This is a genomic window from Pseudomonas sp. PB120 (assembly GCF_009761815.1).
In the GTDB taxonomy this organism is placed as follows: domain Bacteria; phylum Pseudomonadota; class Gammaproteobacteria; order Pseudomonadales; family Pseudomonadaceae; genus Aquipseudomonas.
This window is the reverse complement of the sequence record NZ_RWIN01000011.1, coordinates 1-56,831: the sequence shown is the minus strand read 5'-3', so window position 1 is coordinate 56,831 and position 56,831 is coordinate 1. Positions and strand designations below refer to the sequence as shown.

General features: G+C 59.1%; 55 protein-coding genes and 4 tRNA genes (1 of these 59 running past the window's edge). 25 read left to right on the top strand and 34 right to left on the bottom strand.

Annotated features, from left to right (window positions below):
- The 3 genes from EJA72_RS01325 to EJA72_RS01315 all read left to right on the top strand — a co-directional run.
- Positions 1-334 carry the final stretch of a class I SAM-dependent rRNA methyltransferase gene (locus EJA72_RS01325; protein ID WP_157709741.1) on the top strand. 683 nt of this gene lie to the left of the window's left edge, so 334 of the gene's 1,017 nt are visible here — the last part of the coding sequence; the start codon falls outside the window, past its left edge; it ends in the stop codon at positions 332-334.
- Positions 335-439: 105 nt separating this feature from the next.
- Positions 440-3,379 carry a DUF748 domain-containing protein gene (locus EJA72_RS01320; protein ID WP_256679611.1) on the top strand — a complete coding sequence of 980 codons (2,940 nt, stop codon included), beginning with the start codon at positions 440-442 and terminating at the stop codon, positions 3,377-3,379.
- Positions 3,379-3,675: a DUF2845 domain-containing protein gene (locus tag EJA72_RS01315; protein ID WP_157709739.1), complete on the top strand. Its 297-nt coding sequence runs from the start codon at positions 3,379-3,381 to the stop codon at positions 3,673-3,675. Before EJA72_RS01320 ends, EJA72_RS01315 begins: the two co-directional genes overlap by 1 nt.
- 267 nt (positions 3,676-3,942) lie before the next feature.
- On the opposite strand, the gene EJA72_RS01310 is transcribed toward EJA72_RS01315, so the two are convergent.
- Positions 3,943-4,299 carry a BON domain-containing protein gene (locus EJA72_RS01310; protein ID WP_157709738.1) on the bottom strand — a complete coding sequence of 119 codons (357 nt, stop codon included), beginning with the start codon at positions 4,297-4,299 and terminating at the stop codon, positions 3,943-3,945.
- Positions 4,300-4,610: 311 nt separating this feature from the next.
- Positions 4,611-5,027: a pilin gene (locus EJA72_RS01305; RefSeq protein ID WP_157709737.1), complete on the bottom strand. Its 417-nt coding sequence runs from the start codon at positions 5,025-5,027 to the stop codon at positions 4,611-4,613.
- 225 nt (positions 5,028-5,252) lie between these two features.
- Between EJA72_RS01305 and pilB the strand changes: the two genes are divergently transcribed.
- The 5 genes from pilB to yacG are packed head-to-tail and all read left to right on the top strand — an operon-like array spanning position 5,253 to position 9,864.
- Positions 5,253-6,953, top strand: a complete 1,701-nt coding sequence (gene pilB, locus EJA72_RS01300; protein ID WP_157709736.1) for a type IV-A pilus assembly ATPase PilB — start codon at positions 5,253-5,255, stop codon at positions 6,951-6,953.
- A gap of 2 nt (positions 6,954-6,955) precedes the next feature.
- Complete coding sequence (locus tag EJA72_RS01295; RefSeq protein ID WP_157709735.1) at positions 6,956-8,173, top strand: type II secretion system F family protein; 1,218 nt, start codon at positions 6,956-6,958, stop codon at positions 8,171-8,173.
- Position 8,174: 1 nt separating this feature from the next.
- Complete coding sequence (locus EJA72_RS01290) at positions 8,175-9,047, top strand: A24 family peptidase (RefSeq protein WP_157709734.1); 873 nt, start codon at positions 8,175-8,177, stop codon at positions 9,045-9,047.
- Positions 9,044-9,667, top strand: coding sequence for a dephospho-CoA kinase (coaE, locus tag EJA72_RS01285; RefSeq protein WP_157709733.1), 624 nt, complete (start codon positions 9,044-9,046; stop codon positions 9,665-9,667). The genes EJA72_RS01290 and coaE overlap by 4 nt, the downstream gene beginning before the upstream one ends.
- On the top strand, positions 9,664-9,864 hold the full coding sequence (yacG, locus tag EJA72_RS01280; protein WP_157709732.1) for a DNA gyrase inhibitor YacG: 201 nt from the start codon (positions 9,664-9,666) through the stop codon (positions 9,862-9,864). The genes coaE and yacG overlap by 4 nt, the downstream gene beginning before the upstream one ends.
- Positions 9,865-9,901: 37 nt before the next feature.
- On the opposite strand, the gene EJA72_RS01275 is transcribed toward yacG, so the two are convergent.
- Entirely contained in the window at positions 9,902-10,591 is a 690-nt protein-coding gene (locus tag EJA72_RS01275; RefSeq protein WP_157709731.1) for an energy-coupling factor ABC transporter permease, read from the bottom strand.
- 138 nt (positions 10,592-10,729) lie between these two features.
- On the opposite strand from EJA72_RS01275, the gene EJA72_RS01270 reads away from it, so the two are divergent.
- The 5 genes from EJA72_RS01270 to EJA72_RS01250 all read left to right on the top strand — a co-directional run bounded on the left by EJA72_RS01270 (position 10,730) and on the right by EJA72_RS01250 (position 14,199).
- A complete protein-coding gene (locus EJA72_RS01270) occupies positions 10,730-11,356 on the top strand; it encodes a DUF1780 domain-containing protein (protein ID WP_157709730.1) in 627 nt (208 codons plus the stop codon).
- On the top strand, positions 11,353-11,880 hold the full coding sequence (locus tag EJA72_RS01265) for an MOSC domain-containing protein (protein ID WP_178128958.1): 528 nt from the start codon (positions 11,353-11,355) through the stop codon (positions 11,878-11,880). The genes EJA72_RS01270 and EJA72_RS01265 overlap by 4 nt, the downstream gene beginning before the upstream one ends.
- A gap of 51 nt (positions 11,881-11,931) precedes the next feature.
- A complete protein-coding gene (locus EJA72_RS01260; RefSeq protein WP_032830895.1) occupies positions 11,932-12,105 on the top strand; it encodes a DUF3094 domain-containing protein in 174 nt (57 codons plus the stop codon).
- Positions 12,106-12,165: 60 nt separating this feature from the next.
- Positions 12,166-13,464, top strand: a complete 1,299-nt coding sequence (locus EJA72_RS01255; protein ID WP_157709729.1) for an NAD(P)/FAD-dependent oxidoreductase — start codon at positions 12,166-12,168, stop codon at positions 13,462-13,464.
- A 336-nt stretch (positions 13,465-13,800) separates the two neighbouring features.
- Positions 13,801-14,199: an EF-hand domain-containing protein gene (locus EJA72_RS01250; protein ID WP_150654468.1), complete on the top strand. Its 399-nt coding sequence runs from the start codon at positions 13,801-13,803 to the stop codon at positions 14,197-14,199.
- 62 nt (positions 14,200-14,261) lie between these two features.
- On the opposite strand, the gene EJA72_RS01245 is transcribed toward EJA72_RS01250, so the two are convergent.
- From EJA72_RS01245 to rluD, 8 genes are all read right to left on the bottom strand, one after another.
- Positions 14,262-15,887, bottom strand: coding sequence for a methyl-accepting chemotaxis protein (locus EJA72_RS01245; protein WP_157709728.1), 1,626 nt, complete (start codon positions 15,885-15,887; stop codon positions 14,262-14,264).
- Between the two features lie 157 nt (positions 15,888-16,044).
- Positions 16,045-16,121: transfer RNA gene (locus tag EJA72_RS01240), tRNA-Pro, on the bottom strand.
- 96 nt (positions 16,122-16,217) lie between these two features.
- Positions 16,218-16,293: transfer RNA gene (locus EJA72_RS01235), tRNA-Lys, on the bottom strand.
- Between the two features lie 5 nt (positions 16,294-16,298).
- A tRNA-Pro gene (locus EJA72_RS01230) sits at positions 16,299-16,375 on the bottom strand.
- A 9-nt stretch (positions 16,376-16,384) separates the two neighbouring features.
- A tRNA-Asn gene (locus EJA72_RS01225) sits at positions 16,385-16,460 on the bottom strand.
- Between the two features lie 300 nt (positions 16,461-16,760).
- Positions 16,761-19,325 carry an ATP-dependent chaperone ClpB gene (gene clpB / locus EJA72_RS01220; RefSeq protein ID WP_157709727.1) on the bottom strand — a complete coding sequence of 855 codons (2,565 nt, stop codon included), beginning with the start codon at positions 19,323-19,325 and terminating at the stop codon, positions 16,761-16,763.
- Positions 19,326-19,455: 130 nt separating this feature from the next.
- Entirely contained in the window at positions 19,456-20,181 is a 726-nt protein-coding gene (gene pgeF / locus EJA72_RS01215; protein WP_157709726.1) for a peptidoglycan editing factor PgeF, read from the bottom strand.
- A complete protein-coding gene (rluD, locus tag EJA72_RS01210; RefSeq protein ID WP_008028788.1) occupies positions 20,178-21,140 on the bottom strand; it encodes a 23S rRNA pseudouridine(1911/1915/1917) synthase RluD in 963 nt (320 codons plus the stop codon). Before rluD ends, pgeF begins: the two co-directional genes overlap by 4 nt.
- A 151-nt stretch (positions 21,141-21,291) precedes the next feature.
- Between rluD and EJA72_RS01205 the strand changes: the two genes are divergently transcribed.
- From EJA72_RS01205 to EJA72_RS01190, 4 genes are all read left to right on the top strand, one after another.
- Positions 21,292-22,314, top strand: coding sequence for an outer membrane protein assembly factor BamD (locus EJA72_RS01205; RefSeq protein ID WP_157709725.1), 1,023 nt, complete (start codon positions 21,292-21,294; stop codon positions 22,312-22,314).
- Positions 22,315-22,448: 134 nt separating this feature from the next.
- The gene (locus EJA72_RS01200; protein ID WP_157709724.1) at positions 22,449-22,682 is read left to right on the top strand and encodes a PP0621 family protein; all 234 of its coding nucleotides are present in this window, start codon (positions 22,449-22,451) and stop codon (positions 22,680-22,682) included.
- On the top strand, positions 22,672-24,261 hold the full coding sequence (locus EJA72_RS01195; RefSeq protein WP_178128957.1) for an ATP-binding protein: 1,590 nt from the start codon (positions 22,672-22,674) through the stop codon (positions 24,259-24,261). The genes EJA72_RS01200 and EJA72_RS01195 overlap by 11 nt, the downstream gene beginning before the upstream one ends.
- A gap of 2 nt (positions 24,262-24,263) precedes the next feature.
- Positions 24,264-25,604: a sigma-54 dependent transcriptional regulator gene (locus EJA72_RS01190; RefSeq protein ID WP_157709767.1), complete on the top strand. Its 1,341-nt coding sequence runs from the start codon at positions 24,264-24,266 to the stop codon at positions 25,602-25,604.
- Positions 25,605-25,710: 106 nt separating this feature from the next.
- On the opposite strand, the gene thiO is transcribed toward EJA72_RS01190, so the two are convergent.
- From thiO to EJA72_RS01155, 7 genes are read right to left on the bottom strand one after another with little or no spacing between them, the layout of a single operon-like run.
- Positions 25,711-26,811, bottom strand: coding sequence for a glycine oxidase ThiO (thiO, locus tag EJA72_RS01185; RefSeq protein ID WP_157709722.1), 1,101 nt, complete (start codon positions 26,809-26,811; stop codon positions 25,711-25,713).
- Between the two features lie 55 nt (positions 26,812-26,866).
- Complete coding sequence (locus EJA72_RS01180; protein ID WP_157709721.1) at positions 26,867-27,265, bottom strand: type IV pilin protein; 399 nt, start codon at positions 27,263-27,265, stop codon at positions 26,867-26,869.
- Positions 27,266-27,279: 14 nt separating this feature from the next.
- A complete protein-coding gene (locus tag EJA72_RS01175) occupies positions 27,280-30,354 on the bottom strand; it encodes a pilus assembly protein (RefSeq protein ID WP_157709720.1) in 3,075 nt (1,024 codons plus the stop codon).
- Positions 30,341-30,823, bottom strand: coding sequence for a PilX N-terminal domain-containing pilus assembly protein (locus tag EJA72_RS01170; protein WP_157709719.1), 483 nt, complete (start codon positions 30,821-30,823; stop codon positions 30,341-30,343). Before EJA72_RS01170 ends, EJA72_RS01175 begins: the two co-directional genes overlap by 14 nt.
- A gap of 11 nt (positions 30,824-30,834) precedes the next feature.
- On the bottom strand, positions 30,835-31,548 hold the full coding sequence (locus EJA72_RS01165) for a prepilin-type N-terminal cleavage/methylation domain-containing protein (RefSeq protein WP_178128956.1): 714 nt from the start codon (positions 31,546-31,548) through the stop codon (positions 30,835-30,837).
- Complete coding sequence (gene pilV, locus EJA72_RS01160; RefSeq protein WP_157709718.1) at positions 31,545-31,994, bottom strand: type IV pilus modification protein PilV; 450 nt, start codon at positions 31,992-31,994, stop codon at positions 31,545-31,547. The genes EJA72_RS01165 and pilV overlap by 4 nt, the downstream gene beginning before the upstream one ends.
- The gene (locus EJA72_RS01155; protein WP_157709717.1) at positions 31,991-32,464 is read right to left on the bottom strand and encodes a GspH/FimT family pseudopilin; all 474 of its coding nucleotides are present in this window, start codon (positions 32,462-32,464) and stop codon (positions 31,991-31,993) included. The genes pilV and EJA72_RS01155 overlap by 4 nt, the downstream gene beginning before the upstream one ends.
- 132 nt (positions 32,465-32,596) lie before the next feature.
- Between EJA72_RS01155 and EJA72_RS01150 the strand changes: the two genes are divergently transcribed.
- Entirely contained in the window at positions 32,597-33,145 is a 549-nt protein-coding gene (locus tag EJA72_RS01150; protein WP_157709716.1) for a GspH/FimT family pseudopilin, read from the top strand.
- Here the strand turns inward: EJA72_RS01150 and ispH are convergent.
- From ispH to murJ, 6 genes are all read right to left on the bottom strand, one after another.
- The gene (gene ispH, locus EJA72_RS01145; RefSeq protein ID WP_150747772.1) at positions 33,122-34,069 is read right to left on the bottom strand and encodes a 4-hydroxy-3-methylbut-2-enyl diphosphate reductase; all 948 of its coding nucleotides are present in this window, start codon (positions 34,067-34,069) and stop codon (positions 33,122-33,124) included. The two genes, EJA72_RS01150 and ispH, sit on opposite strands and share 24 nt — an antisense overlap.
- Positions 34,070-34,205: 136 nt before the next feature.
- On the bottom strand, positions 34,206-34,643 hold the full coding sequence (fkpB, locus tag EJA72_RS01140; RefSeq protein WP_178128963.1) for an FKBP-type peptidyl-prolyl cis-trans isomerase: 438 nt from the start codon (positions 34,641-34,643) through the stop codon (positions 34,206-34,208).
- Between the two features lie 7 nt (positions 34,644-34,650).
- Positions 34,651-35,163 (bottom strand): signal peptidase II, encoded by a 513-nt coding sequence (gene lspA / locus EJA72_RS01135; protein WP_157709714.1) that lies wholly within the window; start codon positions 35,161-35,163, stop codon positions 34,651-34,653.
- On the bottom strand, positions 35,156-37,987 hold the full coding sequence (gene ileS, locus EJA72_RS01130) for an isoleucine--tRNA ligase (protein WP_157709713.1): 2,832 nt from the start codon (positions 37,985-37,987) through the stop codon (positions 35,156-35,158). The genes lspA and ileS overlap by 8 nt, the downstream gene beginning before the upstream one ends.
- Complete coding sequence (gene ribF / locus EJA72_RS01125) at positions 37,988-38,938, bottom strand: bifunctional riboflavin kinase/FAD synthetase (RefSeq protein WP_157709712.1); 951 nt, start codon at positions 38,936-38,938, stop codon at positions 37,988-37,990. It abuts the gene before it with no gap.
- Between the two features lie 129 nt (positions 38,939-39,067).
- Complete coding sequence (gene murJ / locus EJA72_RS01120) at positions 39,068-40,606, bottom strand: murein biosynthesis integral membrane protein MurJ (RefSeq protein WP_157709711.1); 1,539 nt, start codon at positions 40,604-40,606, stop codon at positions 39,068-39,070.
- A 252-nt stretch (positions 40,607-40,858) separates the two neighbouring features.
- On the opposite strand from murJ, the gene rpsT reads away from it, so the two are divergent.
- Positions 40,859-41,137, top strand: coding sequence for a 30S ribosomal protein S20 (gene rpsT / locus EJA72_RS01115; protein WP_008154937.1), 279 nt, complete (start codon positions 40,859-40,861; stop codon positions 41,135-41,137).
- 115 nt (positions 41,138-41,252) lie between these two features.
- On the opposite strand, the gene EJA72_RS01110 is transcribed toward rpsT, so the two are convergent.
- The 5 genes from EJA72_RS01110 to rplU all read right to left on the bottom strand — a co-directional run bounded on the left by EJA72_RS01110 (position 41,253) and on the right by rplU (position 45,014).
- Complete coding sequence (locus EJA72_RS01110; RefSeq protein WP_157709710.1) at positions 41,253-41,717, bottom strand: CreA family protein; 465 nt, start codon at positions 41,715-41,717, stop codon at positions 41,253-41,255.
- A 12-nt stretch (positions 41,718-41,729) separates the two neighbouring features.
- Positions 41,730-42,848, bottom strand: a complete 1,119-nt coding sequence (proB, locus tag EJA72_RS01105) for a glutamate 5-kinase (protein WP_157709765.1) — start codon at positions 42,846-42,848, stop codon at positions 41,730-41,732.
- A 123-nt stretch (positions 42,849-42,971) separates the two neighbouring features.
- The gene (gene cgtA, locus EJA72_RS01100) at positions 42,972-44,195 is read right to left on the bottom strand and encodes an Obg family GTPase CgtA (protein WP_157709709.1); all 1,224 of its coding nucleotides are present in this window, start codon (positions 44,193-44,195) and stop codon (positions 42,972-42,974) included.
- Between the two features lie 193 nt (positions 44,196-44,388).
- The gene (rpmA, locus tag EJA72_RS01095) at positions 44,389-44,664 is read right to left on the bottom strand and encodes a 50S ribosomal protein L27 (protein ID WP_007901871.1); all 276 of its coding nucleotides are present in this window, start codon (positions 44,662-44,664) and stop codon (positions 44,389-44,391) included.
- 35 nt (positions 44,665-44,699) lie between these two features.
- Positions 44,700-45,014 carry a 50S ribosomal protein L21 gene (rplU, locus tag EJA72_RS01090; protein WP_003176051.1) on the bottom strand — a complete coding sequence of 105 codons (315 nt, stop codon included), beginning with the start codon at positions 45,012-45,014 and terminating at the stop codon, positions 44,700-44,702.
- A 240-nt stretch (positions 45,015-45,254) separates the two neighbouring features.
- Between rplU and EJA72_RS01085 the strand changes: the two genes are divergently transcribed.
- From EJA72_RS01085 to EJA72_RS01075, 3 genes are all read left to right on the top strand, one after another.
- Positions 45,255-46,223: a polyprenyl synthetase family protein gene (locus EJA72_RS01085; protein ID WP_157709708.1), complete on the top strand. Its 969-nt coding sequence runs from the start codon at positions 45,255-45,257 to the stop codon at positions 46,221-46,223.
- Positions 46,224-46,342: 119 nt separating this feature from the next.
- Positions 46,343-46,684, top strand: coding sequence for a zinc ribbon domain-containing protein YjdM (locus EJA72_RS01080; RefSeq protein WP_178128955.1), 342 nt, complete (start codon positions 46,343-46,345; stop codon positions 46,682-46,684).
- Positions 46,685-46,890: 206 nt separating this feature from the next.
- Entirely contained in the window at positions 46,891-47,148 is a 258-nt protein-coding gene (locus EJA72_RS01075) for a hypothetical protein (protein WP_157709707.1), read from the top strand.
- Positions 47,149-47,277: 129 nt separating this feature from the next.
- On the opposite strand, the gene EJA72_RS01070 is transcribed toward EJA72_RS01075, so the two are convergent.
- The 3 genes from EJA72_RS01070 to EJA72_RS01060 all read right to left on the bottom strand — a co-directional run bounded on the left by EJA72_RS01070 (position 47,278) and on the right by EJA72_RS01060 (position 48,948).
- Positions 47,278-47,895 carry an FKBP-type peptidyl-prolyl cis-trans isomerase gene (locus tag EJA72_RS01070; RefSeq protein ID WP_157709706.1) on the bottom strand — a complete coding sequence of 206 codons (618 nt, stop codon included), beginning with the start codon at positions 47,893-47,895 and terminating at the stop codon, positions 47,278-47,280.
- Positions 47,896-48,016: 121 nt separating this feature from the next.
- On the bottom strand, positions 48,017-48,328 hold the full coding sequence (locus tag EJA72_RS01065; protein WP_157709705.1) for a DUF6482 family protein: 312 nt from the start codon (positions 48,326-48,328) through the stop codon (positions 48,017-48,019).
- Between the two features lie 131 nt (positions 48,329-48,459).
- Positions 48,460-48,948, bottom strand: a complete 489-nt coding sequence (locus tag EJA72_RS01060; RefSeq protein WP_020296439.1) for a TIGR00645 family protein — start codon at positions 48,946-48,948, stop codon at positions 48,460-48,462.
- A 158-nt stretch (positions 48,949-49,106) separates the two neighbouring features.
- On the opposite strand from EJA72_RS01060, the gene EJA72_RS01055 reads away from it, so the two are divergent.
- A complete protein-coding gene (locus tag EJA72_RS01055; RefSeq protein WP_157709704.1) occupies positions 49,107-50,939 on the top strand; it encodes a hypothetical protein in 1,833 nt (610 codons plus the stop codon).
- Positions 50,940-50,965: 26 nt separating this feature from the next.
- Here EJA72_RS01055 and EJA72_RS01050 read toward each other — a convergent pair whose 3' ends face one another.
- Positions 50,966-51,286: a hypothetical protein gene (locus EJA72_RS01050; protein WP_157709703.1), complete on the bottom strand. Its 321-nt coding sequence runs from the start codon at positions 51,284-51,286 to the stop codon at positions 50,966-50,968.
- Between the two features lie 303 nt (positions 51,287-51,589).
- Positions 51,590-54,028 (bottom strand): Lon protease family protein, encoded by a 2,439-nt coding sequence (locus tag EJA72_RS01045; protein WP_157709702.1) that lies wholly within the window; start codon positions 54,026-54,028, stop codon positions 51,590-51,592.
- Between the two features lie 277 nt (positions 54,029-54,305).
- Here EJA72_RS01045 and EJA72_RS01040 point away from each other — a divergent pair, with 277 nt between their 5' ends.
- Complete coding sequence (locus EJA72_RS01040; RefSeq protein ID WP_157709701.1) at positions 54,306-54,794, top strand: DUF3015 domain-containing protein; 489 nt, start codon at positions 54,306-54,308, stop codon at positions 54,792-54,794.
- Between the two features lie 94 nt (positions 54,795-54,888).
- On the top strand, positions 54,889-56,742 hold the full coding sequence (locus EJA72_RS01035; RefSeq protein WP_157709700.1) for a DUF4105 domain-containing protein: 1,854 nt from the start codon (positions 54,889-54,891) through the stop codon (positions 56,740-56,742).
- Positions 56,743-56,831: the final 89 nt, after the last annotated feature.

Here is a 56,831-nt window from a genome sequence, read left to right as displayed (position 1 = left end):
ATTGCCGAGCTATCAACGCCTGGAACAACGCCAATACGATCTGGTGTTGCTTGATCCACCGGCCTGGGCAAAGAGCGCGTTCGGCACCGTCGACCTGCTTCGCGACTATCAAAGCCTGCTGAAACCCGCCCTGCTGACCACCGCCGATAATGGCGTGCTGATCTGCTGCAACAACCTGGCAAAAGTCAGCATGGACGACTGGCGCGAGCAGGTTTTGCGTTGCGCAGAAAAGGCCGGGCGGCCGGTGCGGGAGTGGACCGTGATGAAACCGGGGGGGGATTTCCCGTCCATGGATCAACAGCCGCCACTGAAAACCCTGATCCTGCAACTCTGAGATTCCACAACAAAATCAGATTAATCCTATAAGGCTGGATCACTTCGGAACCGGATTCGCGTGCCATACTCCAAGGCACTCCGATTCAGACAGATGAAGCCACACATGCCCAAAGGATTGATTCGCGCCATCGGCGCCTTGTTGACTGCTCTGGCTCTCTACAGCCTGCTGGGGTTTCTGATTTTGCCGGGCATCGCGTTGCGGGTTGCCAACCAACAACTGGCCAACTACGCCACGGTGCCTGCAACGATTTCGCGGATCGAACTCAATCCCTTCAGCCTCGAGGTGACCCTTTGGGGCCTGATCATCGGCGAACCGGGCAAGGAACAGGTCGGCTTTGAACGCCTGTACGCCAATTTGCGGTTGGACAGCCTGTGGACCAAGGCGCTGCACCTTTCCGATGTCGAGCTGGACAAGCCCAAGACCGAGATCCTGTTCGACAAGGAAGGCAAGCTCAACCTGCTCGGCCTGTTCAAGATCCCCGCCAGCGAGCCAACTCCGGCCGACCCGAACGCCAAACCGTTTCCGATGCGCATCGAGCGGATCAAACTGGCGGGCGGCGCCGTGCATTTCAGGGATGCGCGCCCCAGCGAGCCCATTGAATTCCTCTACGACAAACTCGATTTCGAGCTGAACAACCTCAGCACCCTGCCCGAAGACAACGCCGACATGACGCTGGTGGCTGTCGGGCCCAATGGTGGCCAGATCAACTGGACCGGTAACTTCAGCCTCATCCCCATCGCCTCCGAAGGTAAGCTCAAAGTCACCGACGGCAAGATGAAAGCCTTTTGGCCCTATGTGCGAGACGCGGTGCCACTGGTGCTCGAGGACGGCGTCTACACCCTCAGTACCGACTACAAGCTCAACCTGTCCAAGGAAACCGAACTGCTGCTGAGCAACGTCGACCTGAGCGTTGCCCCTTTCGCCATCAAGGCGCCGGACGGCCGGCCATTGGTCAAGCTCGAACGACTGGACGTGACTGAAACCACTGTCGACCTGGCCAAGCAGCAAGTCGTTGTCGGCAAGATCCGCAGCCATAAGCTCGAAACCTGGGCCGCACTTGAAGCTGACGGGCAACTCGACTGGCAAAAACTGTTCGCCAGCCAACCGTCGAAGCCGGCTGCCAAAGCTGCCGCCGAACCCGCCAGTACTCCGGCGGCGGCTGATTCACCGAAAGAACCTGCTGCCCCCAGCAAACCCTGGCAGGTGCTGCTCAAAGACGTGCAACTGCGCGATTACCAGGTGCATCTGGCGGACCGCAAGGCACAACCCGCCGTGGCACTGGAAGTGGGGCCACTGAACCTGGACCTGCAGAATTTCGACAGCCTCAACGGTTCGCCCTTCAACCTCAAGCTCGACACCGGCCTGGGCAAGCAAGGCAAAGTCATGGCAGACGGCGTGGTCAATCTGGCGCCCGTCAGTGCCAAGTTGAAGGTGCAAACCAAGGACATCGACCTGCGTGTTGCCCAGTCCTACATCACTCCGTTCATCCGCCTGGAACTGCGCAGCGGCATGCTCGGCACAGACCTGGCCGTCGACCTGAAAAGCACCGAGCCGCTGGCGTTCAGCGTCACCGGCCGCGCGCAGATCGATCAACTGCACACCCTCGACACCCTGAAAACCCGCGACTTCCTGAAATGGCAGCAAGTGGTGGTCGAAGGGCTGAATTATCAGCACGGCGACAGCCTGTCGATCGACAAGGTCAACCTGTTCCAGCCCTATGTGCGCTTCATGATCAACGATGACCGCACCACCAACATCGATGACCTGTTGATCCCCCAACCAGCCGACGCAGGCGCCAAGACCGCCGCCGGCAAACCGGCCGCGAGCAAGGACAAGCCGCTGGGCATCCACATTGGCGGCATCGCCATCAATGACGGCTCGGCCAACTTCGCCGACTTCAGCCTCACCCCGAACTTCGCCACAGCAGTTCAACAGCTCAACGGCCAGATCGGCACCATCGACAGCCGCCAGGCCAAACCGGCCAGCGTCGACGTCAAAGGCAAGGTCGATCGTTATGCGCCGGTGACCATCAAGGGCGCGGTCAACCCGTTCGACCCGATGGCCAGCCTCGACATCGCCACCAGTTTCAAACGGGTGGAACTGACCACGCTGACCCCCTACTCCGGTAAGTTCGCCGGCTATCGCATCCGCAAGGGCCGTCTCAACCTGGACCTGCATTACCTGATCACCAAGGGCCAACTGAAGGCTGAAAACAAAGTGGTGATCGAGCAGCTGCAACTGGGTGAAAAAGTCGACAGCCCCGACGCAGTGAGCCTGCCGCTGAAGCTGGCGATCGCGTTGCTCAAGGACGTCGACGGCAAGATTTCCATCGAGTTGCCGGTGACCGGCGACCTCAACAATCCGCAGTTCAGCGTCATGCCGATTGTCTGGCAGACCCTGCGCAACCTGATCGTCAAAGCCGCGGCCGCGCCGTTCAAAATGATTGGCGGGCTGATCAGTGGCGGTGGTTCGGAAGACCTGGGCACTGTGGCGTTTGCACCGGGTTCAAGCGACCTGAGCAAAGAGGCCGAGGGGTCGTTGGTCAAGCTGTCCAAGGCCCTCAAGGAACGGCCGGCCCTGCGCCTGGAAATCGAAGGCACTGCCGCACAAAGCAGCGATGGCCCGCTGATCGCCGAGCAACGCCTGGAACGCGAATACCAGTACAACTACTACAAAATGCTCCAGCGCCGTGGCGACAAAGTGCCGGCCCAGGCGTCCATGCTGCAAGTGCCGGACAGCGAGAAAGGTCCGCTGCTGGAAGGGATCTACCGCACGCGCCTGAAAAATCAGCCACCTGCCGAGTGGAAGGACCTGGGCAAGGAAGAACGCACCGCAAAAATGCGCGCCGACGTGATCAAGTTCTGGAGCACCAGCGACGTGCTTTTGCGCCAACTGGGCCAGGATCGCGCCAGCAGCATCAAGGACTATCTGGTCGACAAGGCGCAACTGGCCGATGACCGCGTGTACTTCATCGATGCCAACCTCGGCGAAGCGGAGAGTGACGGTAAGGTCGTGACTCCCCTGCATCTGGACGCCGAGTGATGATCAAGCAGCTGCTGATCGGCCTGACCTTGGCACTGGGTGCCAGTCAGGCTGGCGCGGCGGATACGCTGCGTTGCGGCAGCCAGTTGGTCAGCGTGGGCGACCGGTCCAGCGAAGTGCTGCAGAAGTGCGGCGAGCCGGTCAGCCGCGATCTGTTGGGCTACAAGCGCAGCGCCAATCGGCGGGAAGAGTTTCAGGTCGAGGAATGGACTTACGGGCCGAACGGCGGGATGTATCAGTACCTGCGATTCGAAGGCAATCGCCTGAAGCAGATCACCAGTAAACGCGGCAATTAAGCACCCCACAAGACACTGTAGGAGCGAGCTTGCTCGCGATGGCGGCGCAACATTCAACACAAATGTTGAATGTTATGGCCTCATCGCGAGCAAGCTCGCTCCTACAGTTTTATGTGTTGCCCAGAATAGAACAGGCCCCCGACACGAATGTCGGAGGCCTGTAATGGCCACATCCTTATGGCCTTCGCATGAACTCCCAAGTAGCGGTTGACGTATGACTCGGCTCGTCTACCGCTCCTTCTCCCGGTCCAGGCGAGAAGTCTTGCCTTACTCGGCTTTCAGGCCGTCAGCGGAGACCGCTTTGACGCCTTTGATTTTCTTGGTGATGGCCACGGCGGTGGCTTTCTGAGCGTCAGTCACCGCGACGGTGGACGACAGCGATACAACACCTTTGTTGGTTTCGACTTTGATGTCGGTACCAGGAATACCTTTTTCGGTTACCAGATCACTTTTAACTTTGGTGGTGATCCAGGTATCGGAAGTCGCTTCCTTGGCCTTGGTCACTTCACCCGCCGCCAGTGTCATCGGGGCTTGGGTGGTCTGGGTAGTCTGTGCAAATGCTGCGTTGGCCATAGTCAGGGTCAGCGCGGTAGCAGTAGCGGCAACGATTGCGAACTTCTTCATACGAGTAACTCCTGTTTTTCCAGATAGTCTGCTGCGTGTCTTGTCAGCAGGGTTACTGGGTATATTGCGAACGCTGTGCCAACTTTGAAACAGAGAGTAAATCCTTTAAATTCAACAGGTTATAAAATCAGTCAATTTTCGAAATCATGCAAATTGCATGACTTCGTAATTATCTACATGCAAGTTGCGGGTTTTGCCGCAGGCCTAAGGCCATGAATTGTCGAGACTTTCTTCCAGATCTTATAAAAGGCAAAAGCTGGACAAAAAAATACCCCGCCGTTAATGGCGGGGTATGGGGTCAGCCCGTTGAATCAGACACCGGGGCAACTGGTGGTTGTGTAATCTTTTGCGGCCGTTGTTTTGCACGTCCAGCCCGAATCGGCAGCACGGGTCAATGTAATCACTTTACCCAATACCGGCGCCGGCGCATTGAGCAGCGTGCACGTAATCGTCCCCGTTCCGTCAGCCACTTTACCTGCTGCAGTCAACGTGCAGTTTTGAGTGGCGGACACATTGTTGTTGACGTTCGCGATGGTGGCATCGGCGGAGCCCGCGTTGATCACGTCTTCGAAAGCGACTTTAAGCGCGGAGGCCTCGGCAATGCCTGCGGTCACCTTGGCCCGGGCCTGATACTTGGAGTATTGCGGCAACGCAAACGTCGCCAGAATCCCGATGATCGCCACCACGATCAGCAGTTCGATAAGCGTAAAACCTTTCTGAGTATTCATAGACAAGCTCCATGCATGAGTCGACATCTCATGATCTGAATTAGCCGCAGCACAGCCCATGCCAAGCCCTTAGCACCCTATTAGCAGGGCCCGAAACCCACGCCACGAACCTTCCTACCCCCAGCATCCGCACTATCTGACACTTTTTGTCACCTCAACCCCGCTGGTTTGGCTCAGCTCCTTGACTAGGCTATAAGTCATGAACTGTCTGCGTCCGGTATCCCAATGAATGACATCGCCCTAAGCGGTCTGGCCAAGCAATTGGTCCTGGCCGAGCTGCTCACTGACCAAAGCGCGCAACAGGCGTATCAACAAGCACTGCGCAACCGAATCTCCCTGGTCAGTTACCTGGTGCAAAACAGGCTGGTGAAAAGCCGTCAGGTCGCCGAGATCGCTTCGGAGCACTTCGGCATGGCGCTGCTGGACCTCAACTGCCTGGACAAGGAAACCCAACCCAAAGGGCTGGTCAGCGAAAAACTGGTCCGACAGCACCACGCCCTGCCCCTGTGGCGGCGCGGCAACAAGCTGTTCGTGGGGGTTTCCGATCCGACCAATCATCAGGCCATCAACGACATCCAGTTCAGCACCGGGCTCACCACCGAAGCCATCCTGGTGGAGGACGACAAGCTCAGCGACGCCATCGAAAAATTCTTCGACACCCACGGCACCGGCCTGGAAGACATGCCGGATATTGACCTCGATGGCCTCGACATCGAGACCCACGACGAGCGCAAACAGGACGCCATTGCCGGCCAGGATGCCGACGACGCCCCCGTGGTGCGCTTCGTTCACAAAATGCTGCTGGATGCGATCAAGAGCGGCTCCTCCGACCTGCATTTCGAGCCCTACGAAAAAACCTACCGCGTGCGGATGCGCACCGACGGCATGCTGCGAGAAGTCGCCAGGCCGCCGATTCAACTGGCCAGCCGGATCGCCGCAAGGCTGAAAGTCATGGCCAGCCTCGACATCTCCGAGCGGCGCAAAACCCAGGACGGCCGGATCAAGATGCGCCTGTCGAAAAGCAAATCCATCGACTTCCGCGTCAACACACTGCCGACGCTGTGGGGCGAGAAAGTGGTGATCCGGATCCTCGACCCGTCCAGCGCACAGATGGGCATCGACGCACTCGGCTACGAGCCGGAGCAGAAAGACTTGTACATGGCCGCGCTCAAGCAGCCACAAGGGATGATCCTGGTGACCGGGCCCACCGGTTCCGGCAAGACCGTGTCGCTGTACACCGGCCTGAACATCCTCAACACCGTGGACATCAACATCTCGACCGCCGAAGACCCGGTGGAGATCAACATGGAAGGCATCAACCAGGTCAACGTCAATCCCAAGCAAGGGATGGATTTCGCCCAAGCGTTGCGCTCGTTCCTGCGTCAGGACCCGGACGTGATCATGGTCGGTGAAATCCGCGACCTGGAAACCGCCGAAATTGCGATCAAGGCGGCACAAACCGGGCACTTGGTGCTCTCGACCCTGCACACCAACAGCGCGGCAGAAACCCTGACCCGCCTGCATAACATGGGCATTCAGGGCTTCAACATCGCCACCTCGGTCAGTTTGATCATCGCCCAGCGCCTGGCGCGCAAACTGTGCAGCCACTGTAAAACGCCAATCGAGATTCCTCGCGAGGCACTGATCAAGGAAGGCTTCCCCGAGGAACGCATCGGCTCGTTCACGATCTATGAGCCGGTCGGTTGCGATCACTGCAACGGCGGTTACAAGGGGCGCGTGGGGATTTATGAAGTGGTGAAGAACACACCGGACCTGCAACGGCTGATCATGGCCGAAGGCAATTCGCTGGAAATCGATATTCAGATGCGTAAGGACGGCTTCGACGACCTGCGTACTTCGGGCCTGCACAAGGCGATGCAAGGCATCACCAGCCTTGAAGAAATCAACCGGGTCACCAAGGACTGAACATGGCGGTCAAAGCAGCGAAAATCAGTATCTATGCCTGGGAAGGCACGGACCGCAAAGGCACGAAAATGACCGGCGAACTCAGCGGCCAGAATCCGGCGCTGATCAAGGCACAACTGCGCAAGCAAGGCATAAATCCCGGCAAGGTCCGCCGTAAATCCGCGTCGATTCTCAGCCTGGGCAAACGCATCAAGGCTCAGGACATCGCCCTTTTCACACGGCAGATGGCAACGATGATGAAGGCCGGCGTGCCGTTGCTGCAGTCGTTCGACATCATCGGCGAAGGCTTCGATAACCCGGCCATGCGCAAATTGGTGGACGAGGTGAAACAGGAAGTCGCCGCGGGTAACAGCTTCGCCGCGTCCCTGCGCAAGAAACCGCAGTACTTTGATGAGTTGTACTGCAACCTGGTGGATGCCGGCGAACAGGCCGGCGCGCTGGATACCCTGCTGGAGCGGGTGGCCACCTACAAGGAAAAGAGCGAAAGCCTCAAGGCCAAGATCAAGAAAGCCATGACCTATCCGCTGGCCGTGGTGTTTGTCGCCATCATCGTCACCGGCATTTTGCTGGTGAAGGTCGTGCCGCAATTCGAGTCGGTGTTCAAAGGCTTCGGTGCCGAATTGCCGGCCTTCACGGTGATGGTGATCGGGCTGTCGGAATTCATGCAGCAATGGTGGTGGGCGATGCTCGGCGGGCTGATTGCAGCCATCTTCGGGCTGCGTCACGCCTTCAAAACGTCGGAAAAATTTCGCGACAACATGGACACCTGGCTGCTGAAAATGCCGTTGATTGGCACGCTGATGTACAAGTCCGCCGTGGCCCGTTACGCCCGCACGCTGTCGACCACTTTTGCCGCCGGCGTGCCGTTGGTGGAAGCCCTGGAATCGGTGGCCGGGGCCACCGGCAACATTGTGTTCAAGCGTGCCGTGCTACGGATCAAACAGGAGGTGTCCACCGGCATGCAGCTGAATTTTTCCATGCGTTCCTCGGGCATGTTCCCCAACATGGCGATTCAGATGACCGCCATCGGCGAAGAGTCCGGCGCCCTGGACGACATGCTCGACAAGGTCGCGAGTTTCTACGAGGCGGAAGTCGATAACATGGTCGACAACCTCACCGCCCTGATGGAGCCGTTCATCATGGTGGTATTGGGGATAATTGTCGGCGGCCTGGTCGTTGCGATGTACCTGCCTATCTTCCAACTCGGCTCAGCGATCTGACATGCCCTTGAATGAAATCCTGAGCGTCTACCCCTTGGCTTTCGTCGTCATAGCCCTGGTGGTCGGCCTGCTGGTCGGCAGCTTCCTCAATGTGGTGATCTGGCGCCTGCCGAAAATGCTCGAGCGCGAATGGCGCCAGCAGGCCCTCGAGCTGTTGGGCCTGCCCACCGAAACGCCGCTGCCAACTTACAACCTGATGCTGCCCCACTCCCAGTGTCCGCATTGTGGCCACCGGATCCGCGCGTGGGAAAACATCCCGCTCATCAGTTACGTCTTTCTGCGTGGGCGCTGTTCAAGCTGCGCCACGCCCATCAGCAAACGCTACCCGCTGACCGAACTGGCTTGCGGCCTGCTGTCGGCGTTCATCGCCTGGCACTTCGGTTTCGGCTGGCCCGCCTGCCTGGTGCTGGTCTTGAGCTGGGGATTGCTGGCCATGAGCCTGATCGATGCCGAGCATCAACTGCTGCCGGACGTGCTGGTGCTGCCGCTGATCTGGCTGGGGCTGATCGTCAACAGCTTCGAGCTGTTCGTGCCCTTGCAAGACGCGTTGTGGGGCGCAATTGCCGGCTATATGGCGCTCTGGTCGGTGTTCTGGCTGTTCAAGTTGATCACGGGCAAGGACGGCATGGGCTACGGTGATTTCAAGTTACTGGCCATGTTCGGCGCCTGGGGTGGCTGGCAAGTTTTGCCCCTGACCATCCTGTTGTCCTCCCTGGTGGGCGCGCTGATTGGCGTGATTTTGCTGCGCCTGCGCAACGCGAAAACCTCAACGCCGATCCCGTTCGGCCCCTATCTGGCGATTGCCGGCTGGATTGCGTTGCTCTGGGGTGGTCAAATAACCGACTTCTATTGGCAGTTTGTCGGTTTGAAATGAATACCCCTGTGGAAAAACCCTGGATTCTCGGCCTGACCGGCGGCATCGGCAGCGGCAAAAGCGCCGCGGCCCAGCACTTCATTGACCTCGGTATCCACGTGGTGGACGCCGATCACGCGGCACGCTGGGTGGTCGAACCCGGTCGTCCGGCATTGGTGAAGATCGCCGAACACTTCGGCCCCGGCGTGTTGCAAGCCGACGGGCAACTGGATCGCGCGGCTCTGCGCAAACTGATCTTTGAAGTGCCGGACGAGCGTCGCTGGCTTGAGGCCTTGCTGCATCCGTTGATCGGCAAGGAAATCACCGATCATCTGGCGCTGGCAAAATCACCTTACGCGATTCTGGTTTCGCCGCTGCTGATCGAATCCGGGCAGTACGCCATGACCCAGCGCGTCCTGGTGATCGATGCCCCCGAACAACTACAGATCGAACGCACCCTGCAGCGCGACCAGACCACCGAGCAACAGGTCCAGGCGATTCTCAAGGTGCAATCCAGCCGCCAGGATCGTGTGAGCCACGCCGACGATGTGGTGGTCAACGACCGCGACCTCGCCTGGCTGCACAGCGAGGTCGAACGCCTGCATCACTATTACCTTACTTTGCGTGGAGGCCAGTCATGAGCCAAACCCCAACCGTCAATTGCCCAACCTGTGGCGCCCCTGTCGAATGGAGCGCCACGAGCACGTTCCGGCCATTCTGCTCGGACCGTTGCAAACTGATCGACCTGGGTGCCTGGGCATCGGAAGAGCACAAGATTCCGGTCGCTCCCGATGCCGAGGACGAAATGTTCAGCGGCGATTTCGACCCGCGTCACTGATTCCTCGCAACGTCGACGACTTCAGTTTTGAGCGTGATCAGGACTTGGGGTCGTCGTCTTTCCATGGCGCCGACAGATAGCGCGTGCGGTTGAACGTTTCCAGCCACTCAGGCGTGAAGACCACCAGCGCGCTGACGATCATGCCGTTGATAAAGGCTTCCGGAAAAATCAGCAGCCACAAGTAACCGACAAAATCCTCCAGCCAGTACGGCATCGCAAAACGCTCGTCGAACCACAGCAACAACAGCGCCAGCAACAGGCACAACAACGCCGACAATGCAGCGGCAAAGAACCCGGAACAAAAGATATACACAAAAGGATTTCGCGGCTGCGCGCGCTCGACCAGGATGGCGCAGCACTCGGTGACCAGCACCGGCAGCAGGATGAACAACGCGCCATTCGCGCCGACGGCGGCCAGGTCCTGGCGACCGAGCAGCACCAATCCGCCTTGCGCCACCAGCCCGCCGACAATCGCGAGCGGCCAATCCAGCAGCAAGGTCACCGCCGTCAAGCCGATAAAGTGATACGAGACGCCCGTGTCGAAATCACGCCGAACCAGCCACAGCATGAACAGCGCGAACACGGTGCCGAACAGCAAATGCTGGCGCCGACTGTCGGTGAACAATTCGACCCAGGGCGCTCGCCAGACTGCCCAGGCAATCACCGGCATATAAATCAGCCAGCCGACCATCAGTGTCAGCGGCGACAGCAGCTCTTCGCCGATCATGCGGGTAACCCCTTGAACGCCACCGCAGACTCCTTGATTGAAAACAGCCCCATGCGCAGCAGTCTACTACGACCACAAAGTTGCTCCAGTCGATGCAAAGCTTTCTGCTTGTCGCATTTGAACGCTAAGCTTGGGCCTATGGATGACTCAGATTATTTACGCCTGCTGACCATCGCGGCCGAGCAAGCCAACGCGTTCCTGTCCAATGCCCGCAAATGGGAGCGTGAGCGTTGGGTCTGCCAGCGCCTGCTGCAAGGCCTGAACATTCCCTATCGCGCCGACGAGTTCGCGCCTGCCGGCGAGCCTCCGGACGTGCTGTTTCGTGACGCCAGTTTCGAGGTGTTCTTTGTCCTCGACGAGGGGCGGCGCCTCAATGACGAATGGCGCGACGAGCTGCAACGTCGGCGCAGTGCGTTTTCCCTCAGTTCGCTGGTCAGGCGCGAGGCCAAGCCCAAGCGCATTCCGGCCAATGAATTCTTGCTGAGGCTGGCGCCGACCTTGCGCAAAAAAGCGCACAACTACAAAGAACGCGGCATGGACCTGGGGGAACTGGACATCATCGCCTTCGCCAGCCTCAAGCGCGAAGTGCTGGACCTCAACAGCCATTTCCCGCCGCCTACCGAGTATCTGCGCCAGGGTTGGCGCTCGCTGTCGCTGGTCGGCCCGACGTTCGCCCGCGTGCTGTTCGCGCACCCGGATGCACCGGATTTCCTGCGCAGCAACCTGGGTCGCAGCATCGTGTTCGATGTCGGGATCAGCTTGTGAGTCCATTGCAGGAGCTGATCAACGAAGTCCCGCAAATTGGCCGCGTACGCTGGATCGGCGTGCGCCCGGAACCGCACACGCCGATGATCGAGCTTGATGCCGTGGAAGCACGACTCGAGGCCGGTTTGACCGGCGATCGCGCCCGTCCCGGGGTGCGCAATTCCCGGCAGGTGACGTTGATTCAGTGGGAGCACCTGGCAGTGATCAGTTCGCTGATGGGCCGGCCGCACGATAAACCGGTGTTGCCTGGCGAATTGCGGCGCAACCTCGTGATCAGCGGGATCAACCTGTTCAGCCTCAAGGGTCGCCGCTTCAAAATTGGCCAGGCCATTTTCGAAACCACCGGTTGGTGCCAACCTTGCGCGCGCCTGCAAAACAACCTCGGACCAGGGACCTTCCAGGCCATGCGCGGACATGGCGGAATCACCGCCCGAGTGTTACAAAGTGGAATCATTCGCCTGGACGATACAGTGAGCGTCGAGCCTGTACCGGACAGCGGCTATGCTCCGTTCAACGTTCGCTAAATCAGCCTGTAGCTTCTACACATTCAGCAACGTCTACCTGACGAGGCCTTTATGACCAGCCGCTTGAACCCCGACGACCAGAAACATGTCGAAGAGTACCTGCACCTGTCCCAGCACCGTGTCGAGCGCCGGCCTTTTCGGCCGTGGATGCTCCTGGTGGTGGTCCTGGCAGTGACCATTGGTTTGGGCCTGTTGAGCCGACTGATCAGTTACCTGACGCTATGAGCTGCCTCGCGCTCGCTCGGGTAATCGCACCGATTTCTTTTAGCCTTGCGAGATATCCCCATGACTCATCGTATTGTCATCGTTGGCGGCGGCGCCGGCGGTCTGGAGTTGGCTACCCGTCTGGGTAAGACTCTGGGCAAGCGCGGCACGGCCAGCGTGATGCTGGTCGACGCGAACCTGACCCACATCTGGAAACCGCTGTTGCACGAAGTGGCGGCCGGGTCGCTGAACTCTTCCGAAGACGAACTCAACTATGTTGCCCAGGCCAAATGGAACCACTTCGAGTTCCAGCTGGGGCGCATGAGCGGGCTCGATCGCACGCAGAAAAAAATCCAGCTCGCAGCCACTTACGACGAAGCCGGCCTGGAATTGGTGCCCGCCCGTGAAGTGGGTTACGACTCGCTGGTGATCGCGGTCGGCAGCACCACCAACGATTTCGGCACTCAGGGTGCGGCGCAGCATTGCCTGTTCCTCGACACCCGCAAACAGGCTGAACGCTTCCACCAGCAACTGCTCAACCACTACCTGCGCGCCCATGCCGGACAAACCGACAAGGTCGAACAAATCAGCGTGGCCATCGTCGGCGCGGGTGCTACCGGCGTCGAGCTGGCTGCGGAACTGCACAACGCCGCGCATGAATTGGCGGCCTACGGCCTGGACCGGATCAAACCGGAAAACATGCACATCACCCTGATCGAAGCAGGGCCACGCGTGCTACCGGCGCTGCCCGAGCGGATCGGCGGGCCTGTGCATAAAACCCTGGAGAAACTCGGGGTCAACGTCATGACCAATGCCGCGGTCAGCGAAGTAACGGCCGACAGCCTGATCACCGCCGACGGTAAAGTGATCAACGCCAGCCTGAAAGTCTGGGCTGCCGGCATTCGCGCTCCCGGTTTCCTCAAGGACATCGACGGTCTGGAAACCAACCGGATCAACCAGCTGCACGTATTGCCGACCCTGCAAACCACCCGCGACGAGAACATCTTCGCCTTCGGTGACTGCGCCGCGTGCCCTCAACCTGGCACCGATCGCAATGTGCCGCCGCGCGCCCAGGCCGCGCATCAGCAAGCCTCGCTGCTGGCGAAATCGTTGAAGCTACGGATCGAAGGCAAGGCACTGCCGGAATACAAGTACACCGACTATGGCTCGCTGATTTCGCTGTCGCGTTTTTCGGCTGTGGGTAACTTGATGGGCAACCTGACCGGCAGCGTGATGCTTGAGGGTTGGTTGGCGCGGATGTTTTACGTGTCGCTGTATCGCATGCACCAGATGGCACTGTATGGCGCGTTTCGCACGGCGATGCTGATGCTGGGTAGCAAAATCGGGCGTGGGACTGAGCCACGCCTCAAGCTGCACTAACACACATACCCACTGTGGGAGCGAGCCTGCTCGCGATAGCAATCTGTCAGTGACACATGAGTTGACTGACACACCGCTATCGTCGGAACGCCGCCCGGAGCCAGGCTCACTCCTACATTTGATCTCCATTGATTTGAAGATCTGTGTCTCAGTGTATCTCCCTCCGCGATTTCGCCCCTTCGCTTACAAACTCCCCCCTTGCGCGACACAGTAGCGATACACCCCGACCGTTAAATAGCCACATCCGAGCAAGGCACCTCGCCCGCTTCGGCTATCGCCGCACTCACGTGGCGCCCACTATTGAGCGGTTGTGTTGCGCAACCCAGGAGATTTCAAATGTCCCGTACCACTAAAAACACTATCGGTCTGCTCGGCGCTGTTTTGGCCGGTGGCATGATGCTGACAGGCTCTGTATTCGCCTCCCAGCCCCTGACCCAAGGTTATCTGCTGGCGTCGGCGGAACAGGTTGTGAAAACCCCTGAAGGCAAATGCGGTGAAGGCAAATGTGGCGATGCGTCGATGGCCAAGACTGACACCGATGGCGACGGCAAAGTATCCCGCGCCGAATTCCTGAAGGTGGCGCCGAAGTCCAACTTCGACAAGATCGACACCAACCATGACGGCTTCATCGACGAACAGGAAGCGTTCGATAACGTGAAAGCCAACTACGAAGCCAACGGCAAGAAAATGCCGAAAGGCCTGTTCGAACACCTGAAAGACCAAGACGGCGCCTAAGCCTCTGAGCACCAAGCCGCGCTTTTCCCTGGGGAAGCGCGGCTTTTTTTCGTCTGAAGGATTTACACCCGGAAACGCTGCACCATGCCTTGCAAGGCATTGGCCAGTTTCGACAACTCATGGCTGGAGGTGCTGGTCTGATCGGCACCGGCGGCGGAGCGCACCGACAGGTCGCGAATGTTCACCAGGTTACGGTCCACTTCCCGTGCCACTTGAGCCTGTTCTTCGGCAGCGCTGGCGATCACCAGATTTCGCTCGTGAATCTCATGTACCGATGCGGTGATGGTCTGCAGGGCCTCACCAGCACGCTCTGCCAGAACCAGCGTGCTGGCCGCACGGGAAGCGCTGGCCTGCATGGAGTCCAGCGCCAGGCTCGAACCGTTGCGCATGCCTTGCACCATTTGCTCGATTTCCTGGGTCGATTGCTGGGTACGGTGCGCCAGTGCACGTACTTCGTCGGCCACGACCGCAAAACCGCGACCACTCTCGCCCGCCCGCGCCGCTTCAATTGCAGCGTTTAGCGCCAGCAGATTGGTTTGCTCTGCAATGGCCCGAATCACATCCAGCACCTTGCCGATGTCCTGCGACTGATTGGCCAGGGATTGCACCAGCTCCCCGGTATGCTGCACGTCGCTGGCCAGGGCGCTGATGGCGCTGGCGGTTTCACTGACCCGCTCCTGCCCCTGATGCGCCGACTCACTGGACTGTCGAGTGGCGTCGGAGGTGGACACCGCGTTGCGCGCCACTTCTTCTACCGCAATCGTCATTTCGTTGACCGCGGTGGCCGCTTGCTCAATTTCGTTGTTCTGTTGTTGCAGGCCGTGAGTGCTGTCGAGGGTTACCGCGTTCAATTCGTCTGCTGCGGTCGCTAACTGGGTGGCCGACCCGCTGATGCCTTGCAGGGTTTCGCGCAGATTCTGCTGCATGGTCGACAGGGCCTTCAGCAAACGGCTCACTTCGTCATTGCCATGGGTTTCGATTGGCCAGGTCAGATCACCCTGGGCCACGTGCTCTGCGGCGCTCAAGGCTTCAGTCAGCGGACGGACGATGCTGCGGGTCAGCAACATGGCCAGGGCGACGGTGGCCAGGGCCGCGAGCGCGATGAACAGGCTGACGATCATTCTTGACGTTTCGTAATGCGCTGCGGACTTCTCGCTTTCGGCGGCAACTTGCTTGGCGAACAGCTCCGCCAGGTCATTGAGCTGTTTACCGGAGCCATCGACCACGGTTTTCATGTCGATCAGCAGCAGTTTGGTCAGTTCGTCGCGGCGACCTTGTTCCGCCAGGGTGAACGACTGGGCGATGCCGGTGCGATAGGCGGCAAACGTGGTTTTGAACTGGTCATACAAGGCCTGGCCTTCGGCGGTATCGACCAGCTTGTCATAGGCGGCGATTTTTTCACTCAGCTCTTTGTCACGGGTATCCATTTGACCGCGGTAGACCGGAATGTTTTTCGGGTCCTGATCAAGGGCCATGCGCAGGGATATGGTGCGGATGCGCAACATGAGCTCACGAATATCGTCGCCACCACGAATGCTCGGCAACCATTGCTTCTCCACCGCGACCTCGCTTTCGCGAATGCTCGACATTTGCCCCAACGCAAAAATCCCGAGCAACGCCACCAGCACGGCAATCAAGGCGAATCCCAAGGCGGCCCGAGGGGCGATATTCAACTGGCGAAGCAACATAACGAGCAGCCTTTTTCTTGTAGTGGCTTGGATAAGGGGCGTGTTTGGCAGAACCCCCGTCGCTTCGTTATCGGCAAGTTGTACGATGACTTGAAGTGAATAGCTTTTTCGCAGGCAAAAAAAATCCCCGTATCTTTCGATACGAGGATTTTTAATATGGTCGGGGTAAGGGGATTCGAACTCCTGACATCCTGCTCCCAAAGCAGGCGCGCTACCGGACTGCGCTATACCCCGGTAAAAAAAAGGCGACCTTTACAAGTCGCCTTCTTCGATCAGCGCTTTTGGCCTCTGATCTTAAGATTCGATTCCAGCGTTAACTGGTTTCAAAAATGGTGGGTCGTGTGGGATTCGAACCTACGACCAATTGGTTAAAAGCCAACTGCTCTACCAACTGAGCTAACGACCCAAAAATGGTCGGGGTAAGGGGATTCGAACTCCTGACATCCTGCTCCCAAAGCAGGCGCGCTACCGGACTGCGCTATACCCCGGTTTGAAATTGGCTCCGTGACCAGGACTCGAACCTGGGACCCAATGATTAACAGTCATTTGCTCTACCGACTGAGCTATCACGGAACTACATATTTCAATTTACAACGGTGAAGCTTTACTGCGTTCTCTTCGACCCGTTCGCATCGCTGCGTTCGTGTGTCTGAGGCGCGCTATTCTACAATCTTAAGCACCTCTGTCAACCCCCTAAATTGCATTCAAGTTAATGATTTGCAACTTATTTCAGATTCCTGCTTGGGGAGCAGAAACCCTACCGGGTGACTTACTGCGGGGCGCACTTTACAAGCCTTTTCCTTTCAGTTCAACAACCTGACGAAAAAAAGGCCTCGCAATGCGAGGCCTCTTTCATTTTGTTGCCGTCGTGGATCAGACGAAGACGATTTCGTCGTTTTCCACCACGCCTTTCGCCGTATCGCCGGGCAAGAATCGACCCGACAGAATCAGCTGCGCCAACGGGTTTTCGATCCAGCGCTGGATCGCGCGTTTCAGCGGCCGCGCGCCATACACAGGGTCGTAACCCACCGCGATCAGCTTATCCATGGCCTCAGGGCTGAGTTCCAGCTTCAGCTCCCGTTCGGTCAGGCGGCTGCGCAGGCGACCCAACTGGATCTCGGTGATACCGGCGATCTGATCCCGGGCCAATGGCTCGAAGATCACCACTTCGTCCACCCGGTTGATGAACTCCGGCCGGAAGTGCGACGAAATCGCATCCATCACCGCTGCACGTTGCGCCTCACGATCACCGACCAATTCCTGGATCTGTACCGAGCCCAGGTTGGAGGTCATGACGATCACGGTATTCTTGAAATCCACCGTGCGACCATGACTGTCGGTCAGTCGGCCGTCTTCCAGCACTTGCAGCAAGATGTTGAAGACGTCCGGGTGGGCCTTCTCTACCTCATCCAGCAGAATCACCGAATAAGGCTTGCGACGCACCGCCTCGGTCAGATAACCGCCTTCTTCATAGCCTACATAGCCTGGTGGCGCGCCGATCAGTCGAGCCACGGAATGTTTCTCCATGAACTCGGACATGTCGATCCGCACCATGGCCTCTTCAGTATCAAAGAGGAACTCGGCCAGTGCCTTGCACAGCTCGGTTTTACCGACACCGGTCGGGCCGAGGAACATGAACGAACCGCTCGGACGATTCGGGTCGGACAACCCGGCCCGCGAACGACGTACCGCGTTGGAAACCGCGACCACCGCTTCGTCCTGACCGATCACGCGTTGGTGCAACAGGCTTTCCATCTTCATCAGCTTGTCGCGCTCGCCTTCGAGCATTTTCGACACGGGAATGCCGGTCCACTTCGACACGACTTCGGCGATTTCTTCCTCGGTCACCTTGCTGCGCAGCAGCTGGTTTTCACTTTTGCCGTGCTGATCGACCATTTGCAGGCTGCGCTCCAGGTCCGGGATCACCCCATATTGCAGCTCGGCCATGCGGTTCAGGTCGCCTTTGCGGCGTGCCGCTTCCAGTTCCTGACGGGACTGTTCGATTTTCTGCTGGATCTGCGCAGAACCCTGAACTTCGGCTTTTTCCGAATTCCAGATTTCTTCGAGGTCCGAATACTCACGCTCCAGACGAACGATTTCTTCCTGGAGTTTTTCCAGGCGCTTGATCGCCGCTTCGTCGCTTTCTTTCTTCAGCGCCTGGGATTCCACCTTCAGCTGAATCAGGCGACGCTCCAGTCGATCCAGCACTTCCGGCTTGGAGTCGATCTCCATGCGGATGCGGCTGGCCGCTTCGTCTATCAGGTCAATGGCCTTGTCCGGCAATTGACGGTCCGTGATGTAGCGATGGCTGAGCTTGGCCGCGGCGATGATCGCGCCGTCGGTGATCGCCACCTTGTGGTGAACCTCGTAACGCTCTTTCAGGCCACGCAGGATGGCGATGGTGTCTTCTTCGCTCGGCTCATCTACCAGGACTTTCTGGAAACGTCGTTCGAGCGCCGCGTCCTTCTCTATATATTGGCGGTACTCGTTGAGCGTGGTCGCGCCGACGCAGTGCAGCTCACCGCGAGCCAATGCTGGCTTGAGCATGTTGCCGGCATCCATCGAACCTTCGCCTTTACCGGCGCCGACCATGGTGTGCAGTTCGTCGATGAACAGAATGATCTGCCCTTCCTGCTTCGACAGTTCATTGAGCAGGGATTTCAGGCGCTCTTCGAACTCGCCACGGTATTTGGCACCCGCGATCAACGCCCCCATATCCAGGGACAACAGGCGTTTGCCTTTCAGGCCATCCGGCACTTCGCCGTTGATAATGCGCTGTGCCAGGCCTTCAGCAATGGCGGTTTTACCCACGCCAGGCTCACCGATCAACACCGGGTTGTTCTTGGTACGACGTTGCAGGACCTGAATGGTCCGGCGAATTTCGTCGTCACGGCCGATCACTGGATCGAGCTTGCCCTCTTCGGCGCGCTTGGTCAGGTCGACGGTGTATTTATCCAGCGCCTGACGCGACTCCTCGTGGTTGGCGTCATTGACGGCCTCACCACCACGCAGGTTAGTGATCGCGTTTTCCAGGGCCTTCTTGCTGACGCCCTGGCCGAGCAACAATTTGCCGAGTTTGCTGTTCTCGTCCATGGCGGCGAGCAGCACCAGCTCACTGGAAATGAACTGGTCGCCTTTTTGCTGGGCCAGACGGTCGGCCTGATTGAGCAGGCGTGCCAGATCCTGCGACATGTTGACGTCGCCGGTCGGATTCTGGATTTTCGGTAGCTGGTCGAGCTCTTTGGTCAGCTCTTTACGCAAGCTGTTGACGTCAAAACCGACCTGCATCAGCAGGGGCTTGATCGAACCGCCCTGCTGCTCAAGCATGGCTTGCATCAAGTGCGCCGGCTCGATGCCGGGATGGTCAAGGCCGACGGCCAGAGATTGGGCGTCGGATAGAGCTAACTGCAATTTGCTGGTTAAACGATCTATACGCATGGGTCACCTTCCTTTTGAGCAGGCCGGACCTATAAAACATCCTGAATGAAGAAACCTGCCAGATACCGTTATAGATGCGGTCGATTCTGGGAGTTTCAAGCGTCGCACAGTTGACGCAGGTCAGAGGAGTTTAGCGTTCGAGCCAAATAAGGGAGGCAAACCGACCGGTGCGAGGACTGCGGCGGTAAGAAAAGAAGCGTGGATCGGTCACGGTGCAGAATCCGCCGCCATAAACAGCGGTGACGCCGCGAGCAGCCAGACGCAGACGCGCCAGCGCGTAGATATCAGCTATGAATTTGCCAGCATTCGCACTTGGCACAAAAGCTTCGGCAGCTTCAGGCAGTTGCTGAATGAAGGTTTCACGCACTTCCGGGCCGACTTCAAAAACTTGCGGGCCGATGGCCGGGCCGAGCCAGACCAACACCTCGGCAGGTGGCACGTCCAGACTGTCGAGGGTCGCTTCCAGCACACCCGCCGCCAGACCGCGCCAACCGGCATGGGCCGCGGCTACGCGAGTACCGGCGCGGTCGCAAAACAGCGCCGGCAGGCAATCAGCGGTCATTGCCGCGCAGGCGATACCCGGTGTTGCTGTCCAGCTGGCATCGGCGGTCGCCGTAACCCCCGGATCCGCGTGGGCCACGACGATGCCGTGAACCTGCTGCAGCCAGGCCGGTTGAATGTTGAAATGATCGGTCAAACGACGGCGATTCTCGGCAACGGCTTCAGGGCTGTCGTCGACGTGATCGCCGAGGTTGAGGCTGTCGAACGGCGCCAGACTGACGCCGCCCGCACGGGTGGTCACGCAGGCTTTCACCCCGGCAGGCGCGGGCCAGTCGGGAATCAGCCAGTCACTCATCCGATGAACGCCTCACGGTCTTGCTTGAGCAGGGTCAGCAACCAGACGAAATCGTCCGGCAGTGGCGACTCCCAGCTCATGCGTTTACCGGTGGTCGGGTGATCCAGCTCCAGGAACCGCGCGTGCAGTGCCTGACGCGGGAACGTCTTCAAGGAATCGACCATGGTCTGGCTGGCCGCTGGCGGAATACGGAAACGACCGCCGTAGGCTGGGTCTCCGACCAACGGGTAGTTGATGTGGGCCATGTGCACGCGAATCTGGTGCGTACGACCGGTTTCCAGCTTCACCCGCACGTGAGTGTGGGAACGGAAACGCTCGAGCACGCGGTAATGGCTGACGGCCTGCTTGCCACCTTCCATCACGGCCATTCGCTGGCGTTGCTGGCCGTGACGACCGATCGGCGCGTTGATCTTGCCACCCGCCGTCACGACACCGATTACGATGCACTCGTAGATGCGGCTGACGCTGCGGCTCTGCAACTGTGTTACCAGCTGCGTCTGCGCCTGAATGGTCTTGGCCACCACCATCAGACCGGTGGTGTCCTTGTCCAGACGGTGCACGATACCGGCGCGGGGCACATTGATAATGTCCGGCACGTGGTGCAGCAAGGCGTTGAGCAAGGTGCCATCAGCGTGACCGGCAGCCGGATGCACCACCAGGCCCGCAGGCTTGTTGATCACCAGGATGTCGTCGTCTTCGTAGACGATGTCCAGCTCGATGTCTTGAGCGATCCATTCGCCCTGAGCTTCCTGCTCGGCAGTCAGCTCAAGAATGGCGCCACCGTGAACGATGTCTCGCGGGCGGATAACCGCCCCATCCACAGTCAGGCGGCCGTCTTTGATCCAGGCGGAAAGGCGCGAGCGCGAGTGCTCAGCGAATAATTGTGCGGCGACTTGATCGAGGCGTTGGCCGCCCAATTCGGACGGCACCTCTGCGCGAAGTTCAATTTTATCGGACATGCTCAGACTAGGCGTCGGCACAGCCTTTGGTTTCGGCTGCGCGCTTGTGGTTAAATACGGCGTCTTTTGCCCCGAGGCTATTCAACGGGGCGCTCATCATAACAGGACGGCCCCGCCCAAGACAGCGGCCGTCATAGGGACGCAAGCCGCCATGCAAGTGAAACACCTGCTGCTGATCGCCATCCTCGCATTGACCGCTGCTTGCTCATCGAAGGAAGTCGTAGACGAAAACCTTAGCGAAGTCGAGCTGTACCAGCAGGCTCAGCAAGATCTGGACAACAATAGCTACACCGCCGCCACAGCCAAGCTGAAGGCGCTGGAGTCGCGTTACCCGTTCGGTCGCTATGCTGATCAGGCTCAACTCGAGCTCATTTACGCTAACTACAAGAACACCGAGCCAGAGGCTGCGAAGTCCGCTGCCGAGCGTTTCATTCGTTTGCACCCACAGCATCCGAACGTGGATTACGCCTATTACCTCAAGGGCCTGACCTCTTTCGACCAGGACGTCGGCCTGCTGTCGCGTTTCCTGCCGCTGGACATGACCAAGCGTGACCCGGGTGCTGCCCGCGACTCCTACAACGAGTTCGCCCAGCTGACCAGCCGCTTCCCGAACAGCCGCTATTCGCCGGACGCCAAGCAGCGCATGATCTACTTGCGCAACCTGCTGGCAGCCTACGAGATTCACGTTGCCGACTACTACCTGACCCGTCAGGCCTATGTGGCTGCCGCGAACCGTGGTCGCTATGTAGTGGAAAACTTCCAGGAAACCCCTTCGGTCGGTGACGGCCTGGCGGTGATGACCGAGTCTTACCAGCGTCTGCACCTGGACGAACTGGCGGCCACCAGCCTCGAAACCCTGAAGCTCAACTACCCGAACCACCCAAGCCTGGTGGACGGTCAGTTCGTGCCGTCGGTAGCCGAAGCCGACAACCGTTCGTGGTTGAGCAAGGCGACCCTGGGCCTGATCGAATCCCGTCCGCCGCTGCCGCCGGGCGAAACCCGCGCCAACCAGGACGTGCAGAAGCAGTTCCAGGACGCCAAGGACGCGATACCAAGCGAGCTCAAGCCTAAAGATGGCAATGGCGACGTGATCGAAGAAGAAAATCACGAAGCGGAAGGCAACAACAGCGACCGTTCGTGGTTCAGCTACATGACCTTCGGCGTGTTCGACTGATTCGTCGGGTTGTGCAAAAGGGAGGCTCTCGAGCCTCCCTTTTTATTGCCTGCTTTTTCGGGTGAATGAATACGCTGTGCGCCTGACCCGTCCTTGGCTAAACTGCTGAATCATTAATCAAATAGCAGCTCACCATGCTTCGTTTATTGTTCTGGATCGCTCTGATTGCCGCTGCGGTATGGTTCTGGCGCAAGTTCAAGGGCCAGGCGTCCGCGCCCAAGTCCTCCCCCGAGCTGGAAGCGGCCCCCATGGTCCGTTGCGCTCATTGCGGCGTCCACCTGCCCCGCGACCGCGCGCTGAATCTCCAACAACAGTGGTATTGCAGCCAGGCTCACCTTGAGCAAGGCCCGGGTTCCAGTGATCGCTGAGACGTCCAGTCCCGGCAACAGACCGGCCCAGCGACTGCTGCGCCTCTATCACCTCTACCGTTTAAGCATCGGCATCACCCTGGTGTTGCTGATCTCCAGCAACATGGACAACCAGTTGCTGAGCTTCGCCGATGGCGACCTGCTGCGCAGTGGCAGCTGGTTGTACCTGGTCCTGAATATCCTGCTGGTGGTCTTTTTCGAGAACACCCGGCACCCGGTGCAATTGTTCGGCCTGGTGCTGGTCGACGTCTTGTTGCTGTGTGGCCTGTTCTACGCTGCAGGAGGCGTGGCCAGCGCCATCGGCAACTTGCTGATCGTATCGGTGGCCATCGGCAACACCTTGCTGCGAAGCCGAATCGGTTTGTTGATTGCGGCAATCGGAGCGCTTGGCATTGTCGGGCTGAGCTTTCTGTTAAGTTTCAGCCACCCCACCAGCCCTAACGATTATCTGCAAGCCGGCACCCTGGGCGCTTTGTGTTTTGCCGCGGCATTGCTGGTGCAAGCCCTGATACGGCGCCTGGATGTCAGCGAAACGCTGGCCGAGCAGCGGGCCAGTGAAGTCGTCGGTCTCGAAACCCTCAACGCGCTAATCCTGCAACGCATGCGCACCGGCATTCTGGTGCTCGACAACCAGCGGCGAGTGCAACTGGCCAACCACAGCGCCTTGACGTTGCTGGGTCTCGGCAGCCTCGAAAACCAACGGATCGACGACCACTGCCCTCCCCTCGTCGAACGACTGCAACTGTGGCTGAACAATCCAATCTTGCGCCCCCAAAGCCTGAAGATCGCCAGTAATGGCCTGGAGCTGCAACCCAGCTTCATTGCCCTGGACCAGAACCCGCATCACCAGACGCTGGTCTTCCTCGAAGACCTCGCGCAGATCGTGCAACAGGCCCAGCAACTGAAACTCGTCGCCCTCGGCCGCCTGACCGCCAGCATCGCCCATGAAATCCGCAATCCGCTGGGCGCCATCAGTCACGCCGCACAGCTATTACTGGAATCAGAGGAACTGAACAGTGCGGACCGACGTCTGACACAAATTGTTCAAGACCACTCTCAGCGAATGAATCGAGTCATCGAAAACGTCCTGCAACTCTCCCGCCGCCAGCAAACCGTACCGCAACGGCTTGAACTGAAGCCGTGGCTGGAACGGTTCGTCACAGAAACCCGTGACAGCGCGAGCGAGCGCCAGCAGATCCACCTGCACATCGGCTCGGGAGATTTCAAAACCCTGATGGACCCGAACCAACTGGGCCAGATACTCGACAACCTGGTGCGCAACGCATGGCGTCACAGCGCGCTGAGCCACGACGATGCGCAAGTCTGGCTCGAGTTGTTTGTCGACCCGGACAGTCAACTGCCGATCCTCGACGTCCTGGACGACGGCCCCGGCGTCGCACCGGACCACCAGGTGCACTTGTTCGAACCCTTCTTCACCACGAGCACCCAAGGCACAGGCCTGGGGCTTTATCTGTCCCGTGAGCTGTGCGAAAGCAACCAGGCGCGCCTAGACTTCAAACCACGCCAAGACGGCGGCTGCTTTCGCATCACCTTTGCTCACGGACGGAAACAAAGTTGAACATGAGCCCACGGCAGAAAATCCTGATCGTCGACGATGAACCGGATATCCGCGAACTCCTGGAAATCACCCTGGGACGGATGAAACTAGACACCTTCAGTGCCCGCAACCTTGGCGAAGCCCAATCGCTGCTGTCTCGGGAAACCTTCGACCTGTGCCTGACCGACATGCGCCTGCCCGATGGCACCGGTCTTGAGCTGGTGCAACACATCCAGCAACGTTATCCACAGCTCCCGGTAGCAATGATCACCGCCTACGGCAGCCTGGAAACGGCGATCAACGCACTCAAGGCCGGCGCCTTCGACTTCCTGACCAAACCGGTCGACCTCACACGCCTGCGAGAGCTGGTTACCAGCGCCCTGCGCCTGCCCGCGCCCGGTGGCGCCAGTCAAACCATTGATCGCCGTTTACTGGGCGACTCGTTGCCCATGCGCAACCTGCGCAAACACATCGACAAACTGGCGCGCAGCCAGGCGCCGGTGTACATCAGCGGCGAGTCTGGCAGCGGCAAGGAACTGGTCGCTCGACTGATCCATGAACAAGGGCCTCGCGCCAACCAGCCGTTTATCCCGGTGAACTGTGGAGCAATCCCGTCAGAATTGATGGAGAGCGAGTTTTTCGGTCACCGCAAAGGCAGCTTCAGCGGCGCCATTGAAGACAAGCCCGGGCTGTTCCAGGCGGCCAATGGCGGCACGTTGTTCCTCGACGAAGTTGCCGATTTGCCGCTGGCGATGCAGGTCAAAATGCTGCGGGCCATTCAGGAAAAAGCCATCCGGTGTGTCGGCGGGCAGCAGGAAATCGTGGTCGATGTGCGCATCCTTTGCGCCACCCACAAAGACCTCGACGCGGAAGTCGCGGCGGAGCGTTTTCGTCAGGATTTGTACTACCGGCTGAATGTGATCGAGTTGCGGGTTCCACCCTTGCGCGAACGCCGGGACGACATTGAGCCTTTGGCCAGCCATGTGCTCAAACGACTGGCGGCGGGCAGCGGCCACCCCGCGGCCAAACTCCACCCACAGGCCCTCGACGCACTGAAAAGCTACCGCTTCCCGGGCAATGTGCGAGAACTGGAGAACGTGCTCGAACGGGCTCACACGTTGTGCGAAAACAAACAGATCGAAGCCAGCGATCTTCGACTGGCGGAAGGCAATTGCGCTGCCGAAGGCGGTGCGCCGGACCTGACGCAGATCGATAACCTGGAAGACTATCTGGAAAACGTCGAGCGCAAATTGATTCTTCAGGCGCTGGAAGAAACCCGCTGGAACCGCACGGCTGCGGCCCAGCGGTTGAATCTTTCATTCAGGTCGATGCGCTACAGGCTGAAGAAGCTCGGGTTGGATTGAGGGCCCCATCGCGAGCAAGCTCGCTCCTACAGTGTTTGGTGGTGTGCATTCTGTGGGAGCGAGCCTGCTCGCGATGGCGATCGGTCAGGCGATCAATCTCTAAAGGTTAAATACGCCCGGCCGGCGCATACGGCGCCGGATCAATAATCGGCTCACGCCCCAGCATCACGTCTGCAAACAACTGACACGATGCCGGCGCCAGCACCAGCCCGTTACGGTAATGCCCGCAATTTAGCCAAAGCCCATCAAACCCCGGCACCCGACCGATATAGGGAATGCCTTCAGGCGAACCCGGACGCAGCCCGGCCCAATGCCCCACGAGTTCGGCATCCGCCAGCGCAGGAATCAACTCCACCGCCGACGCTTTCAGACTCTCCAGCGCCGACGGGGTCGGCGTCTTGTCGTAGCCTTCATGCTCCAGCGTACTGCCAATCAGAATGTGCCCGTCGCGCCGGGGAATGGCATAACGCCCCTTGGCCAGGACCATGCTTGGCAAAAAATCGGCCGAGCACTTGTAGAGAATCATCTGCCCCTTCACGGGCTCGACCGGCAACTCCAGCCCCAGGCCTTTCAACAGATCTCCACTCCAGGCACCCGCCGTCAGCACCACCTGATCGCCGCGGATCGCGCCCACCGAGGTTTGCACACCAACCACCTGATCGCCTTCGCGGACAAACCCGCTGACTTCGCATTGCTCATGAATCGTCACGTTCGGCAGCGCCAGCAGTGCAGCCTTGAGGGATTTCACCAGTCGCGGATTGCGCACGTTGGCCACATCGGCCATGTAGATTGCCCGGGCAAACCCGGCTCCCAATACCGGCACCGCATCATGCGCGGCCGAGATATCCACAGGCGTGAGCGGGCGGTTCTCGCGCTCGGCCCAGGCCAGCGCCTCGGCTTCGTCATCCAGGTCCAGCCAGTACAACCCGGTGGTGTGGACTTCAGGATCGACACCGGTGGCTGCAAATAGCCGCTCACCCAGCTGTGGATAAAAATCCTGGGACCAATGGGCCAGCGCAGTGACCGCCGGGCTGTAGCGCCATGGATAGAGCGGCGAAACAATGCCGCCTCCGGCCCAGGACGATTCCTGGCCGACATTGGAGCGATCCAGCAGCACAACACTCTGCACGTCGGACGCGAGATTGAACGCCGTCAGCAGGCCAATCACCCCACCGCCGACAATCACCACTTGCTGTTGCATGGTCATGTTCTGATCCAACCGATAAATAGACAGAGGCGCAAAGGGCGCCAAAAAAGCAAACTCAGCGACCCCAGCAATCCTTGGTGGTCAAGCCGGCCGTTGCATTGACCATGCTTCTGACACCGGTGTTGGTCAGGGTGAAATCGCCACACTTGTCCGACGCCATGGCGCCGGCCTTGCGCACGGCCGTCAGCAGGAACGTCTGGTCGGTCAGCGTCGGTGTAATGGTGTAGAAATCGGTACCGGCGCTGAGGCCGGTGGCGCCGGTGTAGACATTTTTGTTCGAGTAGAACCGCTCAAGCGTTTGCGCCTGCTCGGACAGCACGCCGACCACTTCGGCACGACGCCCCTTTTTCACGTATTCAGTGAGGCTCGGGTAGCCAATGGTGATGACGATCCCGATGATCGCAATCACGATCATGATTTCGATCAGGGTAAAACCTCGGTTGGATCTGCGCATTCCTCAACTCTCACTTACTGTATTTGTCGCCACATGATGCGACGGCTGCCGCCGCCGGATTTTTCCACCAGTGTGCTGATGCCGCCACTGGAATCATTCACGACCTTGCGCGCCGCGCCGTTGACGATGGCGTTCAATGTCGGGATGCCACCGGTAAAGATCACCCCGCTGGAAATCGTATCGTTACCGTCGACCAGACCATCGCCATTGGTGTCGAGCACCGCATAGTTGAGCATCTTACCGCTGAACGCATCCAGCTCGACCAGTTTGCCGGTGCCAAAACTGGCGCACGGGTCTGTGGTGTCGACACTGGCGGTGGTAAATACGATCCGGCCCAGTATCAACGCCGCCTGGTTGATTACCCGCTCACCGGTCAGCGCGTTGTTGTAGACCAATGGCAGATACCAGCCTTTCTCCGCCGGATAGGTCACCTCGTTCTGGCTGGTGGTGATGAATTGCACTGCGCTTCCCGAGAACACACCTGTCACCGACTGGATCTGCAAACTGGACGTGGTGATCTGCCCGGAGCCACCGTCCGCGTCCCACACCGCGTAGAACGCCTGAAGATCCTTGTTGGTCTTGTCCGCCGTTTCGTTGAACTTGCCGGTGCCGAAAAACACTTCCTTGCCGCCCAGGGAATTATCGGCCAGTAACGGCTGCGCAGTGATCGGCTGGGTGGCGCCACCGGCCGTGGTGAACAGCGGTTTGCCAGCAAACGCCAAGCCCCAGGCGTCAGTCGTCGTGCTGCTCAAATCAAACTTCCACAACCGCCCTTTGAGGTCTCCGCCGTAGGCCGCCTGTACCACATTTTGCGAGTTGACCTTGAGCTTAACCGAGGACAAGCCATTGGTGGTCTCGGTGCTGTCGATAACGATTTTCTTGATCAATGACCCATCGTTGACATCCACCACGTACAACGCCGCGACGCCGGAGTTGCTGCCATAGCCATTGGAGATGAACGCCGCCCAGCGCCCATCGGCCAAGCGTGCCACTTCTGGACGAGCGTAGGCATAACCCAGGTCATTGAAAGCGTTCGCCGGGTTTGGAGTGGCCGGCGCGCTGATTTCCCACAGCGCCTTGATCACGTTGCCTGCCGAAGCGTCGAATAACTGCAGTGCATAAAATGTCTTGCCGCCAGCGCCCGTCCCGCCCAGCGCGAGGGTTTTCCAGGCACTGTTGAGTTGGGCATCGAACACCCCGACCTGACCGTCCACCAGAAACTTGTGGCTGACGCCATTGATGTAGGCGGTATCGGCGATGTAACGCAGCGAAGGCAGGACACTGGAGGGCATGTAGGCATAGCGTCTCGCTCCGTTCCCCGAATTGATGACGCTGACGAACCCGTCATTCCCGCTCACCACCAGACTGGCGTTCATGTTGGTGGCTTTTTTGGTGGTCAAATAGGTGCTGTAGCTGGTGTCGCTCACCAGATCGGACGCGGTTTTGTCTGTCGGCGAAGCCAGCACCAACGGTGAGTTGATGATGTCGCCCAGCAGCACGCTGCGTACCTTCAGCCCTGCTTTGTTGGTGCCCTTGCTCCACTCCACCAGATCGGTGCCGGTGATGCCGGTTGGAAGGCCCTGACTCAGCGCCGTCTGCTGCGCCGTGGCGAAATTGATGTAGTTCAGCGTGACAGGAACATTGTTGGCAGTGTTCCAGGACTGGTAAATCGGCGCTGTTGCGCCAGGGACGATGGCGGTGTCGGTGGTCCACTGCACCGACGCGGTATTGACCGCCCCCGTGGAGGTGAACCCGAAGGACTTGATCGTGCCCCGCCAGTCCTTGGGGTCGTAACTGGTCTGATAGTAAGAAGAACCGACGCCCACGACCGCGCTGCTGGTGGTGCCACTCCCGCCTGACCCGGCCTTGGACGTGATGTCGCTCAAGGCTGATGACAATGCGGTGTTGAGACCGGCACTGTCCGTCGCCTGATAGTACTTGCCCTGCCCGTAACTGGCCGCGTCCGACAACATCTGGTTGGCGGTGGTGAACCCCACGGTGTAGGTGTTCATGTTCTGTTTCGGAAAATCTGCCGCGTTCCAGCTCTTGTTCGCGAGGTCGACACCGGTACTGCGCATGTCGATATCGAAGGCGAACTTGGCGATGTCATCCAGATAAAGGGTGTCCCCCTCGTCATCGCCATTGAGGTTCGGGCCGTCATTGTTCACCCCATCCCAGTTGGGAAGCCGGGTACCGCCCAAGGGGTCGTTGGTCGGGAAGGTTCGGTCGTAGGTCGGCAGGCCGTCGGTGATGACCACACCGTAGTTTTTCTGGCAGCGGTACTGGATCGGACTGGTGTAGGTAGCGGGCGTCGAGTTGTAGTACGGCGCCATGCCACGCAAGTACCGTGTTACTTCGTAATAGGTTTCCGCCAGTGGCGTGTTGGCGACCGCACTCAGGCCATTGATCGAGGCGATCAGTGCATTGTAGTTGGTCTGGTCCGACAGATCGCTGATAGCGCGAGCGATGTAGCCGCCATTGCCGGGGTTGTTGCTGGTGGCCGGATTGAACGTTGCCAGGCCAATGCGCAATGCGCGGTTGCTGGCGACCAGATCGGTGGACACCTTGCGCGCGACGTTCATCCGGTAATCCGTGGGGATCGCGCCAGTAGTGAAATCCTTGGTCGAGTAGTTGGCCAGATTGCTCAGGTAAGACAGGTAGTTCGCCGAGTAACGCGTGTTCTGGTTACCCACTGGATCGGGCAGTTTCAGGCAAAAGGAATTGAGCCCCAGAAAACCGGCGTAAAACCCGTAGTAACCCGATGCACAACCACCGCGATTCAGGCTCGACAGAAAGACATTGGTATCGGTCATGTCGAGGTTTTGACCGCCCAGACAGGAGAAGTCTGAACTGCAGATCGTCACCTGCGGGCGATTGGTAATGGTCGGATCGAAGCCCGTCGCCCAGATGATGCTGTTCATGCTCCCCGAGTCATCAATCATCAGCATGACGTTTGGCGCAACCGCTGCCGCGCTCAACAAAGGCGAATCCGAAGGGGTGAAGGCATAGGCCGGCGCCGAGAGATAAAGCCCCAGCAGCACGCCACACAACAACTGCCAAAACCCGGCGCGCTTCTCAGTACTTCGCATAAATACTCTCCACGACACTGCGGACGTTGTTGCCCACGATGGCCACTGCCGTCACCCGATACAGCGTCGCGGAGGTGTTGCTCGGCACATTCACGGCGGTCAGCGTCGTACCGATGTTTTGCACGCCGTAAAAACCACCGCCAGCCGCAATCCAGGTCACGCCCGAGGTGGAATTGAACCCGCCTGCGGTGATCAAGGATGACTCGGCCGGTGGGGCGCATTGAGTGGTCCCGCTGCACACCGACAGCGCGAAGGTGTCCAGTTGCACCGCGCTTTCTCCGATGCGCAGCGCAGCTTCGGCCGCCTGAAACGATTGATTGCGCAGGGTCACGCTGTTGGCCATTTTTTCCTGCAGGGTCGCGTTCTGCATCGATGAAAGACCGATCAATGTCAGCAATAACAGGAACACCAGACTGACCAACAGCGCCATGCCGCGCTGGGCGTTTGCGGTAATGGGCGAGAACCTCATCGACCCTCTCCTCATGGCAGGCGGTTGCGCAAAGCGGCAACCACGTTGAAGGTTTGATCGCGCACCCGTTTGTTCGGGTCAGTGAGCGTCAACGTCAGGCGCACGCTGCGGATTCGTGCCGGGTCCGATGGGTTGGTGCTGTAGCTGGACGCGGCGGTATCGGTGGCCGAAGCGGCGAGGCCGAAGCTCACGTTGAAGGCACTGACGTTGTCGACCAGTACCGCCTGAGCCGGCGTCCCGACGCCGCTGCCCATCGTCAGCTGACCGTTCTTGAGGCTGTAGATCAGGCGCCGAATCGGAAATGCCAGCTGTCCCGTCGCGGGCGTCTGCTGATTGGAGTAAGCCGCCGCCGTGTTTCGGCAATCGGAGACCACTGTCCAGGTCGGCGTGCCGCCACTCCCACCCACATCGGCGGTGACCAGGGTCAGTTTGAGGTTGGCGTTATCCCAAGTGATCGGTGCGATCTGGCTGGCACTGAAACTCGCGCCCGCGCTGGCGTCGGTGATCGTCCCCAGGCAGCCGAACATTCCCACCATGCGGATTTCCTGAATGAGCTTGCTCAGCGCAAAACGCGCATCTTCCTGCATGCCGGCCGAGGCGTTCTGGCTGACGTAGGTGTTTTTGGCCGCGATGAAAATCTGCGCCACGCCGAGCACCACGATCAGGCTCAGTGCCAGGGCGATCAGCATTTCGATCAGGCCGAAACCTCTGCTAGGCCGGTTCACGGTGTCGATACCGGGTCGACGGTGGCACGGCTGGTCAGCACGAAGCTGCGGCGGGTATTGGCGATGTTGGCCGCCCGCGAGTCGTCCCAGGTAATGGTGATGGTGTACACCCGCTGATTGAGGGTCACGCTGCCCGTCGCGGTGGTACCGAGGAAATTGACGATGTTGGAGCTGAAGTCGTAGAGGTCCTGATCCCGGGCGACGCTCAGATTGCCCGAGGTTGGTGGTGTAATGGTGTAATCAGCGCCGGAGTTGGCGCGTATGCGGTCCATCATGTCGTAGGCGATAAAACTCGCCTGGCTGGTCATCCGCGAGCTGTCCGTGTACTTCAGCGCGTTGAGCTGAATCGCCGCCGCCCCCAATAGCCCGACACTCAGTATCACCAACGCCACCAGGACTTCGATCAGCGTCATGCCCTCCTGTGCACACTTGCTCCGTTCCCTCATCCGCAATTTCCACCCAATACGATTCGTCCGTTCAGACACACATTCAGCGTTCTGCTTTGCGCCCCCAATGCATAATTGATCGACACCACCGTGGACGGTGCCGCCAATCCGCCGAGATTGTTGAAATCAATGGCGGTCACTCCTGAGGGTAGCGTCAGAGTGGCGCCGCTGCTCATCGCTGGAACAACCCGCAATACATTGGCCGGAGTGCCAGTACTGTCGTAGACCGTCAGCTCCCCGGTCCAGACGCTGCCGCCCGCCGTGGGACGTAGCCGTGTGGTAATCCCGCGATCGATGGCTTCCAGCCGGGCGAAATTCAACCCTCGTTGCAGGTCGCCGATCTCGGTGTCGGCCTTGGTGCTTTGGACCGAACGAGTGAACGCTGGAACGGCCAGGGTGATCAGGATCAAAAAGACCGCGAGCGTGACCAGCAACTCGATCAGCGTGAAACCTTTTGTACGATGATCCATCGGTGCCCTCCCTAGCCGTCGGCTATACCTGCATCTACACGCTAGAACATTCGACCCGCTGGCGTTCGTTTGTTTTGCCATGGCACCCGCACGGATTGCGCGAGCCGCTGCACATTCACGGAGGAAAAATGCATGCATCAACGAGGCTTCAGCCTGATCGAACTGCTCATGGGACTGACAATTGCCGGGATTGTTCTGCTGCTGGTCAGTCCGGCGTTTGCGGCACTGACACAATCGAACCATCGCGAAGAGGCGGCGAGGTCTCTGGTCGGCGGTATACGCAGCGCCAGAAGCGAAGCGATCGCGCGTAATCAGACCGTTGCGATGTACAGCATCAACGGCGATTGGAGCCAAGGCTGGCGGATTATTGTGGACGTCAGCGGCAAGGGCCCTGAAGACAGCGACAACCCGTTGCTGCTCGAGCGCAGCGCGCAGACGCCCGTGCCGATCGTTGGCAATCGACCGGTGAGGACAATCATAAGATTCAGCGGACTGGGCGAACCGTTATTAGGCTCAGGAGCCTTTCGGGCAGGGACAATACACTTTTGCGACGCACGCAATTCGCTGAGCGTACTGCAAGTGGTTCTCGCCCCCAGCGGTCGCGTCAGCCTGCGCAGCACCAAGGCTACGCAGGCGTTATGCGAGGGAGGCAGACACTCAGAGCAGCGAACGGACGCGTAGCTCTTTAGGCATGGAGAAGGTGATGTTTTCTTCGCGCCCGGCCAACTCGTCGGCACCGGTAGCGCCCCAGGCCTGGAGTTGCTGGATCACGCCGCGCACCAGCACTTCCGGTGCCGAGGCACCTGCGGTGATACCGATGCGCTCGACACCGTCGAACCAGCTCTTTTGCAGGTCTTCGGCACCGTCGATCAGGTAGGCCGGAGTGGCCATGCGTTCAGCCAGTTCACGCAGACGGTTGGAGTTGGAGCTGTTCGGGCTGCCGACCACCAACACCACATCGCATTCATCGGCCAGTTGCTTGACCGCGTCCTGACGGTTTTGCGTCGCGTAGCAAATGTCGTCCTTGCGTGGGCCACCGATGGCCGGGAAGCGCGCACGCAGGGCGTCGATGACGCGACTGGTATCGTCCATGGAAAGGGTGGTCTGGGTCACGAACGCCAGTTTTTCAGGGTTGTTGACCTGCAACGCGGCGACGTCTTTCTCGTCCTCGACCAGGTAGATGGCGCCACCATTGCTGCCATCGTACTGGCCCATGGTGCCTTCGACTTCCGGGTGACCGGCGTGGCCGATGAGGATGCACTCACGTCCGTCACGGCTGTAACGCGCGACTTCGATGTGCACCTTGGTCACCAGCGGGCAGGTCGCGTCGAACACTTTCAAGCCGCGGCCAGCCGCTTCGGTGCGCACCGCCTGGGAAACGCCGTGAGCGCTGAAGATCACGATGACGTCATCTGGCACCTGATCCAGTTCTTCGACGAATATCGCCCCACGCGCACGCAGGTCTTCGACGACGAACTTGTTGTGTACCACTTCGTGGCGCACATAGATCGGCGGCCCGAAGACTTCCAGGGCGCGGTTGACGATTTCGATCGCCCGGTCCACACCGGCGCAAAAGCCACGGGGGTTGGCGAGTTTGATTTGCATGCTGTGCCTCGTCGTGTCCTGTAGGAGCGAGCTTGCTCGAGAAAAACGAGTAGGCGCCGCATGACTCCAGGGTTTACGCGTTATCGTTAACGACCATCGCGAGCAAGCTCGCTCCTACAGAAAGCCGGTGGAACTGTTACAGCGATTTGACGTTGATGATCTCGACGTCAAAGGTCAATGTCTTGCCGGCCAGCGGGTGGTTGAAGTCGATGGTCACTTGCTCGTCATCGAACTCTTTCACCACGCCCGGCAGCTCAGTATTCGCCGCATCGTTGAAGATCACCAGCAAGCCAGGCGACAGTTCCATGTCCTTGAACTGCGAGCGCGGGATGATCTGTACGTTTTGCGGGTTGGGTTGGCCAAACGCGTTTTCCGGCTGAATCGTCAGGGTACGTTTGTCGCCAGCCTTGAAGCCGAACAGCGCCGCTTCGAACCCGGGTAGCAGGTTGCCGTCGCCGACCTGGAAGGTCGCCGGGGCTTTGTCGAAGGTGCTGTCGACGGTGTCGCCGTTCTCCAGGCGCAGTGCAAAGTGCAAGGTGACTTCCGTGTTCTGGCGGATGCGTTGCTCAGCCAATACCTGTTCAGTCATGAACGGCTTCTCCGGTCTTCTTACTTTTGAACATATCCAGTGCAAGCATCACGGCACCGACAGTAATTGCACTGTCGGCAAAGTTGAACGCCGGGAAGTACCAGCGGTTCTGCCAATGCACCAGGATGAAATCGATCACATGGCCCAGGGCAATGCGGTCATACAGATTGCCCAGCGCGCCGCCGAGTACCAGGGCCAGCGCAATCGCCAGCCAGGTTTCGTTGCGCCCCAGACGCTTGAGCCACACCACCAGCACCGCACTGACCACGACCGCGATCACGGCAAACAACCAGCGCTGCCAGCCGGAGCTGTCGGCCAGGAAGCTGAACGCCGCGCCGGTGTTGTAGGCCAGGGTCCAGCTGAAATAATCGGGGATCACCACGATCTGCTGGTACATGTTCAGCGTGCCTTCGAAGTAGACCTTGCTGAGCTGGTCAATGACCAGCACCAGCAAGCTCAATGAAAGCCAGCCCAGCCGTCCGAAACGGCCTACGGCATTAGGCATAGTGACGAACCTCGCCAGCGCCGCTGATGTTGTCGACGCAACGGCCGCAGATTTCCGGATGTTCCGGGTTCACGCCAACGTCTTCACGGCAGTGCCAGCAACGGGCGCACTTGGCGAAGGCCGACTTGACGATTTTCAGCTTCAGGCCGCTGACCTCGGTGACTACCGCATCCGCAGGTGCCTGAACAAAAGGCGCCACGCTGGCGGTCGAGGTGATCAGCACGAAGCGCAGTTCGTTGCTCAGCTGGGCCAGGTCAGCGCTCAGCGCGTCTTCGGCATACAGCGTCACTTCGGCTTGCAGGTTGCCACCGACGGCCTTGGCCGCGCGCTGGATTTCCATTTCCTTGTTGACCGCCACCTTCACCGCCATGATCCGCTCCCAGTACGCGCGGCCCAGTTCGACGCCTTCAGGCAGTTCGGTCAGGCCTTCGTACCAGGTGTTGAGCATCACCGACTCGTTACGCTCGCCCGGCAGGTATTCCCACAGTTCGTCAGCGGTGAAGGCGAGGATCGGCGCGATCCAGCGCACCAGCGCTTCGGAGATGTGATACAGCGCGGTTTGCGCCGAACGGCGAGCCTTGCTGTTGGCGCCAGTGGTGTACTGACGGTCCTTGATGATGTCGAGGTAGAAACCGCCCAGCTCCTGCACGCAGAAGTTGTGGATCTTGGAGTAGACGTTCCAGAAGCGGTACTCGCCGTAGTGCTCTTGCAACTCGCGTTGCAGCAGCAAGGTGCGATCCACGGCCCAACGGTCCAGCGCCAGCATTTCTTCGGCGGGCAGGATGTCGTTGGCCGGGTTGAAACCGGTAAGGTTGGAGAGCAGGAAGCGCGCGGTGTTACGGATGCGCCGGTAGGCGTCCGCACTGCGTTGCAGGATCTGCTCGGACACCGCCATTTCACCCGAGTAGTCGGTAGAAGCGACCCACAGACGCATAATGTCGGCACCCAGGGTGTCGTTGACCTTTTGCGGCGCGATCACGTTGCCCAAGGACTTGGACATCTTGCGACCGGACTCGTCGACCGTGAAGCCGTGGGTCAACAGTTCGCGGTATGGCGCGTGATTATCGATGGCGCAACCGGTCAGCAGCGACGAGTGGAACCAGCCACGGTGTTGGTCCGAGCCTTCCAGGTACAAGTCGGCACGCGGGCCGGTCTCGTGGCCCATCGGGTGCGAACCGCGCAGGACGTGCCAGTGCGTGGTGCCCGAGTCGAACCAGACATCCAGGGTGTCGCTGATCTTGTCGTACTGCGGCGCTTCGTCACCGAGCAACTCGGCAGCGTCCATCTTGAACCAGGCTTCGATGCCTTCGACTTCGACGCGCTTGGCGACTTCTTCCATCAGCTCGGCGGTACGTGGGTGCAGCTCGCCGCTTTCCTTGTTCAGGAAGAACGGGATCGGCACGCCCCAGTTACGCTGACGGGAGATGCACCAGTCCGGACGGTTGGCGATCATCGAGTGCAGGCGCGCCTGGCCCCAGGCCGGGACAAACTTGGTGTCTTCGATGGCTTTGATCGCCCGCTTGCGCAGGGTGTCGCCGGTTGCTGGTTCTTTGTCCATGCCGATGAACCACTGCGCGGTGGCGCGGTAGATCAGCGGAGTCTTGTGACGCCAGCAGTGCATGTAGCTGTGTTCGATGATGGTGGTGTGCAGCAGCGCGCCGACTTCAGTCAGCTTGTCGACGATGGCCGGGTTGGCCTTCCAGATGAACTGGCCGCCGAAGAATTCCAGCGAAGTCGCGTACACGCCGTTGCTTTGTACCGGATTCAGGATGTCGTCGTTGACCATGCCGTACTTCTTGCAGGTCACGAAGTCGTCCACGCCGTAGGCCGGGGCGGAGTGAACCACGCCGGTGCCAGCGCCCAGTTCAACGTAGTCGGCCAGGTAAACCGGCGACAGGCGATCGTAGAACGGGTGACGGAAGTTGATCAGCTCCAGTTCTTTACCGGTGGTGATCGCAACGACCGAGCCTTCCAGGCTGTAACGCGCCAGGCACGACTCGACCAGCTCTTCGGCCAGTACCAGCAGTTTGTCGCCGACGTCGACCAGGGCGTAGTTGAACTCAGGATGAACGTTCAACGCCTGGTTGGCCGGGATGGTCCACGGGGTGGTGGTCCAGATCACGATCGAGGCAGGCTTGGCCAGCGATGGCAGACCGAACGCGGCAGCCAGTTTGGCTTCATCGGCAATCGGGAAGGCCACGTCGATGGTCGAGGACTTTTTGTTTTCGTACTCGACTTCCGCTTCAGCCAGGGCCGAACCGCAGTCGAAGCACCAGTTCACAGGCTTCAGGCCTTTGAACACGAAACCGCCCTTGACGATTTCGGCCAAGGCGCGGATTTCACCGGCCTCGTTTTTGAAGTCCATGGTCTTGTACGGGTTGGCGAAGTCGCCCAATACGCCCAGACGGATGAATTCGGATTTCTGGCCTTCGATCTGCTCGGTGGCGTAGGCACGGCACAGTTCGCGGGTCTTGTCCGCGCCCAGGTTTTTCCCGTGGGTCACTTCGACTTTGTGCTCGATCGGCAGACCGTGGCAGTCCCAGCCCGGAACATAAGGCGCGTCGAAACCCGACAGGGTTTTCGATCGGATGATCATGTCCTTGAGAATCTTGTTCAACGCATGACCGATGTGAATCGTGCCGTTGGCGTACGGAGGACCGTCGTGAAGCACGAACTTCGGACGATCCTTGCCAATCTCGCGCAACTTTCCGTACAGGCCAATGCTGTCCCAGCGCTGCAGAATCTGCGGTTCGCGCTGAGGCAGGCCGGCCTTCATTGGGAAGGCGGTGTCCGGAAGGTTTAGCGTGGCTTTATAGTCGGTCATTTAAGGCTCTTCATTAGCGATTGGCGCTAGGTGCGACAGGGCACGGGCGGCGGCGACATCCGCATTGATCGCCGTCTTAAGCGCCTCCAGAGAGGCGAAACGCTGCTCTTCACGCAGCTTGTGGTGGAAAACCACCGTCAAACGCCGGTCATACAGATCGCCGGCAAAATCTAAAAGATGCACTTCCAGGTGGGCTTTGCCATCACCTTGAACAGTTGGCCGCACGCCGATATTGGCGACGCCGGGCCAGCTCTTGCCGTCGATGTCGACGTCGACCAGGTAGACCCCGGTCAGCGGCACGCGACGGCGCTTGAGCTGGATATTGGCGGTCGGCGTGCCCAGTTGCCGTGCCAGCTTCTGGCCATGCAGCACCCGCCCGGAAATCTGGAACGGACGACCGAGCAGCCGCTCGGCCAACGCGAAATCGGCAGCGGCCAGGGCATTTCGAACCTGGGTGCTGCTGACGCGGATACCGTCCAGTTCCACGGTTTGCGCGGCTTCGACGGTAAAGCCCTGCATGACGCCCGCCTGTTGCAGGAAATCGAAATCGCCTACGCGGTCACAGCCAAAGCGGAAGTCGTCACCGACCTCAAGATGCTGCACGCCCAGGCCATCCACCAGAATGGTATCGACGAATTCACTGGCGCTGAGCTTGCTCAGGCGCTGGTTGAACGCCAGGCACAAGACCCGGTCGACACCCTCGTCAGCCAGCAGCTGCAGTTTGTCCCGCAGACGGGCCAAGCGGGCGGGCGCCGTGTCCGGAGCAAAGAACTCCCGGGGCTGCGGCTCGAAAATCACCACGCAGCTGGGCACGCCCAACTCGATCGCACGTTCACGCAGGCGCGCCAGGATAGCCTGGTGACCACGGTGAACACCGTCAAAGTTGCCAATAGTGGCGACACAGCCCCGATGCTGGGGGCGCAGATTGTGGAGGCCTCGAACCAGCTGCATAACGCGCTTCTTGCTCATAAAGTGGTCGATTATAACCACACCCGGCGGCCGACGACAGGCAACACCGTAACCCAAAGTAATCGAGCCGACAAAACTGCCGGCCCGCCCGTATTTATCGAGGTTAAAACCTCAGCTCAAGGCCTTGCGATTGAAGTCGCGCAACCGGAAGCCCATCAGCGCCAGCATACCGAAATATGCGATGACACCCGCGACTACCAACGCCCCGAGACGCAGGAATCGTTCGAGCATATGGCCCTGATCCCACGCGGGCATGAAATGCATGCCGAGCAACAACACCGCTGACATTACCAAAACGGCAATCACCAGCTTGGCGCCGAACTTCGCCCAACCCGGCTGCGGCTGATACATCTGCTGCTTGCGCAGTTGGTAAAACAGCAGGCTGGCGTTGATGCAGGCACCGGCGCTGATGGCCAGGGCCAGGCCGGCGTGAGCCAGCGGGCCGATCAACACCAGGTTGAACAGCTGGGTGACGACCAGGGTGAAAATAGCGATTTTTACCGGCGTGCGGATGTTTTGTTGCGCATAAAAGCCCGGCGCCAGCACTTTGATCACGATAATTCCGAGCAAACCGACCGAATAGGCGATCAACGCTCGTTGCGTCATCGAAGCGTCAAACGCGCTGAACTGGCCGTACTGGAACAACGAAACGGTCAGCGGCTCAGCGAGAATCCCCAAGGCCAGGGAGCATGGCAACACCAGCACGAAGCACAGTCGCAGGCCCCAATCGAGGATGCGCGAGTATTCCTGGCGGTCCTTGCTGGCGTAGGTCTTGGCCAGCGTCGGCAGCAGAATCGTGCCGAGTGCCACGCCCAGGACACCGGACGGCAACTCCATCAAACGGTCGGCGTAATACATCCAGGACACAGAACCGGCAACCAGGAAGGAGGCGAAAATCGTGTTGATGATCAGCGAAATCTGACTGACAGACACCCCGAGAATCGCCGGCAACATCTGCTTCATCACCCGCCAGACGCCGCTGTCACGCAAATTCAGGCGCGGCAGCACCAACATGCCGATTTTTTTCAGGTGCGGCAGTTGATAAAGCAATTGCGCCAGCCCACCGACCAACACCGCCCAGCCCAACGCCATGACCGGAGGATTGAAATACGGCGTCAGGAACAGCGAGAAGACGATCATGCTGACGTTGAGCAGGGTTGGCACAAAGGCCGGCACCGAGAAACGGTTGTAGGTATTGAGGATCGCCCCGGCCAGCGACGACAGGGAAATCAGCAATATGTACGGGAAGGTCACCCGCAGCAGGCTGGACGTCAGCTGGAATTTCTCCGGCGTATCGGTAAAACCTGGCGCGGTGGCCCAGATGACCCACGGCGCAGCGAGCATGCCCAACGCAGTGACCAGCGCCAGCACCAGCGTCAGCAGGCCCGAGACATAGGCAATGAACGTACGCGTCGCCTCTTCGCCCTTCTGGCTTTTATATTCGGCAAGAATTGGCACGAATGCCTGGGAAAAAGCTCCTTCAGCGAAGATTCGCCGCAACAGATTGGGCAATTTGAACGCGATAAAGAAGGCGTCGGTCGCCATTCCGGCACCAAAAGTGCGCGCAATAAGCGTGTCCCTGACGAACCCCAGAACCCGGGAAAGCATCGTTATAGAGCTGACGGCGGCCAACGATTTGAGCAGATTCATTGAAAGAGTTCGTGCCTGTCGATAAACAGCAGGCGAACAAAGCGCCTACTTATGCGATACTCCGCGCCGCAGCAGCACAGAGCCAAAGCTCGCGAGTTTACAGGTCAAGCGCCGGAAATAAATATCCCGCCTCTTTATACCTACCACTTAGCGGAACGTCTCAACCGCCCTTGACAAGACATCAACTCATCGGCATGATTCGCGGCCTATTTTGTTTGCTATTTCCTAAAAAGTCTTTCGAGGAGCTCGACGGTGGCCAACACACCTTCCGCCAAAAAACGTGCAAAACAGGCTGAGAAGCGTCGCAGCCACAACGCCAGCCTGCGTTCCATGGTTCGTACCTACATCAAGAATGTAGTTAAAGCCATCGACGCAAAAGACGCTGAAAAAGCTCAAGCAGCTTACGTTCTGGCCGTGCCAGTTATCGACCGTATGGCCGATAAAGGCATCATCCACAAGAACAAGGCAGCTCGTCATAAGAGCCGCCTGAACGGTCACGTCAAGGCTCTGAACCTTGCTGTTGCCGCTTAAGCGATAAGCTTGTTGAAAAACCGACCTCAGGGTCGGTTTTTTATTGCCTGCGATTTAACAAACGCAGGGCAAAAAAAATGTGGGAGCAAGCTCCCACATTTCGATTCACGCCAGATTATTGAGCCTGCGCCCACGGCAAGATTGGGATTGCAGTCACCGCATTCTGCGGGCTGCCCTCAATCAACCGGTCGCTATAGACCAGATACACCAGCGTATTGCGCTTCTTGTCGAGGAATCGCACCACCTGCATGGTCTTGAACACCAGCGACGTGCGCTCCTTGAACACCTCGTCACCATCCTTCAGCTCACCCTTGAAGCTGATCGGGCCGACCTGACGACACGCAATAGACGCCTCAGCGCGATCTTCAGCCAGGCCCAGACCACCCTTCACCCCGCCCGTCTTGGCGCGCGACAGGTAGCAGGTCACGCCGTCGACCTTAGGATCATCAAACGCCTCGACCACAATCCGGTCGTTCGGGCCGACGAACTTGAACACCGTCGACACCTGACCTATCTCCTCGGCCGAAGCCAGCAGCGGCATCGCCAACAGCAGCCCCAACAATCCTTTTGCCACGCGCATTCAGGTATTCCTTCAGACCAGGATCAGGTTATCGCGGTGAACCAGCTCAGGCTCCGCCATGTAGCCCAACAGACCGACAATCGCCTCAGACGACTGACCGATGATTTTTTGCGCCTCCAGCGCGCTGTAGTTGGCCAGCCCGCGAGCGATCTCACGACCGTCCGGCGCCACGCACACCACCATTTCGCCACGACGGAAGCTGCCCTGGACCAGTTTGACACCGACCGGCAGCAAACTTTTGTTGCCCTGGGACAACGCCGTTACCGCGCCTGCGTCCAGCACCAGCGTGCCACGGGTTTGCAGATGCCCGGCCAGCCATTGCTTGCGCGCCGCCAGCATGCCGCGCTCCGGCGACAGCAAGGTGCCGATGCGCTCGCCCGCCTTGAGGCGATCCAGCACACGCTCAAGGCGTCCGCCGACGATGATGGTGTGCGCACCGGAACGCGCCGCCAGACGCGCAGCGCGCAGCTTGGTCTGCATCCCGCCACGACCCAGCGCGCCGCCTGTACCGCCGGCGACCGCATCCAGCGCCGGATCATCGGCCCGCGCTTCGTAAATCAAGTTAGCATCAGGGTTGTTGCGCGGATCAGCGTCGAACATGCCGTCGCGGTCCGTGAGGATGACCAGCAAATCGGCTTCGACCAGATTGGCCACCAGCGCCGCCAGAGTATCGTTGTCGCCAAAGCGGATTTCATCGGTGACCACGGTGTCGTTTTCGTTGATCACCGGAATCACTTTCAGCTCGACCAGCGCACGCAAGGTGCTGCGGGCGTTCAGGTAGCGTTTGCGGTCAGACAAATCGTCGTGGGTCAGGAGAATTTGCGCCGTATGCCGGCCATGCTCGGCAAAGCTCGATTCCCAGGCCTGCACCAACCCCATCTGACCGATGGCGGCAGCGGCCTGTAACTCATGCATCGCACTGGGTCGTACGGTCCAGCCCAAGCGGCTCATCCCCGCCGCTACCGCCCCGGAGGACACCAGCACCAGCTCGACACCTGCCTCATGCAAAGCCACCATCTGCTCGACCCAGACACCCATTGCCGCGCGATCCAGGCCCTTGCCGTCCGCCGTCAGCAACGCGCTGCCGATTTTCACGACCCAACGCTGCGCACCTGTCACCTTGCTCCGCATCATCTTCAACCTTAGCTTGAGGACAGCGCGACCCAGCGCTGCCCATAACGTTATTCGTGACTTCCGATTTCCAGATACTAAAACGCCGCTCGAAGGAGCGGCGCTTAAGTTTATCGCAACGAATCAGTCACGCACGTAAATGATTTCCGGACCGTCTTCGTCATCCACATCTTCTTCGTCCCAATCATCGTCACCGATGTCGTGGACCGACTTCACGCCGCTGCGACGCAGGGCACGCTGATCATCCAGCGCCTGCAATTGAGCACGGGCTTCGTCTTCGATGCGCTGATCGAGATCGGCCAACTCTTCCTTGTAGGCCGGGTCATTGGCCAGGCGGTCAGCACGGTCTTCCATGTAACGCATGATGTCGTGGCACAGACGCTCAGTGCCCAGCTTGGAGATGGCGGAGATCACGTAAACCGGACCGGTCCATTCCAGGCGCTCGACGATTTCCTTGACGCGAGCATCGTGCTCTTCTTCAAGGATCTGGTCGCATTTGTTCAGCACCAGCCAGCGATCACGCTCAGCCAGGGACGGGCTGAACTTGGTCAGCTCGCTGACGATGACTTCGGCCGCATCCGGTGCGCTGGTGTCATCCAGTGGCGCCATGTCCACGAGGTGCAACAGCAAACGGGTACGCGCCAAGTGCTTGAGGAAACGAATCCCCAGGCCGGCGCCATCGGATGCACCTTCGATCAGGCCCGGAATGTCCGCGACCACGAAGCTTTTCCAGCGATCGACGCTGACCACGCCAAGGTTCGGTACCAGCGTGGTGAACGGGTAGTCGGCAACCTTTGGCTTGGCAGCCGATACCGAACGGATAAAGGTACTTTTACCGGCGTTCGGCAAGCCCAGCAGACCCACGTCCGCCAATACTTTCATTTCCAGCTTGAGGTCGCGCGCCTCACCCGGCTTACCCGGCGTGGTCTGACGCGGAGCGCGGTTGGTACTGGATTTGAAACGGGTGTTGCCCAGACCGTGCCAGCCGCCGTGAGCCACGAGCAGCTTTTGGCCAGCCTTGGTCAGGTCGCCGATCACTTCCTGGGTAGCCGCATCGATCACCGTGGTGCCGACCGGAACACGGAGCACCAGCTCTTCACCTTTCTTACCGGTGCAGTCGGTGCTGCCACCGTTGGATCCACGCTCGGCATCGAAGTGCCGGGTGTAACGGTAGTCCACCAGGGTGTTGAGGTTTTCGTCGGCGATCATGTAGACCGAGCCGCCATCACCACCGTCGCCGCCGTTAGGGCCGCCGTTTTCAATGAATTTCTCGCGACGGAAGCTCATGCAACCGTTACCGCCGTCACCGGCCTTTACTCGAATCGATACTTCATCAACAAACTTCATAACAAAACGCCTCTCGCCATACGGACGAGCCGAAAAAACCTAGACATAAGACTCTTGCAAAAATGAGCGCAGCGACCTCAATCAACGACCGCAAATCCAGCGCTGGAGCCCATCACAAACAGCTTTGCAAGAGACTCACCCCACAAACGAAAAAGCCCCGTCGCGAGACAGGGCTTTTCCAGCAACTACGTAATTATGCCGCGACGACGTCAGTCTTCGGAACAATGCTTACGTAACGACGACCGAAGGCGCCTTTTACTTCGAACTTGATCACGCCGTCGATTTTAGCGAACAGAGTGTGATCTTTGCCCATGCCAACGCCGTAGCCAGCGTGGAATTGGGTGCCGCGCTGACGCACGATGATGTTGCCCGGAATGATAACCTGGCCGCCATACATCTTCACGCCAAGGCGTTTGGCTTCTGAGTCGCGACCGTTACGGGTACTACCACCAGCTTTTTTGTGTGCCATGAGTTCAATTCTCCTAGTGAGGAATTAGGCTGAAATTAAGCCTGAATACCGGTGATTTTGATCTCGGTGTACCACTGGCGGTGGCCCATACGCTTCATGTGGTGCTTACGACGACGGAACTTGATGATGCGGACTTTATCGTGACGACCTTGGGAGATCACTTCAGCCACAACGGTAGCGCCAGCAACAACTGGAGCGCCGATATTCACGTCATCGCCATTGGCGACCAACAGAACGCGATCAAAAGTTACGGATTCGCCGGTAGCGATTTCCAGTTTTTCAATCTTCAGGTATTCACCTGGGGCGACTTTGTATTGCTTGCCACCAGTAACGATTACTGCGTACGACATGGTATTTCTCCGATAATCCTGCTCACCCAGCTCTTTATAAGAAGAGGTATTGGCTGGCATGGCTGCATAAGGCTGGAAGGCCTGTTTGCAATTGCGTAAGGCAGGTGCTGCCCAGGAAGTTCAGGGTGCGCGATTGTACGCAAGCTGCCGAGGCGATGCAAGAGGCCGTCCATCGCGCCTTGACACCCGCCGACGTGGGTCCTAGCATGCCGCGCAACCCTTCTGGAGCAACTGTCGCTGATGCAACCCCAAGCTTTCTACCGCGCGGTGGCGGACGATTTTAGCGCCGTCGACGGCATCATCAAGAAGCAGCTGACTTCCCGAGTGCCGCTGGTTTCGAAAATCGGCGATTACATTACCTCGGCCGGCGGCAAACGCCTGCGTCCTTTATTAGTGTTGCTGTGTGGCAAGGCCCTCGGCCGCGAAGGCGATGATCTGCGCCTGCTGGCGGCGACCATCGAGTTCCTGCACACCGCCACCCTGCTGCACGACGACGTGGTCGACATGTCCGGCATGCGTCGTGGCCGCTCGACCGCCAACGCCATGTGGGGCAACGCGCCAAGCGTCCTGGTCGGCGACTTCCTGTATTCGCGTTCATTCGAAATGATGGTCGAACTGGGCTCCATGCCGGTGATGAAGATCCTTTCGCAAGCCACGCGCATCATCGCCGAAGGCGAAGTGTTGCAGCTGTCCAAGGTTCGCGACGCCAGCACCACCGAAGAAACCTACATGGAAGTCATCCGCGGCAAGACCGCGATGCTCTTCGAAGCCTCGACTCACAGTGCTGCCGCCCTTTGCGAAGCCACTGCGGAACAGGCTGAAGCCCTGCGCACCTTTGGTGACCACCTGGGCGTCGCCTTCCAACTGGTCGACGACCTGCTGGACTACAAGGGCGACGCGGAGACCCTGGGCAAGAACGTCGGTGACGATCTGGCCGAAGGCAAACCGACCCTGCCGCTGATCTACACCATGCGTGAAGGTACGCCGGAGCAGGCTGCACTGGTGCGCAAGGCAATCCAGAAAGGCGGCATCGAAGACCTGGAAAGCATCCGCGAAGCGGTGGAAGCGTCTGGCTCACTGGATTACACCGCGCAACTGGCCCGCGATTACGTGACCCGGGCGATCAAATGCCTCGACGCGCTGCCTGCCAGCGAATACCGCGATGCATTGGTCGAGTTGAGTGAGTTTGCGGTAGCTCGCACGCACTGACAGCCCCTCTGTGGGAGCGAGCCTGCTCGCTCCCACAGGTTTTTCGGCGCAGCAAACCCTCCCGCCTAAAACCCTATACAATGTGCGCTTTTTAGCTATCCTGAATCCAAGGAGCCTTAGTGAGCACGTTGCCACCCTGCCCAAAATGCAATTCCGAATACACCTATGAAGACGGCGCGCAGCTGATCTGCCCTGAGTGCGCCCACGAATGGTCCGCTGGCGGCGACGCCGAAGCGGCGTCCGATGACACCGTGAAAAAGGATTCGGTTGGCAATGTCCTGCAGGACGGCGACACCATCACCGTGATCAAGGACCTCAAGGTTAAAGGCACGTCGCTGGTGGTCAAGGTCGGGACCAAGGTCAAGAACATCCGCCTGTGCGATGGCGATCACGACATCGATTGCAAGATCGACGGCATCGGCCCGATGAAGCTCAAATCCGAGTTCGTCAGAAAAGTCTGAATCTGCTGTATTCCATCCCGCGCCCTGCGTGGGATGGCGTTATCCCCTCCCCCGCTTCGCCCAGCAAACCCTCGCAATAGCCAAACGCCAGCCGTTTTGACTTGACTCAATCTTTACCCGCAAAAAATCACAAACCGCCAATAGGCCCTTGCTATTTGATGAATAAGAATTATTCTCATTGAAATCCGAATCAATGGAGATGAGACATGACTTATCTAATCGATGCTTGGCTGGACCGCCCACACCCTTACCTCAGGATCCTGCATCGGGAAACCGGTGAAGTCTGTGCGGTGCTTGAAGAAGAAGCCTTGAACGAACTGCAGGATCAGGGTGATCTGGACGTCAGCGGCCTGAGTTCCAGCGAGCCGGTGGTGCTCAAGGAACTGGTGCGCAATCTGTTTCTGTTCTGCTATGCCCGGGCGTTGCGCCCGTCGCACGATCTGAACCATAAGCTCGAAATATGAAAACCGCAAAACCTTGTAGGAGCGAGCTTGCTCGCGAAGAACGTCAACAATAACGCGTGCGTTCTGAATGTACGCGGTGCCTTTGAGCCCATCGCGAGCAAGCTCGCTCCTACAGGTGATCAGCGAATATTACAGAACGTCGAGCAGCTCGACGTCGAATACCAGAACGCTGTGCGGCGGGATGCTGCCAACGCCTTGAGCGCCGTAAGCCAGTTCGCTCGGCACGTACAGACGCCATTTGCTGCCGGCATTCATCAGTTGCAGGGCTTCGGTCCAGCCTGGGATTACGCCGCCAACCGGGAATTCTGCAGGCTCGCCACGCTCGTAGGAGCTGTCGAACACAGTGCCGTCGATCAGGGTGCCGTGGTAGTGAGTGCGCACTTGATCTTCACGGGTTGGCTTGGCGCCTTCACCTTGAGTCAGGACTTCGAATTGCAGGCCGGAGGCCAGGGTGGTGATGCCATCACGCTTGGCGTTTTCAGCCAGGAATGCCAGGCCTTCGCCAGCAGCCGCTTCAGCTTTCGCTGCCGCTTCGGCTTGCATGATTTCGCGAATGACTTTGAAGCTCGCGGCCATTTCTTCCTGACCTACACGGCTTGGCTTACCGGCGAATGCGTCGGTCAGACCAGCCAGGATTGCGTCCAGGCTTACGCCCGGTGGCGGGTTGTCGCGCAGTTGGTCGCCCAGCTGACGGCCAATACCGTAGCTGACGCGGGTTTCGTCGGTAGACAGATTTACTTCGGACATGACACTGCTCCGCTGTGCGGACGGCCCAGGAACTTGCCGTGCGTGCACAGCGCGTCCCGGAGCGCCCGGAACCAAAAGGGCCAGCAGACTAGCACAGATGTCGCAGTACTGATGAGAGGCGTCAGCGTTGCCAGACAGAACGGAAGGCGATCGGCACCTTCAGGCTGTCCTCGGTATTGTTACCGAGCCCGCACATTTCGTCATGAACCGACGTGTGCACGAGGTTGAAGGGCAGACTGGGACAGGCGTGCAGCACCTGACGTGCGTGCTCGACCGACCGCACAGGAAACATCTGTCCGTGGGCATCGCTCAAGGGGTACGCGGAGCCATGCATTCGCGCTTCCAGCAGGTAGATGCCGCCTTCCATGGAAATCAGGTTCAACTCATCGACCTTCCCGGCGATGGCATAGGCATTCAGCTCTTGCAGATTCATGAACGCACCTCACACAGTGGCGAGCCAAGACTCTTACAGGCATAGGCCTCGGCGCATCAAAGTACAAGCCAAATACGACACCGCCCGTCTGTTTCGCATCCTTTGCGCAGGCGTAAGCGGTGTCGTGGGAATCAATGCTTGGTGAGCTTGTCCAGGTAACCCATGGCAAACGCCGAAATCACGAACGTCATGTGAATGATCACGTACCACTTCAAGTGCTCGGGATCGACGTTCTTGGCGTCCATGAAAATCCGCAGCAGGTGGATGGACGAAATCGCCACGATGGAAGCGGCCACTTTCATCTTCAACGAAGACGAGTCCATGGTGCCCAGCCAGTTGAGCTTTTCCTTGCTTTCGTCGATGTCCAGCTGAGAGACGAAGTTCTCGTAGCCGGAAATCATCACCATCACCAGCAAACCGCCAACCAGCGCCATGTCGATCAACGACAGCAACACCAGAATCAGGTCTGACTCAGCCATCGAAAAGACGTTGGGAATAACGTGAAAGACTTCCTGGAAGAATTTCAGCGCCAGGGCCAGCAGCCCAAGGGACAGGCCGAAGTAGATCGGCGCCAGCAACCAGCGGGAGGCGTACATTGCATTTTCGATAAAGCGTTCCATTAAATCTCACAGGTGGCTGGAAATGGCCGCGAGTATAACAGTCGCCTGTAACACCCAGAAACCGTCGGGAAATCCTGCACCTGCGCATGTGTCACAAAGTTTTTCTGCTAGTGTCCAAAGCATTGACAGCTCAGCGACATCGGACAGGAAGACTGGAAATGGATGTGCGATTGCCTTTTACGAGCGCCGGACTTTGCCTGGTTCTTCTGATCAGCGGCTGCTCACCCCCCAGCGAGGAAAAGCGCCAGGTCAGCCTCGAGGAAAAAACCGCACAGTTCGAGAAATCCCTGGATGCGATAACGGACCCGAAACTCAAGGACGCCGTGGCCGAGCTCGGTGGCTCACTGTTGCTGCTCGAGCGCGCTCAACTCAAGCTCGACAGTAAACCGGTGGAAACCGAGTACGGTGAAGACGTACTCGCCGTGCTCAAGCACTACCCCACGCCGCAGGCCTTGGTCGACACTTACATCAATGGCCTGTTTGTGCTGCACAAGGATTCCAGTTCCGATTACCTGACGGACCTGCAGCCGGTATTCCCCTTCAACTTCAGCATTCCGGCCGAGTTTCTGTTTCCCCACGGGCTGGAATGGCAGTCGGTAACCCTGAGCAACAAACGCGTGATTCCGTTTCAGCCGGAGTGGTCGGAAACCGATCCCGGTATCCAGCTGAGCCCATCGAGCTCCAACCTGACCAACCCCGACGATTTGACGGTGACCTACCCGTTCATCGAGGGTCTGCAGGTCGATAACAAGCACCAGCCACAACCCGTAAGCCTGCAAGGCAAGATGGAAGTCATTGCACCGCGCAGGCTCTACACGTTCGACCTGACGAAAAAGGACATTGGCCAGACGAGAACCAATGACAACCTCAGCGTCACCCTGCTGAATCTGGGCAACAACTTCGCCGAAATCGAATTCAACAACAGTGCGCCGCTGGCGCCGGAAGTCGGCGATACGCCGTTGAATCCGCTGATCGTCCAGGCCAGGGACACCACCGGGCAATTTCTCTCGCGCTCAGGCTCGATCAACGAAACCGCCACTCAAATTGCCTTCTATCAAAAACAACTGGAGAAAATGCAGCAACAGAAAGCCTGGAGCGAGGCGTACGAAAAACAGATCGATGAAGAGCAGCGTACGTTTGAGAAACAACAGAATCACCACTACACCAAGGTGTACTTCAACGGGCCGATCGACACCCTCGAAGTCAGCATGCTGGACTTTTCAACGGCTACGGTCACCCGCAAGGACCTGAACCTGCCCGTACTGCGCTTCGACCGCAATACCACGGAGAAAACCATCCAGCCCCTGTCGCTGCCGGTGGTGGTGTACGACGATCAGGCGCCGACTTGGTTGAAAGGGGCCTCGCTGGGTGAAGATCAGCTGAAAAAGAGCATCAGCATCAGCCAGGCCGTCGATGATCCGAGTGCCGCGCGGATCGAGTTCGATCACCCCAGGAGTTTCAATGATGAACTGCTCGGCACGTCCTTCAGCCCCGGCGAGAGCCCGGTCAGTTTCTTTACCGAGGACAGCAGCGGCAAACGTGACGAGCCAATCGAGCTGCCGCCGGAGGCTTACCAGATCGACCCCCTGCGCGGCACCATCACCTACGACCTGAACCTGTTTCCCGAAACGCCGGCCTACGCAGTCGGCTCCATGCCATTGTTCCTGGCCACGGTCGAAACAAAAACCATCGACGCCCACCAATTGCCCAAGGGGCTTGAGCTCAAAGGGAATGCGTTGGTGGTGGATCAGAAGCTGTTTCCCGCCCAGGATTGGCGTTTCTTCGCCAAGGACGACAGCGGCAATTACTTGAAGGAAATTCTTTCGGTCAGCCACGACGCCGGCGCTCAAGGCCCGGCGCTGTTCGCCGTGCATTACTTCTACGGCCAACCGACGCGACTGGAAACCTATCAACGAACTGAACTCTCCACCGTGCAATATGGCTTCGAGGTCAAACTCGACAAGGCGGACATGTCACACCTTGCCCAATAGCCTGTTCTACGAACCGCCGGACGCAATCAGCCGCCCAGTGACCGCCCACGACCGCCGTTGATTTCCCGCAACTGGGCTTGCAGGTGCAGGCACCAGATTTGCGGATCATCGGCCAGTTCATAGCCATGCAGCGTCAGGCTTTCAACAATGGTGTCGAGAATCGACTCGGCGGCGAAAGGGCCATGAAACGGGCCTTGAGCCTTGATGGCTGAAGGTTGTTCGCCGGCCATTCCGGCAGCGAACAGTAAGGTCCACATGCCCGTATCTCCCGCCAACGGGCGGATGGCGCATTCGATACGGGTCACGAGCCCCAGGCATTGACGGGTAAGGCAGAGGTTGCGCGACATGGCGGCGACCCTCGGTAGATCCGGTATTCAGCCCCCACGGGAAGGCTGTCTCGATCCAGTGATTACTGTCGATATCCTTGAGCTGAGAATAGAAGAAAAGTCTGACCAGGGCGTCAAGCGAGACCGAAAGGCGCCGAGCGGTCATTGTGTGAATTTTGACGTCAGAGTGATGGCACTTTTGAGGGTGTTTGCAATACCTGTAGGAGCCGAGCTTGCTCGCGAAGGCGATGTATCAGCCAACATATCTGTTGAATGAAAAACCGCATTCGCGAGCAAGCTCGGCTCCTACAAAGGTTTTTGCGTTTACGCCGGTTTGGCTTCGGCCAGTGCTTCCTGCGCCGCTTCTTTCTCGGCTTCTTTCAGGTCTTCCTCACTGATCATTTCCGCAATCACCCGCAGACGCTCCACCACCCGCGCATTGACGCTGCCTTCAGGGAATTCGCCATTTTCATCCGGCGCACCGGCAGGCTCGCCCACCAACAGGCTCAACGCCTCGTCGGCCTGGCGTACCGCGTACACGTGGAACTGCCCCGCGCGCACTGCCGCCAGCACCTTCTCGTCGAGCATCAGCGTCGCAACGTTGGCGTGAGGAATGATTGCCCCCTGCTCGCCGGTCAGTCCGCGAGCTTCGCAGAGGCGGAAGAAGCCTTCGATCTTCTCGTTGACCCCGCCCACCGCTTGCACTTCGCCGAACTGGTTGATCGAGCCGGTGATCGCAAAGCACTGCTTGAGCGGTGTTTTCGACAGGGCAGAGATCAAGGTGCACGCCTCGCCCAACGAAGCGCTGTCCCCGTCGACGTAACCGTAGGACTGCTCCAGCGCGATGCTGGCAGAAATTGCCAGCGGGAATTCCTGGGCGTAACGGCTGCCCAGATACCCGGTGAGGATCATCACGCCCTTGGAGTGAATCGGCTGGCCAAGGTTGACCTCGCGCTCGATGTCGACGATGCCGCTGCCGCCCGGATAGACCGTGGCGGAAATCCGCGCCGGCACACCGAACGCCGAGTCACCGACCTCCAGCACCGTTAGCCCGTTGCACTTGCCGACGGCGGCACCATCGGTATCGATCAGAATGATCCCGGCCAGCATGTCATCGAGAATCCGCGCCGAGACGCGCCCGGTACGCGTGGCCTTGGCCTTTAGCGCACGTTCGATGTGGCCGGCGTCGGTCATTTCGTCGCTCGCCAGGTGGCGAATGAAGTCCGCCTCGCTGACCAACTGGAACAGATCACCGATGCGCGCCGATAAACGCCCCTGATGTTCAGCCAGGCGCGCGCTGTAGGTCGCCAGACGCGCGACCGCGTCGGCGGTCAACGGCGCCATGCCTTCTTCGGATGTGCGCGTTTTAAGCAACTGGGCGAACTGCTCCAGGCTCTCGTCGACCATCGGGATGTCTTCGTCGAAATCCACCAGGACACGAAACATCTCCTGAAAGTCCGGATCGAGGTCTTGCAGCGTGTAGTAGAGCTGCCGCGCGCCGATGATGATGACTTTGACCTGCAACGGAATATGTTGCGGCGTGAGTGTCACGGTGGCCAGACGGCCCAGCTCGCCCAAGGGCGACTCCATTTTCAGCTTTCGCGATTGCAGGGCGCGCTTGAGCGCATCCCACACGAACGGTTCGCTGAGCATTTTCTCCGCTTCAAGGATCAGGAAACCGCCGTTGGCACGGTGCAAGGCCCCCGGGCGCAGTTGACGATAGGTCGTGTAGAGCGCGCCCTGATCGGTGCTGTATTCGATACGGCCGAACAGGTTTTCGTAGGTCGGATGCGGCTCGAACACCACCGGTGCGCCGCCGCTGGCCGAGTGACCGACCACCAGGCTTGGGGCGTATTGCTCTTCCAGCATCTTGCGGGCCACGGCGTCGACTTTGCTGTCGTCCACCAGTTGCTCGACCACGGTCTTGAGCAGGTAAACCTGCATGGCTTGCAGGTAACCGCAGACGGCGGCGTTCTCGGCGTATTTCTCGGACAACGGTGACAGCAGAGGTTGCAAAGCCAGCGTGATGGTTTCCTCGTTGAGGTGACGCAATTGGTTGCTCGACTCGCGCTTCCATTGCGGCAGGCTGGCGAGTTCTTCGTTCAGCCGCTCTTCCAGCCAGGAAATATCGTCATGGAAACGCTCGCGATCGGCTTCCGGCAACTGGGCGAATTCCGCTTCGTCCAGTGCCTTGCCCTCGCTCATCGGGGTGAAGGCGATGTTGCTGGCATCGCGGTACAGCGCGACTTCTTTTTCCAGCGCCAGGCGCTCGATCACGTCCAGGGCCTTGTCATAGCGCTGGTTGAAGGCGCGATCGATGGCACTTTTCTTTTGCTGGTAGGACGGGTGTTCGAAGACGGCGGGGAACGTCGCCAACAGGTTGTCGATCAGGCCATTGATGTCACCGATGAAGGCGCCGGCGGTGCCCGATGGCAATTCCAGGGCGCGTGGTTCGCGCGGCTCATCGAAATTGTTGACGTAGACCCAGTCCGCCGGAGTCTGCAGGCGCTTGCCTTCGGCCTTCAGGTAGCGTTTGACGAACGAGAAGCGGCCAGTGCCGGGCTCCCCCATGACGAATACGTTGTAACCGGGGCGTGGCATGGCCACACCGAACTGCAAGGCTTCGACCGCACGTTCCTGGCCGAGCACACCGCGGAAGGGCTCCAGATCATTGGTGGTAGAGAAGCTGAACTGTTCAGCGGAAAACGGACGGGTCAGCGCTTCGGGCGCTAGACGCAAGCTGGCAGCAACAGGATCAGGCATCGGGCTTCCTTACATCAGGCGGGGCAGATAGCGGCATTCTGGCGCTGCCCATACCCGACTGGCAAGGCGCGCCTCAAGCCAAAGCATAGACAACGCGCAATCCCCAGGCTGAGCGGGGCTAAATCAATGATTCAGGCGAATGTTTTGCAAAAAATCACGGAACCCCGGGATCGTGCCTAAACTCCAAACTGCGCGGCTGGACTAATAACCGGCCCAACTGGCGCCATGATGGGCCAGACCCCTTGTCCATTGGTATGCACACAAAGAGAACAAAGCTATGAAACGGATTCTTCTCGGTACTCTCTTCACCGTTGTATCCCTCAATGCCATGGCTCAGGCGCCAGGCGGCCCGGATTGCGGTTGGGGCAACATGCTGTTCGAAGGTCAGCGTGGCACCCCGGCTCACTTCCTGGCATCCACCACCAACGGCACTTCCGGCAACGCAACGTTCGGTATGACTTCCGGCACTAACGGTTGCGCGACGAATGCGTCGCTGACCTATGGAGGCAAATCGTGGTTCGCCATGAATGGCATGATGAATGAGCTGTCCGAAGACATGGCAAAAGGTAACGGCGAAGCGCTGACGACCTATGCCGTGGTACTGGGCGTGGCGCCGGAAGACCGTGCGCACTTCGCCGCCGTCACTCATGAGCACTTCCAGCAGATCTTCAGCAAGGCTGACGTGACCGCTGAAGACGTGCATACCAACACCCTGGCCGTCCTGAAGAACGATCCACGTCTGGCCAAGTACGCCACTCAAGCTTAAGCTCGAACCGCCCGTTCCTTCCGGGGAGCGGGTTTTGTTTTTTGGACCTGCCCCTCTTTGGGTCTTTGTTTTTTTCGACTTAAGTTGCCCACTTATGCTCAAACGCCTTGCCTGGCTGGCGCTCTGTGTCTGCGCCCCGCTGTCCGCCGCGCCTCACATTGACAATCAACGTTTGCAGCAACTGGCCAACGACCCCTTCTGGATTTCCCTGGGTCACTACGAAACCGCCAAGCTCGGCGGCTGGCGCAGCTATGTCAGCGACAAAAAGTTCTTCCTGGCCGCCGATGGCAACGAACACCCCGATCGCGAACTCGCGGCCACGGTGCAAGCGCTCTATGCCCCGGCCAATGCCGGTGAAAAACACGCGCAATGTGTGTACCCGGCGCGTACCCGCTGGCTGAAAGCGCAGCTCAACCTGACCGATCTGCCGGCGCTGGACTGTGCAGAATTCAAGCAATGGTTCAAGGATGTCTCGCCCCACAGTGCGGTGATGATTTTCCCGGCGGCTTACTTGAACAGCCCGTCCTCGATGTTCGGCCACACCTTGCTGCGAATCGATCAGGCCGATGTGCAAAGCGATCACACCTCCTTGCTCAGCTATGCGATCAACTTCGGGGCCTACATCGAGGGTTCCGACAACAGCATTCTTTACGCCTGGAAAGGCTTGATGGGCGGCTACCCAGGGCTGTTCGCGCTGGTGCCGTATCAGGAAAAACTCTCGGAGTACCGTAGTCTCGAGAACCGCGACCTGTGGGAATACCGGCTGAACCTGACCCAGCAGGAAACCGAGCGCATGGTCGAGCACGTCTGGGAACTGAAGCAGATCCAGTTCGACTACTTTTTCTTCGACGAAAACTGCTCCTATCGCCTGCTGGAACTGCTGCAAGTGGCCCGCCCGAGCCTGCGCCTGACCGAACAGTTCCCGCTGACCGCGATTCCTACCGACACCGTCAAAGCCGTGAAAGAAGCGGGACTGGTGGAGTCCATTCAATATCGGCCGTCACGCGAGCGCGAGCTGTTGAGCCGCGCCGAACCACTGACGGACGAAGAACAGCAATGGGTGCTGAACGTCAGCGCTGATCAGAAGCAGTTGCAGGAACCGGCCTTCAAGGCGCAACCCCGCGACCGGCAGGCGCTGATCATTGATGCCGCCTATCGCCTGGAACGCTACCGCGCCAACGGCCAGGAGCGTGACCCGCAAAGGGCCCAGCGCAGTTTCGAATTGCTGCGGGCAATCAACCAGAACCCGCCACTGGAACTGGAAATCCCCCAACCGGGCTTGCCTGAAGACGGTCATGAATCGCGCACCTGGCAGGCCGGCATCGGCACCCGGGGCGACAAGGCGTTTGGCGAATATGGCCTGCGCATGGCCTATCACGACCTCAACGACAACGCCGAAAGCTTTCCACTGGGCGCGCAGATCGAAATCCTGCAAATGAAACTGCGCCAGTACGAAGGCAATCATTGGCAGTTCCAGCAGCTGGATCTGGCAACGATCCGCTCGCTGACGCCGCGCAATGAATTGCTGCAACCGCTGTCGTGGCAAGTTACCGGCGGGCTGGAACGGGTGCCGGGCAAGCATGACGATGAAACTTTAGTCAGCCATGTCAACGGCGGCGGCGGTGGCACCTGGCAACTGGGCGAAGACGTGCTCGGGTTTGCCCTGGGCACCGTGCGTGTGGAGCACAACAACGACTTCGCCGGCTTCATCGCTCCGGCGGCGGGGTTCAACAGCGGAGTGTTGTGGAAAAACCCTCTGGGCAACTTCAGCCTGGAAACCAAGGGCGATTTCTTCACCAACGGCGAAGTACGCCGCAGCCTGAGCCTGAATCAGCAGTGGGAATTGTCGCGCAACCTCGGCGTGCGCCTGAGCGCCCAGCGCGAATTCAGCCACCTCGCTACACCCGAGAACGAAGTGATGCTTGAGGTGAAGTGGTATCACTATTGATCAAGAACACCACATCCCCCGTAGGAGTGAGCCTGCTCGCGATAGCGGTGTGTCAGCCAAAGATGATGTCGACTGACACACCGCCATCG

Coding starts and splice junctions, on each gene's coding strand:
- EJA72_RS01320 (WP_256679611.1), top strand. CDS start 440: ATGCCCAAAGGATTGATTCGCGCCATCGGCGCCTTGTTGACTGCTCTG.
- EJA72_RS01315 (WP_157709739.1), top strand. CDS start 3,379: ATGATCAAGCAGCTGCTGATCGGCCTGACCTTGGCACTGGGTGCCAGT.
- EJA72_RS01310 (WP_157709738.1), bottom strand. CDS start 4,299: ATGAAGAAGTTCGCAATCGTTGCCGCTACTGCTACCGCGCTGACCCTG.
- EJA72_RS01305 (WP_157709737.1), bottom strand. CDS start 5,027: ATGAATACTCAGAAAGGTTTTACGCTTATCGAACTGCTGATCGTGGTG.
- pilB (WP_157709736.1), top strand. CDS start 5,253: ATGAATGACATCGCCCTAAGCGGTCTGGCCAAGCAATTGGTCCTGGCC.
- EJA72_RS01295 (WP_157709735.1), top strand. CDS start 6,956: ATGGCGGTCAAAGCAGCGAAAATCAGTATCTATGCCTGGGAAGGCACG.
- EJA72_RS01290 (WP_157709734.1), top strand. CDS start 8,175: ATGCCCTTGAATGAAATCCTGAGCGTCTACCCCTTGGCTTTCGTCGTC.
- coaE (WP_157709733.1), top strand. CDS start 9,044: ATGAATACCCCTGTGGAAAAACCCTGGATTCTCGGCCTGACCGGCGGC.
- yacG (WP_157709732.1), top strand. CDS start 9,664: ATGAGCCAAACCCCAACCGTCAATTGCCCAACCTGTGGCGCCCCTGTC.
- EJA72_RS01275 (WP_157709731.1), bottom strand. CDS start 10,591: ATGATCGGCGAAGAGCTGCTGTCGCCGCTGACACTGATGGTCGGCTGG.
- EJA72_RS01270 (WP_157709730.1), top strand. CDS start 10,730: ATGGATGACTCAGATTATTTACGCCTGCTGACCATCGCGGCCGAGCAA.
- EJA72_RS01260 (WP_032830895.1), top strand. CDS start 11,932: ATGACCAGCCGCTTGAACCCCGACGACCAGAAACATGTCGAAGAGTAC.
- EJA72_RS01255 (WP_157709729.1), top strand. CDS start 12,166: ATGACTCATCGTATTGTCATCGTTGGCGGCGGCGCCGGCGGTCTGGAG.
- EJA72_RS01250 (WP_150654468.1), top strand. CDS start 13,801: ATGTCCCGTACCACTAAAAACACTATCGGTCTGCTCGGCGCTGTTTTG.
- EJA72_RS01245 (WP_157709728.1), bottom strand. CDS start 15,887: ATGTTGCTTCGCCAGTTGAATATCGCCCCTCGGGCCGCCTTGGGATTC.
- clpB (WP_157709727.1), bottom strand. CDS start 19,325: ATGCGTATAGATCGTTTAACCAGCAAATTGCAGTTAGCTCTATCCGAC.
- pgeF (WP_157709726.1), bottom strand. CDS start 20,181: ATGAGTGACTGGCTGATTCCCGACTGGCCCGCGCCTGCCGGGGTGAAA.
- rluD (WP_008028788.1), bottom strand. CDS start 21,140: ATGTCCGATAAAATTGAACTTCGCGCAGAGGTGCCGTCCGAATTGGGC.
- EJA72_RS01205 (WP_157709725.1), top strand. CDS start 21,292: ATGCAAGTGAAACACCTGCTGCTGATCGCCATCCTCGCATTGACCGCT.
- EJA72_RS01200 (WP_157709724.1), top strand. CDS start 22,449: ATGCTTCGTTTATTGTTCTGGATCGCTCTGATTGCCGCTGCGGTATGG.
- EJA72_RS01190 (WP_157709767.1), top strand. CDS start 24,264: ATGAGCCCACGGCAGAAAATCCTGATCGTCGACGATGAACCGGATATC.
- thiO (WP_157709722.1), bottom strand. CDS start 26,811: ATGACCATGCAACAGCAAGTGGTGATTGTCGGCGGTGGGGTGATTGGC.
- EJA72_RS01180 (WP_157709721.1), bottom strand. CDS start 27,265: ATGCGCAGATCCAACCGAGGTTTTACCCTGATCGAAATCATGATCGTG.
- EJA72_RS01175 (WP_157709720.1), bottom strand. CDS start 30,354: ATGCGAAGTACTGAGAAGCGCGCCGGGTTTTGGCAGTTGTTGTGTGGC.
- EJA72_RS01170 (WP_157709719.1), bottom strand. CDS start 30,823: ATGAGGTTCTCGCCCATTACCGCAAACGCCCAGCGCGGCATGGCGCTG.
- pilV (WP_157709718.1), bottom strand. CDS start 31,994: ATGAGGGAACGGAGCAAGTGTGCACAGGAGGGCATGACGCTGATCGAA.
- EJA72_RS01155 (WP_157709717.1), bottom strand. CDS start 32,464: ATGGATCATCGTACAAAAGGTTTCACGCTGATCGAGTTGCTGGTCACG.
- EJA72_RS01150 (WP_157709716.1), top strand. CDS start 32,597: ATGCATCAACGAGGCTTCAGCCTGATCGAACTGCTCATGGGACTGACA.
- ispH (WP_150747772.1), bottom strand. CDS start 34,069: ATGCAAATCAAACTCGCCAACCCCCGTGGCTTTTGCGCCGGTGTGGAC.
- lspA (WP_157709714.1), bottom strand. CDS start 35,163: ATGCCTAATGCCGTAGGCCGTTTCGGACGGCTGGGCTGGCTTTCATTG.
- ileS (WP_157709713.1), bottom strand. CDS start 37,987: ATGACCGACTATAAAGCCACGCTAAACCTTCCGGACACCGCCTTCCCA.
- ribF (WP_157709712.1), bottom strand. CDS start 38,938: ATGCAGCTGGTTCGAGGCCTCCACAATCTGCGCCCCCAGCATCGGGGC.
- murJ (WP_157709711.1), bottom strand. CDS start 40,606: ATGAATCTGCTCAAATCGTTGGCCGCCGTCAGCTCTATAACGATGCTT.
- EJA72_RS01110 (WP_157709710.1), bottom strand. CDS start 41,717: ATGCGCGTGGCAAAAGGATTGTTGGGGCTGCTGTTGGCGATGCCGCTG.
- proB (WP_157709765.1), bottom strand. CDS start 42,848: ATGCGGAGCAAGGTGACAGGTGCGCAGCGTTGGGTCGTGAAAATCGGC.
- cgtA (WP_157709709.1), bottom strand. CDS start 44,195: ATGAAGTTTGTTGATGAAGTATCGATTCGAGTAAAGGCCGGTGACGGC.
- rpmA (WP_007901871.1), bottom strand. CDS start 44,664: ATGGCACACAAAAAAGCTGGTGGTAGTACCCGTAACGGTCGCGACTCA.
- rplU (WP_003176051.1), bottom strand. CDS start 45,014: ATGTCGTACGCAGTAATCGTTACTGGTGGCAAGCAATACAAAGTCGCC.
- EJA72_RS01085 (WP_157709708.1), top strand. CDS start 45,255: ATGCAACCCCAAGCTTTCTACCGCGCGGTGGCGGACGATTTTAGCGCC.
- EJA72_RS01075 (WP_157709707.1), top strand. CDS start 46,891: ATGACTTATCTAATCGATGCTTGGCTGGACCGCCCACACCCTTACCTC.
- EJA72_RS01070 (WP_157709706.1), bottom strand. CDS start 47,895: ATGTCCGAAGTAAATCTGTCTACCGACGAAACCCGCGTCAGCTACGGT.
- EJA72_RS01065 (WP_157709705.1), bottom strand. CDS start 48,328: ATGAATCTGCAAGAGCTGAATGCCTATGCCATCGCCGGGAAGGTCGAT.
- EJA72_RS01060 (WP_020296439.1), bottom strand. CDS start 48,948: ATGGAACGCTTTATCGAAAATGCAATGTACGCCTCCCGCTGGTTGCTG.
- EJA72_RS01055 (WP_157709704.1), top strand. CDS start 49,107: ATGGATGTGCGATTGCCTTTTACGAGCGCCGGACTTTGCCTGGTTCTT.
- EJA72_RS01050 (WP_157709703.1), bottom strand. CDS start 51,286: ATGTCGCGCAACCTCTGCCTTACCCGTCAATGCCTGGGGCTCGTGACC.
- EJA72_RS01045 (WP_157709702.1), bottom strand. CDS start 54,028: ATGCCTGATCCTGTTGCTGCCAGCTTGCGTCTAGCGCCCGAAGCGCTG.
- EJA72_RS01040 (WP_157709701.1), top strand. CDS start 54,306: ATGAAACGGATTCTTCTCGGTACTCTCTTCACCGTTGTATCCCTCAAT.
- EJA72_RS01035 (WP_157709700.1), top strand. CDS start 54,889: ATGCTCAAACGCCTTGCCTGGCTGGCGCTCTGTGTCTGCGCCCCGCTG.